The following is a 55,179-nucleotide window of genomic DNA, read 5'->3' as shown; positions in this document are numbered from 1 at the left end:
CTCGGACGCCCCGCGATCGTGATGGGCGACACCAACACCGACGTCGACACCGTCCCCTACCGGACGATCCTCGAGGAGGGCCGCCTCGCGGACGCGTGGGAGACGGCGGAGAAGCACCTCACCCACTCGTGGAGCACCTTCTCGAACTACCGCGCGCCGGCGCCGGGCAAGCGGATCGACTGGCTGCTCGTCAGCGAGGGCGCCTTCGAGGTCGTCTCCGCGGGGATCAACGCCGTCCGCTACGGGGGAGCGGCGCCCTCCGACCACGAGCCGGTCCAGGCCGTGCTGCGCTTCACGAAGCCGTGAGCGGCTCCGCCCTCGTCGAGACCTTCCTCGAGCCCCCGCGCACCCGCGGGGAGTGGACGGCCGACGGCATCCGCGCGATCGGGGCGGCGAGCATCGTGGCGGCCGCGATCGGCTGGGACCTGGTCGACGTGGCGGTGCTCGCGCTCGCGGCGATCGGGCTGGTGCTGCCGCGCTTCCTCGGCATCCGTCCGGCGCTCGACGCCCTCTTCGGGCTCGCGCTGCTCGTGGCCTCCTGGAGCAGCGTCCTCGGCCTCTACGAGGCCTGGCCGCAGTGGGACCTGGTCGTGCACTGCGTGCTCAACGGGCTGATCGCCGCGGTGGCCTACATCATCGCCGCGCGGGCCGGAGTCGTGCCGGCGGTCGCGGGCGATCGCGGGCCGCTGCTCCCGGCGGTCGTGCTCTGCGCCTGCTTCGGGACGACGGCGGGCGTCCTGTGGGAGTGGGGCGAGTGGGCGGGGCACCGCTTCATCGACTCCTCGATCTTCGTCGGCTACGAGGACACGCTCGGCGACCTCGCCGCAGGTGCGCTGGGCTCGATCCTCGCCGGCGCGCTGATGCGCTTCTGGTCCGCGAAGTCCCGGGTGGTCGGACCGGGCGCCTCGCGCGGCGTCGGAGGTGCGGCGTAGCCTGTCCCGCATGTGCGGCCGCTTCGCGATGGACTCCGAGACCGATGAGCTGATCCGCGAGTTCGTCGCCGCGGGCGGGCGCGCCGAGGACTGGGCGCCCGACTACAGCGTCGCTCCCACCGACGTCGCGCCGATCGTCCGCGAGCGGCTCCACGACGGCGAGCGGGAGCGCGAGCTGGAGCTCGCGTCCTGGGGCTTCACCCCGTCCTGGTCGAAGGGCAGGGGGCCCTCGCCGATCAACGCGCGCCTCGAGTCGGTCGCGACGAACGGCCTGTTCCGCGGGGCGTTCGCCAAGCAGCGCGCGATCGTCCCGATGCGCGGGTACTACGAGTGGGAGACCCGCGCCGACGGCAAGCAGCCCTGGTTCCTGCAGGGCGAGGAGCCGATCCTCGCCGCGGCCGGCCTCTACACGGCCCGCAAGGAGGGCGACGACTGGCGCGTCTCCTTCACGATCATCACCCGCGAGGCGCGCGACGCCTCCGGCGAGGTGCACGACCGGATGCCCGTGTTCCTCACGCCCGACGTGCGCGACGCCTGGCTCGACCCGGCTCCGCTCGCCTCCGCCGAGGAGATGCTCGCCACCCTCGACCGGGCGTCCGTCGCGATGGCCTCGACCGTCACGGCCCACCCGGTCGACCGCCGCGTGAACAACTCCCGCACCGTCGACCGCCGCGACCCGGGCCTGCTGACGCCGGTCGCCTGAGGCCGTTCGCTCGGAAGGCGCGGGACGATCCGCGCGATCTGCGGAACCCCCCGGGCGAGGGCGGACGACGGGTGGTGGGTGGACCGGAGAGCACGGGAGGGGCGGAGCCGCGGCCCCGCCCCTCCCGGGCGTCCTACTTCGTGCCGGCGTGACCCGGGAACGGCTTGCCGTTCAGCGAGACCTCGTCGGGGTCGACCTCGACGTCGCCCACGTCGTCCGGGCCGCCCGTGCCGGGCACGGCCTTCACCTCGGCGGAGCCGGAGACCTCGGTGCGGCTCTCCGCCGGATCCGAGTCCTGCTTGGCCTCGGTCTCGCGCTCGCTGCCGGGCGACTCCGAGATGTCCTTCTCGATGGTCTCGCTCTCGGAGGAGGTGGCGGGAGCCGCCCCGTCCGGCTTGCCGATGGTCGAGCCCTGGTCGTCCTGCTCCGTGCGGTCCTGGTCCATGTCGTCGCCTTTCGTCGGGACCTCCGACGCTACGTCGGGGCGCGCGCGGGGGCACCCGCTTGACAGCCCGGCCGGGGGAGGGCGGCGTGCAGGGTCGACGTACTACCCTGGGTCGACGGTCGCACCGGGGGGCGCGGCACACCCGCCGCCGACCGCGAGGAGGACCCGTGGCATCCCACCGGACAGGCGACACCCGCATCGTCGGGACGACGGTCGACGGCCGGTACACGATCGAGGAGCTCATCGGCCGCGGCGGCATGGCCACGGTCTACCGGGCGCGAGACGGCGTCCTCGGCCGCTCCGTCGCGCTGAAGATGTTCGCCCCCGGCATCGACGACGCGCAGGACCTGCAGCGCAAGGCGTCCGAGATCCGGCTGCTCGCGGCCCTCAACCACCCCGCCCTCGTCACCCTCTACGACGCGCACGACGGCGGCGACGACACCAACGGCCAGGCCTACATGGTGATGGAGCTCGCCGAGGGCCCGAGCCTGTCCGAGCGGCTCGCCGAGGGCCCGGTCGCGCCGAACGACGTCGCCTCGATGGCGGGCGACCTCGGCGAGGCCCTGCACACGGTCCACGCGGCCGGAGTCGTGCACCGCGACGTGAAGCCGTCGAACGTGCTGCTCGTCCCGAGCCCGCTGACCAGCCGCGAGTTCCGCCCGAAGCTGGCCGACTTCGGCATCGCCTCCCTCATCGACGCGACGCGGATCACCGCGCCGGGCACCCTCATCGGCACCGCCGCCTACCTCAGCCCCGAGCAGGCGCACGGCGACCCGGTCACCTCGGCGAGCGACATCTACTCCCTCGGCCTGGTGCTCCTGGAGTCGCTGACCGGCCGCCGCCCGTTCACGGGCTCGGCGATCGAGGTCACGCTCGCCCGCCTGCTCCGCGACCCCGAGGTCTCGGAGTCGCTCGGCAGCGGCTGGACCTCGCTCCTGACCTCGATGACGCGGCGCGAGCCCGGCGAGCGTCCCGCCGCGCTCCAGGTGGCGGAGTCGGCACGCCGCCTGATCGATCCGCGGCGCGACTCCCCGCCGGCGGCCATCATCGTCCCCGACGTCCCCGCCACCCGGGTGATGTCGACGGAGCCGCTCGCCGAGACCGAGCCGATCACGCGGACGGAGGCGCTCGACCCGACCCGCCGGCTCGCGGCCGACGCGTACCCGGCCACGGAGGCGATCGCTCCGACGCAGCGCTTCACCGCGACCGAGCGGATCGCACCGGCACCGCGGACCGCTCCGGCGCCGCAGACCGCTCCGTCGCCGCGCACGGCTCCGCTCCGCCCCGCGGCCGCCCCTCCGCAGCGCCGCGGCCCGAGCCCGTGGCTGATCGTGCTGGTGCTCGCGCTGGTCGCGGTCGCCGTCGGGCTCGCGATCATCCTGATCGACGGTCCCCAGTCGCCTCTGCCGCAGGTGGACGGCGAGCTGGGCGACCACCTCCGTCAGCTGCGCGAGAGCATCCGCTCGTGAGGGGCCTCCGACTGCGCGCCGCCGGCGCCGTGCTCGCCTCGGTCCTGCTGCTGAGCGGATGCTCCTCCGCGCCGCAGGGCATCGACGAGGGCACCGCCCAGACCCTCGACGACGCGGTGGTGGCCGTCGCCGAGAAGGCCTCGGCCGACGACTACCAGGGCGCTCTCACCGAGCTCGCCTCGCTGCAGTCGGCGCTCGACGCCGCGCTCGCCGAGGGATCCGTCAGCTCCGACCGCGCAGCGACGGTGCAGGCGCAGGTCGACGTCGTCCGCGGCGACCTCGAGGCCCTGATCGCGGGAGCCCCGGAGCCGGCACCGGCCGAGACGACCGAACCGGCTCCCGAGGAGACGACCCCGGTCGAGGAGGAGCCGGAGGACACGCCGGCCCCCGTCGAGACCGAGGACGACCCCGCCCCCTCGCCCGAGGAGTCGGAGCCGGAGGAGACGCCGACCGAGCCGGAGGAGCCCGCGGAGGAGACCCCGGCCGCTCCCGGCGAGGACGCTCCGGGGAACAGCGGTGGCGCTCCGGGGAACAGCGGCGACGCACCCGGCAACAGCGGGAACGCTCCCGGCAACGGCAACGGCAACGGCAACGGCAACGGCAACGCGGGCGGCAACGGCAACGGCAACGGCCCCGGCGGTCGCGGTGCGGCGACCGGGGTCGGCGCCCCCGCGGGCAGCGGTGCCGCGCCCGGGGCCGCGAAGGGCCCCGGCGGCCGCTAGAGCGCTACTCCTGCGTCGAGAGCACGGCGAACGCGGCGTCGAGCTCGACGTCCACGTCCGTGCCGTCCTCGCGGGTGACCTCCACCTCGAAGGCGTGGTCGGCGTCGTCGCTGCGCTCGGCCTCGGTGACGGTCCCGGAGCCGACGGCGCCCAGCGCCGCCTCGCTCGCGCGGGCCAGGTCGTCGCCGGTGAGGTCGTCCGGGTCCACGGCGGCCGCGGTCGGGTCGCCGGCAGGCACGCCGTCGTCGCCCGAGCCGGCCTGGAGGGCGCGGTCGTCGGGGTCCACGGACACGACGGCGAAGGAGTCGTCGAGGCGCACCTCGTACTCGAGGCCGTCGCGGTCGGTCAGGTCCAGCTCGTAGCCGGTGGCGCCGTCGTCGTCGCGCTCGGCCGAGGTGACGGTCCCGCCGCCGATCTCGGCGAGCGCGGCCTCGCTCGCGCGGTCCAGGTCGCTGCCGGTGAGGGAGTCGGACCCCTCGAAGCCGTCGGTCGCGGCGTAGGCGATGCCCGTCCCGGCTCCGATCAGCACGACCGCTCCGGCGATCCCGGCGATGATCTTCGTCTTCTTCTGCACGATGGCTCCGTCCCGGCGCCGCTCGTCGACGCCTCCAGCACTCTCGCGGTCGGGCGCTGAAGCAGGCCTGAAGCGCCCGCTCAGCGGACGAGCGGCACCCGCACCTCGACCCGGGCGCCGCCCAGCGCCGAGTCGCCGACGACGACCCGTCCGCCGTGGGCCCGCGCGATCCCGGCGACGATCGCCAGGCCGAGGCCCGACCCTCCGGCGTCGCGCGCCCGGCCCTCGTCGAGGCGGACGAAGCGCTCGAGCACCCGCTCGCGCTCCGCCGCCGGGATCCCCGGCCCGTCGTCGTCCACCGCGAGCACCGCCTCCGCTCCGTCGACCCGTGTCGAGAGCGCCAGCTGCGAGGAGCGGTGCCGCACCGCGTTGTCGACCAGGTTCCGCAGCGCCCGCGAGAGCAGGGCCTCGTCGGCCACCGCCTGCACGGGCGAGATCCCGCTCGCGTCGACCCGGGCTCCGGAGTCGCGCAGGCGCCGCACCTCGCCGAGGGCGAGGTCGTCGAGGTCCACCGGGGCCGCCGCCAGGGCCAGGCGCGCCTCGTCCGACCGGGCGAGCAGCAGCAGGCCCTCGATCAGCCCGCCGAGCCGCACCGACTCCTCCGCGACCGTCCTCGCCAGCCGGGCGGAGTCGAGCCGGTCCGGGTGCGCGAGCGCCACCTCCGCGGTCTGGCGCAGCGCCGCGACGGGGGAGCGCAGCTCGTGCGAGGCGTCCGAGACGAAGCGCCGCTGCCGCTCCTGCCCGCTCTGCAGCCGATCGAGCATCCGGTTGAGGGTGTGCGCCAGCCGGTCGACCTCGTCGCCGGAGCCGGGAGCGGCGATCCGGCGGTCCAGGGCGGAGGAGGTGACCGCCTCGGCCTCCGCGCGCATCCGCTCCACGGGGCGCAGCGCCCGGCCGACGACGACGGCGCACACCACCGCCACCAGCGCGATCAGCAGCGGGACGGCGACCGCGAGCAGCCCGATCGTCGTGGACACCGCCTCCTCGCGGCCCTCGTCGGGCACGCCGACCACGACGAGGGAGTCGTCGTCGAGCTCTCGGGCGGCGACCACCACCGCCCCCTCGTCGTCCATGTCGACCGTGACCGGGTCGTCGCTCTCGGCCAGCGCGAGCGGAGGGAGGTCCTCCGCGTCCTCGCCCGCGGCGGTCACCCGCCCGTCGACCACGAGCTGGACCAGTCCCTCCGAGCCGCGGACGGCCTCCGGGCCGCCCTGCTCGACCAGCGCCGCGACCCGCTCCGCCTCGGCGTCGGCGGCGGAGGCGGCGCTCGAGGCGAGCACGGAGGAGAGGACCAGGACGAAGAGCACGCTCCCGAGGAGCGCGGCGGCGGCCACCACGGCGGTCGCGGCCGCGGTGATGCGGGTCCGCAGGCTCCGGCGGCTCACCCGGCCACCAGCGTGTAGCCCGCCCCGCGCCGGGTGCGGAGTGTGTCGCGGCCGAAGGGCCGGTCGATCTTGTTGCGCAGGGTGCGGACGTAGACCTCGACGATGTTCGGGTCGCCGTCGTAGTCGAAGTCCCAGACGGCTCCGAGGACGTCGCGTTTGGAGACGACCTCGCCCGCCCGCGAGACGAAGTACTCGAGGACGCTGAACTCGCGCGCGGTCAGCGGCACGGCGACTCCGCCCCGCTCGACGCTCCGGGACGCCGGATCCAGCACGAGATCGCCGACGACTCGCACCGTGGGCCGCTCGGCGGCTCCGCGGCGGATGAGGGCACGCAGCCGCGCGACGAGCACCGGGAACGAGAACGGCTTGGTGAGGTAGTCGTCGGCGCCGGTGTCGAGGGCCTCGACCTGGTCGAGGTCGCCGTCCTTCGCGGTGAGCATCAGGATCGGGGTCCAGTCCTCGGCGGCGCGCAGCCGCTCGCAGACGCGGAAGCCACTGACGTCCGGGAGCATCAGGTCGAGGACGATGGCGGCGTAGTCGGCCTCCTGCGCGTACCAGAGGGCGTCGGTGCCGGTGGTCGCGGTGTCCACGGCGAAGCCCTCGGCCTCCAGGCCCGTCTCGAGGGCGCGGAGCAGGTTGATCTCGTCGTCGACGACCAGGATGCGGATGGCGGCCTCCCCGGGCTCGGCGCGCGGGGCCCCGCGCGAGCCCAGGCTAGCCGCGGCCCCGCTGAAGCCCGCCTGAAGGGCCGGCGGACCACCGCGTCCCGCCGAGGCGCCGGCTCCCCGCCGGGACACCGGCCGGAGCGCGGTGTCCCGGCGGGACGCGCGGCGCCCGGGCGCGGGTCACTCGTCGCGGTCGGTGTACTCGCCCTCGCCCTCGGCGGAGGTGCCCGCGGCGCTGGTGTCGACGTAGCTGCCCTTGTCGGCGGTGCTCTGCTCGTTGACCGAGGTGTCGACGTAGCTGCCCTCGGCCTCGCCGGCGGTGTGCGAGACGCCCTCCGTCGAGGTGTACTCGCCGCCTTCGGTGTCCTCGGTGCTCGTGCCCTCGGCGACGTGACGGCCGTGGCCGGCGGTGTGCTCGTCGTGACCCTCGTGGTGGTCGTGGTGCTCGTGACCCTCGTGGTGCTCGTTGTCGTGGTCGTGGTGGGCCATGGCGGCCTCCTCGCTTCGTCGCGTCGGTGCGCGGTCGGATCGGCCGCGCTCGCTCCGAGACTTCTGCATCGGGGGCGGGGGTGCAAGACGTGGCGGTTGCACATCCGTGCCGCGCAACTCCTACCGGTGCCGGATCCGCCCGCCTAGCCTCCGAGGATGAGCAGACCCCCTCGCACCCGCTGGAGCGTCATCGGCCAGCTCGGACCGGCCTTCGACGACGGCGGTCCGATGCTGCTGGTCGAGGCCCGATCGGCGTTCGGGCGCCGCCCGATGCACCGCGCCAAGGCGCAGCTGCTGCTGTCGGCGCTCCGCCACCGCGCCCGCGAGCTCGGGGACCGCGCCGAGTACGTCCGCTCCGAGACCTTCGGCGAGGCCCTCGCCGGGCGCGACGACCTCGAGGTGATCGACCCGCCGACCCGCGGCGGCCGCCGCCTCGCCCGCAGGCTCGGCATGAGCGTCCTGCCCAGCCGCGGCTTCATCACGGCCGAGGAGGACTTCCGCGAGTGGGCGCTCTCCCGCTCGGGCAAGCGCCTGCTGCTGGAGGACTTCTACCGGTGGAGCCGCGAGCGCACCGGCGTGCTGATGCGCGGCGACCAGCCCGAGGGCGGCCGCTGGAACTACGACCACGACAACCGCCAGCCTCCGCCCAAGGGCGCCTCCCGGCTCGGCCTGCCGGACCCGTGGTGGCCGGAGGAGGACGACATCGACGAGGAGGTGCGCGCCGACCTCGCGCGCTGGGAGGCCGAGGGGGCGGTCCGCCTGGTCGGCGCCGACGGTCCGCGCCGCTTCGCCGCGACGCCCGCCGAGGCAGAGGCGGCGCTCGCCGACTTCGTGTCGTCGCGGCTGGGCGACTTCGGGACCTACGAGGACGCGATGCTCTCGGGCGACTGGACGATGGCGCACTCGCTGCTCAGCGCCCCGATGAACCTCGGCGTGCTCGATCCGCGGACGGTCGTCGAGGCGGCCGAGGCGGAGTACGCCGCCGGGGGCGCGCCGATCGCGGCGACGGAGGGGTTCATCCGCCAGATCCTCGGCTGGCGCGACTACGTCTGGAACCTGTTCTGGCACCTCGGGCCGGAGTACCGGAACCGCAGCCGCGCGCTCGGCGCCTCCACGCCGCTGCCCGCCGAGCTGCTCGCGCTCGACCCGAGCGGCATCGAGGCGAACTGCCTGCACGAGACTCTCGACGACGTGCACCGGCACGGCTGGGCGCACCACATCCAGCGCCTGATGGTGCTCGGCAACTGGGGACTGCAGCGGGGGTGGGATCCGGCGGAGCTCAACGACTGGTTCGTGGACGTCTTCGTCGACGGCACGGAGTGGGTGATGCCGGCGAACGTGATCGGGATGTCCCAGCACGCCGACGGCGGCGTCGTCGCGACGAAGCCGTACGCCTCGGGCGGCGCCTACATCAACCGGATGTCCGACTACTGCGGCGGCTGCCGCTTCGACCCGAAGGTGCGCCTGGGCGAGAACGCCTGCCCGGTGACCGCCGGGTACTGGGCCTTCCTCGACCGGGCCGAGCCGGTCCTCCGCGGCAACCACCGGATGGCCCAGCCCCTCGCGGGCCTGCGCCGCCTCGCGGACCGCGAAGCGGTGGTCGACCAGGAGCGCCTGCGCGAGACGTACTGACGCGGGGCCGGCGGCGCGCCCGCCGCTACTCCGCGCGCACGAAGCGCGACACGGTGACCGCGACCGTCACCGCGGTCGTCCCCTCCACCGCCGCGAGCCGCGCGTCCAGCGCCTCGGGATCCACGTGGTGGGCACTCGGCCCCATCAGCACCTCGGCGCGCAGCTCGTCGACGCCCATGAGCACCGTCGTGTCCAGCTCGATGCGCTCCCCGAGCGCGAACCCCGCCAGCTGCTCGTCGAGCCGCTCCGCCTTGCCGGCGTCGATGCCCAGCATCCCGAACCGCTCGCGGATCTCGTGCAGGTGCCTCTCGCGCGGAGTGACGACGACGGCGACGCCGCCCGGACGGAGCACCCGCCGCATCTCCGGGGCGTTCCGCGGCGCGAAGACGGTGAGCAGAGCGTCGGCAGAGGCGTCGGCCAGCGGGAGGGGCTGCCAGAGGTCGGCGGTCGCGATCGCCGCCCGGGGGTGCGCGCGGGCGGCGCGGCGGGCGGCCGGGGCCGAGAGGTCCAGGCCCAGCCCGTCCGCCGCCGGATGCGCCTCGAGCACGGCCGCGAGGTACGCCCCGGTGCCGCAGCCGAGGTCGACCACGAGCCGCGCGCCGGCGGGGACGGCCGCGGCGACCGCGTCCTGGATCACCCGGTAGTGGCCGGAGCCGAGCAGGTCGGCGCGGGCCTGCACCATCGCCGCGGTGTCGCCCGAGGTCGCGTGCCTCCCGCGCAGCAGCGAGGCGTAGCCCTGACGCGCGAGGTCGGCGCTGTGCCCGAGGGGGCAGCGGAGCGAGGAGGGGCGGGGGAGCGCGTCGGGGGCGAGCGCGCCGCCGCAGACCGGGCAGGCGAGGGCGGGCAGCACCGTCGATCCGGGTCGGGCGGCCGGATCGAACGCGCTCACTCCGCGCCGGGCGCGCGCGCCCGCATGGCGGTGACCGCCGCGTTCAGCGTCGCGATGGTCGGCACCGCGAACAGCGCTCCGGCGAGCCCGGCCACCTCGAGCCCGGTCGCGACTCCGAGCACCACGGCGAGCGGATGCACCTTCACGGCGGTCCCGAGGATGAGCGGCTGCAGCACGTGCCCCTCGAGCAGGTGCACCAGGATCACGACGCCGACCATCACCAGCGCGGCGACGGGCCCGCTGAACAGCAGCGCGACCAGCGCGGCGAGCGCACCGGTCACGATCGCGCCGAGGATCGGGACGAACGAGCCGAGGAACACCACGATCGCGATCGGCACGACGAGCGGCAGCTGCAGCGCGAGCGCGCCGATGCCGATGCCGACGGCGTTGATCCCGGCGACGCCGAGCTGCGCGATCACGAACTGGCTGAGGGTCCGCCAGCCGGCGGCGCCGCCGCGCTCCATCGCGGGGCGCGCGCGGCGGGGGAGGAGGCGGAGGAACCAGTGCCAGATCCGGCGGCCGTCGAGGAGCAGGAAGATCAGCGAGAACAGGGTGAGGAGGGTTCCGGCGAAGACCTCGGCCAGCTGGGAGCCGACGGCGAGGGCCCCGGACGCGATCGTCGACGCCTGCGCGTCGGCCCAGTCGACCGCGCGCTGCGCCCAGTCCGAGAGCTGGACGTCCGAGAACGACAGCGGCGGGCTCCGCAGCCACGCCTCGACGCCGTCGACCGCGTCGAGAGCGCGCTGCCCCACTCCGCTGAAGCCGGAGCGCGACTGCACGATCACCAGCCCGACGAGGCCGGTCAGCAGGAGGAGCATCAGGACGATCGAGACCAGGACCGCGAGCGGGCGGGGGAGCCGCAGGCGCTCGAGCCGGTTCCGCAGCGGGGTGAGGAGCGCGGTGAGCAGCAGCGCGATCAGCACCGGCACGACGATCACGGGCAGCAGCGAGACGAGGCGCACGAGGAGGTAGAGGAGCCCGGCGACGGCGAGGAAGCGCCACGACCAGGCGGCGGCGATCCGCATCCCGGTCGAGACGTCGCCCGAGGCGTCGTCCGGCGAGTCCGAGGGGGCCGGAGCCGTGACCGCAGCCGGGGGAGCGGCGGCCGCAGGCGGACTCGCCGCCGTGCCGTGCCGCTCGTCGCGCGCTCGCCGTCCCCGCATGACCCCTCCGATCCTCTCGCAGTGTACGGCGGAGCGGCCGTCCGGGACCGGGAGGGAGCCCGGGGGCGCCCCGCCTGGAGGGATCGGGGCGCCGGATGCGCCGGCAGCGGCTCGTCCGGAGGGCGGAACGCGCCGGATCGCGCCGTCTCCGCCCCGTTCCCCGCCTCGGCCGCGGGAGGCCGGTCCGCGCCGGTAGCGTTGCTCGGGTCGATGCCGAGCGAGGAGGGCGACGGATGCTGGAGGCGGTTCTCGCGATCGCCGCGTGGTGCGCGGGCGCGGTGCTCGTCGTCAGCGGCGCCCTGAAGCTCGGCCGCACGGAGCGGTTCCGGGCGAGCCTCGAGGCGCTCGGGGTCCCCCTCCTCCTCCGGCGCCGCGGCTGGTTCGCGGCCGCCTTCCCCGTCGTCGAGATCGCGCTGGGCGCCGCGGTGGTGCTGGCGCCCGCTCCGGCGCACCGTGCCGCCCTCGTGCCGGTGGCGCTCCTCGACGCCGTGTTCCTCGTCGTCGCCGTCCGCGCGGTCCGCGCGACGGAGGACGTCGACTGCGAGTGCTTCGGCGGGCTGGGCTCGGCACGGATGACCGGACGCACCGTCGCGAGGAACGCGGTGCTGCTCGCGCTCGCGGTCGCCGGGGCCCTCGGCGGGCTCGCTCCGGCCGCGCTGCTCGGCGGCGGCGGTGCCTCGGCGGCGGCGTCCGGGCTCGCCGCCGCTCTCGCCGCGGTCTCGCTCGTGCTGGTGCGCGACCGCCTTGCGGCGTCGACGGCCGCTCGCGTCCGGGCGGCCGCCCGCCTGTCCGCAGCCGACAGGGAGTCCGCGCCGGGGCGCGCGCCCAAGGGTGACCTCTCGGCCGCCGACCTCGCGTTCGTCACAGTGGCCGGCGAGCTCCTGACGCTCGAGGAGCTGTCCCGCCCGGCGACGCACCTCGTCTTCTTCTCGCCCTCGTGCGCCGCCTGCCACGCGCTCGTCGAGCGCTTCCGCTGGTGGCCCCACGGCCTGCGCCCGGGCGAGGAGCTGCTGCCCGTCCTCCTCGGCAGCCGCGAGGACTTCGCGGTGCACGCCGTCTACGGGCCGCTCGTCGACCACGCCCTCTACGATCCGGAGGGCCGCGTCGCCGCCGCCCTCGGCCGAGCGGGGACGCCGGGCCACGTGCTGCTCACGCCCGAGCGTCCGCTCGGCGACGGCTGGACCTCGGGAGCCGCGTCGATCGAGGCACGCGTGCTCCGGCCCGGATTCCTCGCCGAGCTGCAGGCGGCCGGCCCGGACCCGGCTCCGGCGGCCGGCGGCGCGGTACCGGCGGGGTGACGACGGCCGGCGGGCGGAGCGGTGCCGCCGGGCTGTCGACGACCGACCGACGGCGGCCGGGCTCAGCGGCGCTCGAACTCGCCGGACATCGAGCCGTGCACGGGGTGGGCGGGATCGTCACCCACGGCGCGGGCGGGATCGTCGATCTCCACGGCGCGGGACGGGGGCTCCTCGTCGCTCGCGTCGAGGCCGAAGCCGTCCTCGAGCAGCTCCTGGGCGATGCGGCTCGACAGGCCGCTCCTCTCGCCCGGTCCGGGGTCGCTCTCCGGGTCGACGGGGGCGGCGAACGCCTGCTCGAGTCCGGACGCCGGCATCCCGGCGTCGTCGATCGAGTCGGCTCGCCCGTCGAAGGGTCCTCGTGCAGGTCTCGGCATGCGCCCGAGCGTAGAGGACGGGCCCCCGGAGGTCGACGCTCCGTCGCGCACTGCCGGGCCGCCCGCGCGCCGGGTCAGTCGTGCAGCGACCAGGAGTGGGGAGCGACCTGGACGCCGCCGACGGTCGCCGTCTCGTCGCCGATGTTCAGCGCGAGCCGCGCGGTGCGTCCCTCCGGGCCCTCGGCCACGAGCATCACGGCGGTGTTGGAGAGGTCGACCGTGCGGGTGCTCGCGCCGACCAGCCACGGGTTCCGTCGGCGGAACGCGACGACCTCCTGGTGGGCCCGGTAGGCCTCCCCGCCCGGCCACTCGGCGGGCTCGGCCGGGAACTCCGGGCGGATCGCGTCGTCGCCGCCGATCCGCTCCTCCTTGACGCCGCGCAGGCCCCGCTCGTCGCCGGAGTAGATGCTCGGCACGCCGGCGACGAAGCCGAGGATCGCCGCGGCGTGGCCGTGGTGGCGCTCGTCGCTGACGGCGCTGGCGATCCGGGTGACGTCGTGGTTGCCGACGAAGGTGAGGGGCAGGAACTCGCGGACGAAGTCGTCGTGGCGCTTCAGGGACCAGGCCAGCTCGAAGAGGTTCGCCTCCTCGAGGGAGTTGCGGACGGCCTTCCAGAGCTCGTACTGCGTGACCGAGTCGAGCCCCGACTCCCGCACGTAGCCGGTGTAGTCGCCGTGGATGACCTCGCCGACGAACCACGCGTCGGGGAAGCGCTGCCGCACCGGGTCGATCGCCGCGTGCCAGGCCGCCGGCGCGACCGCGTACGCCGCGTCGAGCCGCCAGCCGTCGATGCCCCGCTCGAGCCAGTGCGCGAGCACGGAGGACACGTGCTCCGCGACCTCGGGGTTCCCGTTGTCGAGCTCGACCAGGGCGTCGTGCCCCTCGAACACGTCGACGCGGAGGCCGTCGACCTCCTGCGACCGCTCGCTGCGGGAGAAGCGCGCCGCCTCGGGGGAGCCCTCGCCGGCCGCGACGGCGGCACGCCACCAGGGGTGCTCCCGTCCCACGTGGTTGAAGACCCCGTCGAGCAGCACCCGGATCCCGCGCTCGCGGCACGCGGCGATCAGCGCGTCGAGGTCTGCCTCGTCGCCGAGGCGGGGATCGACCCGGAAGTGGTCGACCGTGTCGTAGCCGTGGGTGGAGGAGGCGAAGACCGGCCCGAGCAGCAGCCCGTTGCAGCCCAGCGCCAGCAGGTCGTCGAGCCAGGGGAGCAGGGCGCGGAGGCGGTGCTGCGGCTCGTCGTCCGGACCCGGACCCTCCGAGGCGCTCGCCTCGGCGCCCGTGAAGCCGAGCGGGTAGACGTGCCACCAGATCGCCGTCGAGATCCAACCGTCCGTCTGAGCCATCGTGGCCGTCCTCCCGGCCCGCTCGGGCGCGGGCCGCCGTCACTGTAGCGAGGCGGGCTGGACCGGAGCCGCGCCCGCTCACGGGCCGGGCCGCAGGGCGGTGATCCAAGCCAGCACGGCCAGGCCCGCCCGCACGGAGGCGGGTGCCGTGACGGAGCAGACGAGCAGTGCGAGAGCCGCGCAGGCGAGCCCGGCCACCGCGCTCCTCCGCTCGCCCGCCCACCGCAGCGCCCGCACGGACGCGATCACCGCGGCGACCGCCACGGCGACGGCGGGGAGGGCCCAGAGCGGATGCACGGAGGACGCGAGCGCGAGCAGGCCCAGCGCGAGCGCGGCGAGACCGGGCTCGTACGGCCTGCGGGCGGGAGGGTGCCGCCGGGGAGGGCGGAGGAGGGCCGCGTCGGCCGGAGCGGGTGGAGGGAGGAGTGCCGTCGTCGTCATGAGCCGATCCTCGTCAGGCCGCGGGCCGCGCGGAGAGGCGATCGGCGGATCGGTGGACGAGGGGCGCCGAGCGCCTCCTGTGGAGGGACCGACCGGCGCGATCGGCGTCGTTCCGGGCGTCTCGAGGCCGGAATCGCCGGAGATCCGGGGCGGGGCTGGTAGGTTACCGACGGTCCGACCGGTTGAGGACGTCCGTCCCCGGCCGAGGACGATCCATCGAAACCAGCTGTTCCGACAGCGAGAACGTCCTGGGAGGACACTCCATGGCTGACAAGTCGCTCAACCGCACCGAGCTCGTCGCGAAGATCGCCGCCGACTCCGGCCAGAGCCAGGCCGCCGTCAACGGCGTCCTCGACTCGCTCTTCACCACCCTCGCCGACTCCGTGTCGAACGACGTGAAGGTCACCATCCCCGGCTGGATCGCCGTCGAGCGCACCTCCCGCGCCGCACGCACCGGCCGCAACCCGCAGACCGGCGAGACCATCCAGATCGCCGCCGGCCACTCGGTCAAGGTCTCCGCGGGCACCAAGCTCAAGGCCGCCGCGAAGTAGTCGCGCCCTCCGACACGGCCCCGGCACTGCGCCGGGGCCGTCGTCGTCCGCGGACGCGGCTGCCGATCAGCCGCGGAACGTAGGCTGGACCGGTGAATCGAACCGTCCGGATCGTCGGCCCTGCGCTCGTGCTCGTCGCCGCAGCGCTCGTCGCCCTTCTCGCGGCCCTGGCCTTCGGCGGGGGAGCCGCGGCTCCGCTGCTCAACGATCCCGGCCCCGTGGTCCGCTACGGCCTCCCGATCGCCAAGCTGGCCGTCAATCTCGGCGCCGCGGGCATGATCGGCTCGCTCGTGCTGACGCTGTTCGCGCTGAGCCCCCGCGCCGCTGCCGCCCGCGACGCCCGATCCTCGTCCCGCGCCTCGACCGCTCACGCCTCCTCGCGCGCCGGTCAGTCCTCCTCGCGCGGCGGCCAGTCCTCCTCCCGCGCCGGATCGACGCGCACCGCGGTCGCCCCCGCGCGCCCTGCGCCCGGCGAGGCCGCGCCCGAGCCGCGCACCGAGTTCTCGATCGCCCTCGACGTCGCCGCCGCCAGCGCCGCCTTCTTCGCGGCGGCCAGCGCGGTGACCGGGTTCCTCACCTTCCTCAACGTCACGCAGACGCCCCTGAGCCTCGACCGCGACTTCGGCACCAAGCTCAGCTACTTCATCGGCAGCATCGAGGTCGGCCAGGCCTGGCTCATCACGACGCTGCTCGCGGCCGTCGTCACCGTCCTCTGCTTCGCCGTCCGCAACCAGACCGCGCTCGTCTTCGTCACGGGCCTGGCCCTGCTCACGCTGCTGCCGATGGCGCAGCAGGGGCACGCGGCCGGAGCGAGCGGGCACGACGCCGCCGTCACGGCGCTGGGCCTGCACCTCGTCTTCGCGGCGATCTGGCTGGGCGGCCTCATCACCGTCATCGCCCTGCGGCCCCTGCTCGGCGGCTCCCGCCTGCTGCCCGTGATCGAGCGCTACTCCAGCCTCGCGCTCGTGAGCTTCGTCGTGGTCGCGGCGTCCGGCTACGTCAGCGCCGAGCTCCGGCTCGCCACCCTCGACAACCTGCTCACCGGCTACGGGATCCTCGTGCTGGTCAAGGTCGCGGCGCTGGTCGCGCTGGGCCTGTTCGGCGTGCTGCAGCGCCGCTACCTCATCGAGCGGATGCGGAAGGCCGGCGGTGTCGGCGGCCGCAGCTTCTGGTGGCTCGTCGGCGCCGAGATCGCCTTCATGGGGATCGCCTCCGGAGTCGCTGCGGCGCTCGCGCGCACCGCGACCCCGGTCGACCAGATCGCCGCCAGCCAGCTCACGGATCCGACCCCGGCCCAGCTGCTGACGGGCGAGCCCCTGCCGCCGCCCGCGAGCGCGATGAACTTCCTCACGCTCTGGAACATCGACCTGGTCTGGCTCCTGGTCTGCTCCTTCGCCATCGCGTTCTACGTCGCCGGAGTGGTGCGCCTGCACCGCCGCGGCGACCGCTGGCCCCTGCACCGCACGATCCTCTGGATCGCGGGCATGCTCCTCCTGGCCTACATCACGAACGGCGGGGTGAACGCGTACGAGAAGTACCTGTTCAGCGCCCACATGCTCTCGCACATGGTCCTCACCATGGCGGTGCCGCTGCTGCTCGTCCCGGCGGCACCGGTCACGCTCATCGCCCGCGCCGCCGCCCGCCGCACCGACGGCTCCCGCGGTGCCCGCGAGTGGGTGCTGCTCGCCGTGCACTCGCGCTTCGCCACCGCGATCTCGCACCCGATCGTCGCCGCGCTGCTGTTCGTCGGGTCGCTCTGGGGCTTCTACTACTCCCCGCTGTTCCGCTGGGCCACCACGGACCACATCGGCCACGAGTGGATGATCGTCCACTTCCTGATCACCGGCTACCTCTTCGTCAGCGTCCTGATCGGAGTGGACCCGAGCGTGCACCGCGTGCCCTACGCGATGCGCCTCCTGCTGCTGCTGGGCACCATGGCGTTCCACGCCTTCTTCGGCCTCGCACTGATGACGGGGGAGGGGCTGCTCCTGGCCGACTGGTACGGAGCGATGGGCTGGGGCACCTCCGCGCTCGCCGATCAGCAGGCGGCCGGCGGCATCGCGTGGAGCATCGGCGAGATCCCCACCCTCGCGCTCGCGATCGTCGTCGCGATGATGTGGAGCCGCTCCGACGCCCGCGAGACCAAGCGCCGCGACCGCCAGGCCGACCGCACCGGAGAGGCCGAGCTCACGGCCTACAACGACCGCCTGGCCGCCCTCCAGAAGCGCGGCTGATCCGCGCCCGGGCCCCGGGGTCCCGGCGGCCCGCGGGTACAGTGGAGCGGTGACTCAGCCGACCCTCTCCGACGAGCAGCAGCGGGTCTTCGACCTCATCGAGAACACGCGCGAGCACCTGTTCGTCACGGGTCGCGCGGGCACGGGCAAGTCCACCCTGCTCAACCACCTGAGCTGGAACACCGACAAGCAGATCGTCATCTGCGCCCCCACCGGCGTCGCGGCGCTGAATGTCGGCGGCCAGACCATCCACTCGCTCTTCCGACTGCCGATCGGCGTCATCGCCGACTCCGACCTCGACCAGCCGCCCGAGCTGCGCAAGCTCCTCAACACCATCGACACGCTCGTCATCGACGAGATCTCCATGGTCAACGCCGACCTGCTCGACGGGATCGACCGCAGCCTCCGGCAGGCGCGGCAGCGGCGCTCCGAGCCGTTCGGGGGCGTGCAGGTCGTCCTCTTCGGCGACCCGTTCCAGCTCGCACCCGTTCCCGGCGATCCGGAGGAGCGCGCCTACTTCGCCGACCGCTACCGCTCGCTGTGGTTCTTCGACGCCCTCGTCTGGCAGGAGGCGCCGCTGCGGATCGTCGAGCTCGGCCGGATCCACCGGCAGAGCGACGAGCGCTTCAAGTGGATGCTCAACGCGGTCCGCTTCGGCATGGTGACGAAGGAGATCGCCGACGTGCTGAACGCGGCGGGCGCGCGGACGCCTCCGGCCGACGACGCGATCACGCTCGCGACCCGCAACGACACGGTCAACCGCATCAACCAGGCGGCGCTCGCGCGGCTGAAGGGCCCGCTGAAGACCGCGTCGGCCGAGATCAGCGGCGACTTCGGAGGGCGTGCCTATCCAGCGGACCAGAACCTCGAGCTCAAGATCGGCGCGCACGTGATGTTCCTGCGCAACGACTCCGAGCAGCGCTGGGTGAACGGCACGATCGGCCGTGTGACGAAGGTCGCGGGAACGGTGTGGGTCGAGGTGGACGGCGAGGTCCACGAGGTCGAGCCCGCGACCTGGGAGCGCTACCGCTACTCCTACTCCGCCGCGACGAAGAAGCTCACCCGCGAGATCGTCGCCGAGTTCGCACAGTTCCCGCTCCGCCTGGCGTGGGCGGTCACGATCCACAAGTCGCAGGGCAAGACCTACGACTCCGCCGTGGTCGACCTCGGGCAGCGCGCCTTCGCCCCCGGGCAGACCTACGTGGCGCTCAGCCGCATCACGAGCCTCGAGGGGCTCTACCTGACGCGGCCGCTCCGGCCGAGCGACATCATCGTCGACAAGGACGTGCTGCGCTTCATGTCCGAACGGCGAGCCGAGCCCGCCGCCGTCGCGGAGGCGTCCGCGGACTGACGCCCCGCGGAGGACGTGGGAGCAGGGGCCTCAGGCCGCCGCGCAGGTCCGGGCGAGATCGCGGAACAGCTCCGTCGTCAGCCGGTACGCCTCCGCGACCTCCGCGATGACCCGCTCGCGCTCCTCCTCGTCCCAGCCCGCGGCGTCGAGCTGCTCGCGGTAGGTGGCGCGGAAGGCCGACGGTGCGGCGATCTCGCCGAAGAGGAAGAAGCCGACGCCGTTGGTCTCGAAGCCGAACCGCCGCTGCAGCAGCCCGCGGACGATCGCGCAGCCGGAGAGGTCGCCGAGGTAGCGCGTGTAGTGGTGGGCGACGAAGCCGCCGCTCCAGCCCGCGGCCACGGTGCGGATCCGGTCGACGTAGGCGCTGGTCGAGGGCAGCGGGCGGATGCGCTCCCGCCAGTCCTCACCGACGAGGAAGCGCAGGTCCTCCGCGATCGCGGGGAGCCGGGTGAGCTTGGCCGAGAGGAAGGGCTCCGCGACCGGATCGCCGGCCATGTCCTCCGCCACGGCCTCGAGGGCCTCGTAGACGAAGTAGTGCTGCGAGATGAGCGCGATGTAGTCGTCGCGGCTGCCGGAGCCGGTCATCAGCGAGGTCATGAAGGCGGCGCCCTCGTCGTCCGCGCCGGACTGCCCGATGCGCAGGCGCAGGGCCTCGGAGAACGGGATGACGTTCGACACGGTGGCCTCCCTCGGCGACTGAGGTCTGCCTTACCTTAGCCGAGCGGGGCCGCCGGGACCAGAGGGCGTCAGTGCCCGTGTCCGCGGTCGACGACGGAGTGCATCATCCCGCCCATGTCGCCCGAGCCGCCCGAGGAGGCGGCCATGGCGGGGGTGGCGAGGGCGGAGACGGTGAGCGCGCCGGCCAGGAGTCCGACGAGAGCTCGCGACGGCGAGACGGCCTTCTCCTCGACGCGCGGAGAGCGGAGCGAGACGGCCACCACGGCGACCGCGATCAGCTGGAGGGCCGCGGCGGCCAGCGCGGGGAGGGGCTCGGCGAGTGCGCCGAGGGCCAGAGCGAGGGCGAACGCCGCCAGGGAGGCGACCGCGACGACCAGCGCGGAGCGCGGCACGACGATCCGGCCGCGCGCCAGGACGAGGACCGCCCAGAGGATCTCGACGGCACCGAGCACTCCGATCACCGGGGCCTGCACGCCCTCGCCGCCGGCGGCGAGCGAGAGGTGGACGAGCCCGGCGCCGAGTCCGGCGAAAGCGGCGTTGCAGCGGGCCACGGTGGTCATGGCGGCTCCTTCGCTGGATCGGGGAAGAAGAGGAGGCCCCGGATCGACACACCGCATCGTGTCGTCCGGGGCCGTTCAGTCCGTCCGCCGCGGAAAACGGCGGGCCCACGGCGGACGGAGTAGAGGGGGGCGGCGGGTGCCGCCCGGGTCAGGCGGTCGCGGCGGTGCGCGTCCTCGCCGTCTTCTCGGTGCCGAGTCCGACTCCCAGGAGCACCAGCGCGCTGGCCAGGTGCAGGAAGTGGTCGGCGGTGTTCAGCGCCAGCACGTTCAGGGCGGTGTCGACCAGGAAGAAGCCGACGATGCCGAGCAGCAGGTACACCGCTCCGACGGTCACGTTGACGGTCTTCGCCGCGGCGACGGTCGACAGGCCCGCGATCAGCAGCGCGCCTCCGATGAGCAGGTGGGCGATGTTGTGCAGCGGGTTCACCTCGAAGATGCCGAGCAGGAGCCCGCCTTCGGTCGAGAGGAACTGCACGCCTCCGGTCACGACGAAGCCGAGGAGCCCGACGACGACGTAGACGGCTCCGAAGAGAGTCGCCAGCAGTCGATTGGGGGATCTGCGCATGGTCTCTTACCTCCTTCGAGCAGCGCCTCTGCGCTGTACTCCCTCTCTTCGTAACCGGGCGCCTGCCGGTTTGGGAACGGGGTGGACTCCGCCGGTCACGGTCAGGACACGAATCGCGATCGGGCGCTCAGCGGCCCTCTCCGGCCCGACGGAGCCCCCGTACAGTGGTGCCGTTCGCAGACGACGGGGGAGTCGCACGGCATGGGATCTCGCAGACGGACGCGGACGGGGCTGCTCGTCGTCCCGGTCCTCGTGCTCGCACTGGCCGGCTGCACGCCCGCCGCCGCCTCGCGCGTGGCGGAGGCTCCCGCGCAGGCGGCGTCGGAGGAGCTCGCCTCCGCCCTGTCGGGGTTCCTCGACGAGACGGTCGGCGTCGCCGGCGCGACCGGAGCGGTCGCCGGGGTCTGGTCGCCGTGGGGCGGCAGCTGGGAGGGCGCGGTCGGCTGGGAATCGGACGAGCGCACCACCGCCCTCACCACCGACGCGCACCTGCGGCTCGGCACCGGCGGCACCGAGGCGATGACCTGCGACGTGGTCCTCGCCCTCGCCGACTCCGGCCGGGTCGACCTCGACGCCGACGTCGGCGAGACGCTGCGCTCCCTGCCCGGCATCGACGGCCTCACGCTGCGCGAGCTCTGCGCGCACACCTCCGGCCTGGCCGACTTCCGCTCGGCGCTCTGGCCGACCGTGCTCCAGAACCCCCCGCGGCAGTGGCCGACGCTCGAGCTGCTCGCCGCGGCCCAGGTGCGCGGCGCCTCGGCCGAGCCCGGAGCGGCGTGGTCCGACTCCGCCACCGGTCCGCTGCTCGCCGGCATCGTCGCCGCGCAGGTGACCGGTCGGAGCATCGGGGAGCTCTACGACCAGTACGTGGTGCCGCGGTACGGGCTGCGCAGCACGGAGCTGCCAGACGCCTCCGAGGTCGACCTGCCCGCTCCGTCCCCCCGCGGCTACGCGGTCGCGCTGGACCCGGCGACCGGGGAGAAGCGCTGCGACGTGCGACTCGACGTCACCGCCGCGTCCCCGTCCGCGCTCGGCGCCGCGGGCGGAGCGCTGACCGATCTGGAGGACCTCCGGCGGCTGGCGATTGGTCTCGCGGCCGATCCCGCGGGCGACGCCATGTGGCAGGACCCGGTCGTCCAGGGCCAGGGCCGCGCCGACTACCTCCGCGCCGGGCTCGGCGGGCACGAGGCGGGACCCCTCCGCGGCTTCTCGGGCCTCGCGCCCGGCTTCGTCACCGCGGCCTACTCCGACCCGGTCTCGGGCCTGACCGTGGCCGTCTCGATCAACAGCTCGACGCCCGGCGGCGACTTCGCCGCAACGGTCGCCCGCACCCTGGCCGCCATCGCGGTCGAGCAGGGAGCCGCGGCGGGAGCCGAGGGCCTGCCCCGGCTCCCGTGGACGGCCGACGGCGAGCGCGGCGCCGTGCAGGGGACCCCGACGCGCTGCTGATCCGGCGGCGCCCTACTCTGGTGCCATGCCGATCACTCCCGACACCAAGGACTGGACCTGGGTCCTCGAGCGCCCGTGCCTCGAGTGCGGTTTCGACGCCTCGCTCGTCGACGCCGACGAGGTCGCCGAGCTCATCCGCGAGAACGCCGCCGCCTGGCCCTACGTGCTCGACCGCGACGACGCGGCGGGCCGGCCCGACGACGAGACCTGGTCGCCGCTCGAGTACGCCGCGCACGTGCGCGACGTGCACCGCATCTACCGCACCCGTGTGCAGCTGATGCTCGCCGGCGACGACCCGCTCTACCCCAACTGGGACCAGGACGTCACCGCCGTGGAGGAGCGCTACGACCAGCAGGACCCCGCGACGGTCGGCCGCGAGCTGGTCGAGGCGGCTGAGCGCAACGCCGAGGTGTTCGACTCCGTCGCCGGTGCCCAGTGGCAGCGCCGAGGCCGCCGCAGCGACGGCGCGGCGTTCACGGTCGACACGATCGCCCGCTACTACCTGCACGACGTCCAGCACCACCTGCACGACGTGCAGGGCTGAGCTCAGGTGTCGATGAGCTGGGGATTGAGGAACGAGAGCGTCCGCGCGTAGGCGAGCGCCGCGGAGGCGGGGCTGACCGCGTCGCGCAGGTTGCCGTTCGCGAAGTGCCGCTGCGTGTCCGGGTAGGTGTGCGCCGTGACCGGCGTCCCCGACTCCTTCAGCCGCCCGACGAACGACTCCGGGTCGTCGCCCGCGGGCCACTCGTCGCTCTGCGCGTAGTGCAGGAGGGTGGGGCACGGGACCAGCACGTGCTCCTCCCCACCGAGGGTGGCGTAGTACGCGACCACCGCGTCCACGAGCCCGGTGCCCGCGGCGAGCAGCCCGAGGCGGCCGCCGAAGCCGAAGCCGATGACGGCGCTGCGCGGCGCCCCGGCCGCGACTCCGGTGCCGACCGCCTCGGCGACGGCGGCGAGGGTGCGGTCCTGCGCGGCCATCGCGGCGAGGTCGCGCGCGTCCTCCGGGGCGAGCGTGGCCCAGCCGTCGTAGAGGTCGGGCACGAGCACGTGGTAGCCGTGCTTCGCCACGGCCTCGGCGAACGGCTCCAGCCACGGCAGGCGCCCGAACACGTCGTGCAGTACGACCACCACGGGCCGGCCGGGGTGCCCGTACTCGAGGGCGACGCCCGGCGACGGGATCTGGACGAGCTCTGTCACCCCTCCACCCTGCCCTCTGCGTCCCGCGATCCCGCGCGCTGCCGCGGATCCGCCCGGCGTGTCGCGTCGAAACGCCGCGCGGGCGCCTCACCGCTCCGCGCGACCGTGCGGCTTCAGCGGCAGGACGACCTGCTCGCGCAGGTGCTCGTAGACGACCGAGGTGCGCACGTCGGCGACCTCGCGGCGCTGCGTCAGCTCGTCGATGACGAAGGCGTAGAGGTCCTGGTTGTCGCGGACGGCGACGTGGATGAAGAAGTCCTCCGAGCCGGAGGTGACGAACACGCCGACCGTCTCGTCGAGGCCGGCGACCCAGTCGCGGAAGGCCTCGATGATCTCGCGCGACGGCGGACGGATGCGGACCGCGATCAGCGCCTGCACGCCGCGCCCGAGGGCCGCGAAGTCGAGAGTGAGCGTCGCGCCGGTGATCACGCCGCGGCGCCGGAGGCTCCTCGTGCGGTCGAGGGCGGTGGTCGGCGAGACGTGCACGGCGGCTGCGAGGTCACGGTTCGTGATCCGTGCATCCGACTGCAGGACCTGCAGGATCCGGACGTCGAGTTCGTCGAGTGCCGCTCCTGGGCCGTTCTGCTGGTCGTTCATACGGAGATCCTGCCGAAGGGGAGCCCTCCTGCCTACTGTTCGTGACGTCGCTGTGCACGAACCGAGGAGCATCATGACCATCCCCGCCCCCGACGCCGTCGGCTTCCACCCCGACGAGATCGACACCGCCGCGCCCACCCGCTCGGCCCGCCTCAAGTGGGTGGTCGTCGTCGACGAGTCCCTCCCCGCCGGCCGCGCCGTGAACGCCGCGATCTGCGTGGGCGCCGCGACGGCCGCGCACGTCGCGGGACTGCTCGGACCGAGCCCCGCCGACGCGTCCGGATCGCTGCATCCCGGTCTGCCGTGGGCCGGCTGCACGGTCCTCGCCGCCGACGCGGCGACCCTGCTCGCGATCCGCGCGAAGGCCGAGGCGCACGACGGAACGTTCGTCGCCGACATGCCCGCGTCGGCGCAGGCCACCCGGGTGTACGACGAGTACCGGGAGGCGGTGGCGGCGAGCGGCTCCGACGAGCTGCAGTACCTCGCGGTCAGCCTGGTGGGGCCGAGGAACCGGATCGACAGGATCGTCGGGCGGCTGCCGCTGCTGGGCTGACGGACACCGCGGGGCTGCCGGACGCCGCTGCGCTGACGGACGCCGCTGCAGCGCCGGAGGAGGAGCCGCTCGCGTCGGGCCGGAGGAGGAGCCGCTCGCGTCGGGCCGGAGGACCGGCCGCAGACGAGGGGGGGGAGGAGAGCGAGTGACGGGAATCGAACCCGCGCCATCTGCTTGGGAAGCAGAAGTTCTACCATTGAACTACACTCGCGCGGCGCCGCTCGGGCGCACCAGGACATCGTAGCAAGGCCCGGAGCCGGCCCATGCCCCGGGTCGCGCCACGCCCTAGGATCGCAGCGTGCTCCTCTCCGACCGCGACATCTCGCTCGAACTCGCCTCCGGCCGCGTGGGGCTCGCCCCGCACGATCCGTCGATGCTGCAGCCGTCGTCCGTCGATGTGCGCCTCGACCGCTTCTTCCGGCTGTTCGACAACCACCGCTACCCGTACATCGATCCGGCCGAGGACCAGCCCGAGCTGACCCGCCTGGTCGAGACGCCGCAGGGCGAGCCGTTCATCCTCCACCCGGGAGAGTTCGTGCTCGGCTCGACCTACGAGGAGGTGTCGCTGCCGGACGACATCGCGGCGCGCCTCGAGGGCAAGAGCTCTCTCGGACGGCTCGGGCTGCTGACCCACTCGACCGCCGGGTTCATCGATCCGGGCTTCACCGGCCACGTCACCCTCGAGCTCAGCAACGTCGCGACGCTCCCCATCACGCTCTGGCCGGGGATGAAGATCGGCCAGATGTGCTTCTTCCGCCTCAGCTCGCCCGCCGAGAAGCCCTACGGCTCGGCGGAGTACAGCTCGCGTTACCAGGGCCAGCGCGGTCCGACCGCGTCGCGCTCGGCGCTCGGCTTCCACCGCACGGACGTCTACACCGACTGACGCCGGCGCAGGGATCAGGGCGCGGGGGTCAGCCCAGCAGGCGGGGGAGCTGCAGCACGAGCCAGGGGGAGAACGCCCAGGGGGTCGAGCGGACGGCGGCGAGCGTCGCCTCGGCGTCGACCCACTCGTAGTCCATGACCTCGTCGAGGCGCGGATCGAGGGCGTCGCGGCTCGACAGCGTCGCCGTGTAGACGGGGCAGATCTCGTTCTCGACGACGCCGGACGCGTCGACCGCGCGGTAGCGGAAGTCCGGCAGGGCGACCTCCAGCGTGGCCAGCCGGGCGCCGAGCTCGCGCTCGGCCCGGCGGACGACGGCGTCCTCGATCCGCTCGCCCGGGGCGGGGTGCCCGCAGAAGGAGTTGGTCCAGACGCCCGGCCAGGTGCGCTTCTCGAGGGCGCGGCGGGTCACCAGAAGCGCGCCGTCCGGGGAGAAGACGTGGCAGGAGAACGCGAGGTGCAGGGGAGTGGCCGTGTCGTGCACGGTCGCCTTGTCGGCGACCCCCACGGCGTTCCCGGCCTCGTCGAGGAGGACCACCTGCTCGATCCGGTCCGTCTGCACAGTGGCGGCTGGCGAAGTCATACCCGCAAGTCAAGCACGCCGCAACACATCAGCCGGCTTATCGTCCTGGTTCTCCCCTTTGTTAGCCTTCCCACGTGGATACGCGCGACCCCGTGGTTCTGTCCCGGTTGAGGCAGGAGCACGTCGATGCCGTCCTGGACAGGTTCTTCTCGTTGGCGAGGTCCCGGGCGGTGCGTCTCGGACCCCGCTACCTGACCCTGTGGCAGACGCTGGAGGCCAACACCCGCGGCGGCAAGCGCTTCCGCCCGCTGATGGTGATCTCCGCGTACGAGGCCCACGGCGGCCAGGATCCGGAGGCCGCTGCCCATCTCGGCGCGGCGTTCGAGCTGCTGCACACCGCGCTGATCGTGCACGACGACGTGATCGACCGCGACTTCGTGCGCCGCGGCGGCCCGAACGTCTCGGGCAGCTACCGCGACGAGGCGACGACCGCGGGCCTCTCCATCCCGATCGCCGAGCACCGCGGGACCTCGGTGGCCGTGATCGCCGGGGACCTCGCCCTCACCGGCGCCCACCGCCTCGTCGAGGGCGTCGGCGCCTCCGACGGCGTGCGGGCCCGCCTGCTCACCCTGCTCGACGAGGCCGTCTTCGCCTCCGCCGCGGGTGAGCTGGCCGATGTGGACTTCTCCCTCATGCCGGGCATGCCCTCGGTCGACGAGGTGCTCGAGATGGAGCGCCTCAAGACGGCCGTCTACTCGTTCGAGGCGCCGCTGCAGGCCGGAGCGATCCTCGCCGGGGCCTCGGACGCCGCGGTGGACGCCCTCGGCGAGTTCGGCCGCTGGATCGGCATCGCCTATCAGATCGTCGACGACCTGCTCGGGGTCTTCGGCTCGGAGGGGCAGACCGGCAAGACCACGCTGGGCGACCTCCGCGAGGGCAAGCGCACCGTCCTCATCGCCCACGCGGCCGGCACGGACTGCTGGCCCGACATCGAGGCGCTGATCGGCGACGAGCACCTCGCGCCCGAGACCGCGGAGAAGGTGCGCGGCATCCTCGAGGAGTGCGGCGCCCGCAGCTACGCCGAGGGGCTCGCGAACCAGTTCGCCGATCGCGCCTGGGCGGCTCTGGAGACGCCCGCGGTGTCGGAGGCCTTCCGCAACGAGGTCCGCCCGCTCGTGGCCAGCGTGGTCGGGCGCACCCGATGAGCGCTGTCCGCCACGCGCGGATGCGCGCGACGATGCGCTCCGCCCGGCCGAGCCCCCGTACGGTGGCACGATGAGCCGCCAGAGCGAACTGTACGACCGCGTCGCGCACGAGTCGTCCGCGCAGGTGATCCGCCGCTACTCCACCTCCTTCGGGCTGGCCACGCGCCTGCTCGCCCCGGGCGTCCGCGAGCGGGTGGAGGACGTCTACGCCCTCGTGCGCGTCGCCGACGAGATCGTCGACGGCGTCGCCGAGGAGGCCCGTCTCGACCGGGCCGCGGTGGAGGAGTCCCTCGACGCCTTCGAGGCAGAGACCGAGCGCGCGCTCGCCTCCGGCTACAGCTCCAACCTCGTGATCCACGCCTTCGCGCGGACCGCGCGGGCGACCGGATTCGGCACCGAGCTCACCCGGCCGTTCTTCGCGTCGATGCGCGCCGACCTCCGCGAGACCGAGCACACCCCCGAGTCCTTCGAGGCCTACGTCTACGGCTCCGCCGAGGTCGTCGGGCTGATGTGCCTGCACGTGTTCCTCGCGGCGCCGGACGCGGGGCTCGTCTCCGAGGCCGCCCGCGCGCGGCTCGTGGCCGGAGCGCGCCGCCTGGGCGCCGCGTTCCAGAAGGTCAACTTCCTCCGCGATCTCGCCGCCGACGTCGACGGTCTCGGCCGCAGCTACTTCCCCGGAGTCGACCCGCGGGCGTTCTCCGAGCGCGACAAGGCCTCGCTGCTCGCCGACCTCGACGACGATCTCGCCGAAGCCGCCGCCATCGTGCCCGAGCTCCCGCGCTCCAGCCGGCGCGCGGTCCTGCTGGCCCACTCCCTCTTCGCCGCCCTGGCCGACCGGATCCGCGCGACGCCCGCCGAGGAGCTCCTCCGCGCCCGCGTCAGCGTGCCCACGGCCGCCAAGGCGGCGCTCGCGGCCAAGGCGGCCGTGTCGACGCTCGGCCCGCGCCTGGGCCCCGGCCCCGTCCGCGCGACCCGCTCGAGGACCGGCCCGCACCGCGCCGTCGTCATCGGCGGGGGGATCGGCGGACTCGCCTCCGCCGCGCTGCTCGCGCGCGACGGCTACGACGTGACCCTCCTGGAGGCGCGCGAGGCCGTCGGCGGCCGCGCCGGCTCGTGGGAGCACGAGGGCTTCCGCTTCGACACCGGTCCCTCCTGGTACCTGATGCCCGAGGTGTTCGACCACTTCTTCCGCCTCATGGGCACCAGCGCCGAGGAGCGCCTCGACCTCGTCACGCTCGACCCCGGCTACCGGGTCTACAGCGAGGGCGTCGACGAGCCGATCGACGTGCTCGCCGACCTCGAGTCGAACCTCGCGCTCTTCGAGAGCATCGAGCCCGGAGCGGGCGAGCGGATGCGCGCCTACCTCGACTCCGCGCGCGACACCTACGAGATGGCCAAGCGCCGCTTCCTCTACACGAGCTTCTCGTCCTTCCTCCCGCTGCTGCGCCGCGACGTGCTCAGCCGGACCGGGAGGCTCGGCCGCCTGCTGCTCACTCCGCTCGACACGTTCGCGGCGACGGCGGTCACCGACAACCGGCTGCGCCAGATCCTCGGCTACCCGGCCGTCTTCCTCGGCTCCTCGCCGTTCGCCGCGCCGAGCATGTACCACCTGATGAGCCACCTCGACCTCGCCGACGGCGTGCTCTATCCGATGGGCGGATTCACGAAGCTGATCGAGGCGGTCGCCGACGTCGCCGAGGAGGCCGGCGTCACCGTCCGCACGTCCTCGCCCGCGACGCGGATCCTCACCGCCCGCTCGCCCCGCGGCCGACGCCGCGGCGCCGAGGTCGTCGGAGTCGAGTTCACGGGCCCCGACGGCACGGAGCGGATCCCCGCCGACCTGGTCGTCAACGCCTCCGACCTCTTCACCACCGAGCAGTCGCTCCTCCCCGAGGAGCTGCGGACCTACCCGCCCGCCTACTGGGAGAAGCGCGAGCCCGGCCCGAGCGCCGTCCTCGTCCTCCTGGGCGTGCGCGGGGAGCTGCCCGAGCTCGAGCACCACACCCTGCTCTTCACGAAGGACTGGCGCGACAACTTCGACAAGATCTTCGGCGAGCACCCGACCGTCCCCGATCCCGCGTCGATCTACGTCTGCCGCCCGAGCGCGACCGACGCGAGCACGGCTCCGGAGGGGCACGAGAACCTGTTCGTGCTCGTGCCGATCCCGGCCGACACCTCGATCGGCCACGGCGGAGTCGACGGCGCGGGCGACGCGCGCGTCGAGGCCATCGCCGACCAGGCCATCGCGCAGATCGCGTCCTGGACCGGCGCGGCCGACCTGGCCGAGCGGATCGTCGTCCGCCGCACCATCGGCCCGGCCGACTTCGAGAGCGACCTCGGCGCCTGGCGCGGCTCGATGCTCGGACCGGCCCACGTCCTCTCGCAGAGCGCCTTCTTCCGCGCCGGGAACGTCAGCAGGCACGTCGACGGCCTGCTCTTCGCCGGCAGCTCCACGATCCCCGGCATCGGCCTGCCGATGTGCATCATCAGCGCCGAGGTCATGCTCAAGCGCGTGCGCGGCGACGTGTCGACCGAGCCGCTGCCCGTGCGGGTGGCGCCGTCCGCTCCGGTCGCGCCCGTCGCCGTGGGGGAGTAGGCGTGGGGATCCTCTACCTGCTCGCGCTCCTCGTCTCGATCACCGGGATGATCGTGCTCGACCGCCGCTTCCGGCTGTTCTTCTGGGCGGACGCGCTACGCGCGGCGATCGTGCTGCCCGTGGGAGTCGCGTTCTTCCTGGTCTGGGACCTCGTGGGGATCGGCCTGGGCGTCTTCTTCCGCGGAGAGACCTCCTACATGACCGGCCTCCAGATCGCGCCGGAGCTCCCGGTCGAGGAGGTCCTCTTCCTCACCCTGCTCTGCTACCTGACGATGGATGTGCACGGCTTCCTCTCGCAGCGCGTCTCCCGGCGGGCGGAGGCGCGCGCGTGACCTACCTCCTCCTCAACGCCGTGTTCCTCGCGGTGGTGCTGGTGCTGCTGCTGCTCGCGCTGCGCCGACGCGTCCTGCGCCTGCCCGCCGTCCTCGGCACGCTCGCCGTGCTGCTGGTGATGACCGCCGTCTTCGACAACATCATGATCGGAGTGGGCCTGCTGGTCGCCTACGACGACGACCTGATCTCGGGCATCCGGATCGGCGTCGCTCCGATCGAGGACTTCGCCTACGCGATCGCCGCGGCCCTCGCCCTCCCGGCGCTCTGGGTGCTCCTGCCCTCGCGTCGTCGGAGCGAGCCGTGAACCGGCTGCGCGCGCTGTTCGTCTCGAGCCGCCCGCTGAGCTGGGTCAACACCGCCTACCCGTTCGCGGCGGCGTACCTGCTGACCACCCGCGAGATCGACCTCGCCTTCGTGCTCGGCACGATCTACTTCCTCATCCCCTACAACCTCGCGATGTACGGGATCAACGACGTCTTCGACTACGAGTCCGACCTGCGGAACCCCCGCAAGGGCGGCGTCGAGGGCGCCGTGCTCGACCGGAGCGAGCACCGCGCGACGCTGATCGCGGCGGTGGCCACGAACGTGCCGTTCCTGGTGGCGCTCGTGCTGCTCGGGTCACCGGTCTCGTGGCTGGTCCTCGCGATCAGCGTCTTCGCCGTGATCGCCTACAGTGCGCCGGGGCTCCGCTTCAAGGAGCGCCCGTTCGTCGACTCGCTGACCTCGGCGACCCACTTCGTCAGCCCGGCCGTCTACGGGATCGCCCTCGCGGGCACCGTGGTCACCGGACCTCTGGTGGCGCTGCTCGTGGCGTTCTTCCTCTGGGGGATCGCGAGCCACGCCTTCGGCGCGGTGCAGGACATCCTGGCCGACCGCGCGGGCGGCATCGGCTCGATCGCGACCGTGATCGGAGCGAAGGCGACCACGCGCTTCGCCATCGCCGCCTACGTCGCGAGCGGCCTGCTCCTGCTCCTGCTGCCCTGGCCGGGGACTCTCGCGGCGATCCTCGCGGTGCCGTACGCGGTGAGCATCTGGCCGTACCGATCGCTCGAGGACGCCGAGGCGGAGCGGGCGAACGCGGGCTGGAAGCGCTTCCTCGCGCTGAACTTCCTGACCGGCTTCCTCGTCACGCTCCTGCTGATCGTGTTCTGGATCGCCACGGTCTGATCCGCGGCCGGCGGCGCGCGGGGAGGGGCGTCGCCAGCGACTCCGCGGTCCGGGCCCCGTCAGTCCCGGCGGGCGGGCGGAGCGAGCCGCGGCTCCGGCACGACGGGGGCGGTGGCCGGCGGGCGGCGCACCGGCAGGAGCAGCACCAGCCCGACGGCGAGGACGAGGACGAGCCCGAGGATGCCCCAGTACTGCACGTTCGCCTCGCCGCTGCCCGAGACGGCCGCGGCGATCGAGACGGCGGCTGCGAAGGCGGCGGGCGCGAGGAACGAGGCCGCCCGCCCGGTGGTCGCGTAGAGGCCGAAGATCTCGCCCTCGCGTCCCTCCGGGATGAGGCGGGCGAGGTAGCTGCGGCTCGCCGACTGCGCCGGGCCGACGAACAGGCACAGCAGCAGGCCGAAGATCCAGAACACCGTGCTCCCCCCGTCGTGCAGGACGAAGACGGCGGTGCCGCAGACGACCAGGCCGATGAGCGAGGCGACGATCACGGCCTTGGGGCCGATGCGGTCGTCGAGCGCGCCGACCGAGATGGTCGCCACTCCGGCCACGACGTTCGCGGCGATGGCGAAGAGGATCACCTCGCCGGCGTCGAAGCCGAAGGTGCCCTGCGCCAGCACGCCGCCGAAGGTGAAGACCCCGGTGAGCCCGTCGCGGAACACCGCGCTGGCGATGAGGAAGGCCACGGTGCTGCGGCTCTCGCGCCAGAGGCCGGCGACCTGCGCGAAGAGCGCGCGGTAGGAGGCGATCACCCCGACGCGCTCCGCCCGGCTCGCGCGCGCCGGCGTCTCCGGCACCGCGACCAGCACCGGGAGGGCGAAGACGGCGAACCACACGCCGGCGACCAGGATCGAGACGCGCACGTCGAGGCCGTCGTCCCCCGTCACTCCGAAGAGCCCGACCTCGGGCGAGATGAAGCCGAAGTACACGATCAGCAGCAGGACGATCCCGCCCACGTAGCCCATGCCCCAGCCGAAACCGGAGACGCGGCCGATGGTCGCCCGGGTCGAGACCTGGAGGAGCATCGCGTTGTAGTTGACGCTCGCGAACTCGAAGAAGACCGTGCCGACCGCGAGCAGTCCGAGTCCCAGCCAGAGGAGGGCCGGGTCGGGGCGCACGAGGAACATCAGCAGGATGCAGAGGACGACGACGGAGGAGTGGATCCCCAGCCAGAGCCGGCGGCGCCCGCCGAGGTCGGCCCGGCGGCCGGTGATCGGCGCGATGACGGCGACGACCACGCCGGCGGCGGCGAGGGACCAGCCGAGTGCGGCCGAGACTCCGCTCGAGGTGCCGAAGAGCCCGTCGGTGGTCAGGTAGACGGTGAAGACGAAGGTGGTCACCACCGCGTTGAAGGCCGATCCGCCCCAGTCCCACAGGCCCCAGGCGAGGACGGGCCAGCGGCCGGTGCGCGTCGTCATGGGCCCACCGTAGGGGGAGGAGGTGAACGGCCGGAAGCGGCGGGACCCGCGAGTCTGAGAGTTGAGCCGATGCGACTCAACTTCTCGCCTCCGGACTTGACGCGAGACGACGGATGCGTAAACTTGAGCGTGCGGGGCTCAACTCCCGCAGAGGATTCCGCACCACCCGTCAACTGACCGGCAGCCGCCCGCGCGACGCCGATCGCGAAGGAGAACAACGCATATGTCCCGTGCCGTAGGCATCGACCTGGGAACCACCAACTCTGTCGTGGCCGTCCTCGAGGGAGGCGAGCCCACCGTCATCGCCAACGCCGAGGGCTTCCGCACCACGCCGTCCGTCGTGGCGTTCACCAAGGACGGGGAGGTGCTCGTCGGCGAGACCGCGAAGCGCCAGGCCGTCACCAACGTCGACCGCACCATCGCGTCGGTCAAGCGCCACATGGGCACCGACTGGACCTTCGGCGTGGAGGACAAGAAGTACACCCCGCAGGAGATCTCGGCCCGCATCCTGGGCAAGCTCAAGCGCGACGCGGAGCAGTACCTGGGCGACAAGGTGACCGACGCGGTCATCACCGTCCCGGCCTACTTCAACGACGCCGAGCGCCAGGCGACCAAGGACGCCGGCGAGATCGCCGGACTCAACGTCCTGCGCATCATCAACGAGCCCACCGCGGCCGCGCTGGCCTACGGCCTCGACAAGGGCAAGGAGGACGAGCTCATCCTCGTCTTCGACCTCGGCGGCGGAACGTTCGACGTCTCCCTCCTCGAGGTGGGCAAGGACGACGACTTCTCGACCATCCAGGTCCGTGCGACCTCGGGCGACAACCGCCTCGGCGGCGACGACTGGGACCAGCGCGTCGTCGACCACCTGGTCAAGCGCTTCAAGGACTCGACCGGCGTCGACGTCTCGAAGGACAAGATCGCGCGTCAGCGCCTCAAGGAGGCCGCGGAGCAGGCGAAGAAGGAGCTCTCCTCGAGCACCTCGACCAGCATCCAGCTGCCCTACCTCTCGCTCACCGAGAACGGCCCGGCGAATCTCGACGAGACGCTCACCCGCGCCAAGTTCGAGGAGCTCACCAGCGACCTGATCGAGCGCACCCGCAAGCCCTTCACCGACGTCATCGCCGAGGCGGGCGTCAAGGTCGAGGACATCGCGCACGTGGTCCTCGTCGGCGGCTCGACCCGCATGCCGGCCGTGGCCGAGCTCGTCAAGAAGCTCACCGGCGGCAAGGAGCCCAACAAGGGCGTCAACCCGGACGAGGTCGTCGCCGTCGGCGCCGCGCTGCAGGCCGGCGTCCTCAAGGGCGAGCGCAAGGACGTCCTCCTGATCGACGTGACCCCGCTCTCGCTGGGCATCGAGACCAAGGGCGGGATCATGACGAAACTCATCGAGCGCAACACCGCGATCCCGACCAAGAGGTCCGAGACCTTCACCACGGCCGACGACAACCAGCCGTCCGTCGCGATCCAGGTCTTCCAGGGCGAGCGCGAGTTCACCCGCGACAACAAGAACCTGGGCACGTTCGAGCTGACCGGCATCGCGCCGGCCCCGCGCGGCATCCCGCAGGTCGAGGTCACCTTCGACATCGACGCCAACGGCATCGTCCACGTGTCCGCGAAGGACAAGGGCACCGGCAAGGAGCAGTCGATGACGATCACGGGCGGCTCGTCGCTGCCCAAGGACGACATCGACCGCATGGTCCGCGAGGCCGAGGAGCACGCCGCCGAGGACAAGGCCCGCCGCGAGGCCGCCGAGATCCGCAACAACGCCGAGACCCTGGCGTACTCGATCGACAAGCTGATCAAGGACAACGAGGACAAGCTGCCCGAGGACGTCAAGTCCGAGGTGCAGGGAGACGTCGACGCGCTGAAGACCGCGCTCGCCGGCGACGACGACGCGGCCGTCAAGACCGCGTTCGACGCCCTCAACGCCTCGCAGACCAAGATCGGCCAGGCGATCTACTCCCAGGACCAGGCCGCGCAGAGCGCCCCCGCGGACGCTCCGGCCGACGGTGACAAGAAGGACGACGAGGACATCGTCGACGCCGAGGTCATCGACGAGGACGAGCCGAAGGACACGAAGTAGCCATGGCAGCCGAGAACGAGCCCCAGGACCTCCCCGAGGAGCAGCCGGTCACCGGCGGCGAGGCGGGAGCCGAGGCGGCGCAGGACGCCCAGGACCAGGAGGGCCTCATCGAGGCCGAGGGGCCCGACGTCGAGACCAGCCTCTCGGACGCCGACCTCTCGTTCCTCTCGGGACAGTCCAGCGCCGAGACGCTCGCGGCCGAGCACCTCGCCGACCTCCAGCGGGTGACCGCCGAGTACGCGAACTACCGCAAGCGAACCGAGGCCAACCGCCAGGTCGACAAGGAGCGGGCGATCGGCGACGCGGTGAAGGTCATCCTCCCCGTGCTCGACGACCTCGACCGCGCCGAGAAGCACGGCGACCTCGCCGAGGGCGGGCCCTTCACGGCCATCGCGCAGAAGCTGCGCGGCGGAGTGGAGAAGCTCGGCCTGGTGAAGACCGGCGCCGTGGGCGACCTGTTCGACCCGAACATCCACGAGGCGATCTTCCAGCAGCCCACCCCCGGCGCCGAGACCTCCACGGTCGCGGACGTCGTCGAGGCGGGCTACTACCTCGGAGGCTCGCTGCTCCGGGCCGCCAAGGTGGTCGTGGCAGTCCCCGCCGACTGACCCCGCCACCGGCACCACCACCGCGGAGGACCCCGCCCCGCTCGGCAGCACGCTGCCGGACCGGGGCGGGGTCCCTCGCCGCATTCGACACAGGAAGAGGCACATGGCCAGCCAGGATTGGTTCGACAAGGACTTCTACAAGGTCCTCGGCGTGTCCAAGGACGTCTCCGCCGCGGACCTGAAGAAGACCTACCGCAAGCTCGCCCGCCAGTTCCACCCCGACTCCAACCCGGGGGACGCGAAGGCCGAGGCGCGCTTCAAGGAGATCAGCGAGGCGTACACCGTGCTCTCGGACGCCGAGCAGCGCAAGGAGTACGACCAGATCCGCGCCATGGGCGGCGGAGCGCGCTTCACCGCGGGAGGCCAGCCCGGAGGGTTCGACGACGTCTTCGGCGGCATGTTCGGCCAGGGCGGGCGCACCTCCTACAGCACCCAGCAGGGCCCGCCGCCGGGCTTCGAGGACATCCTCGGCGGCATGTTCGGCGGCGGAGGCAGCCGCTTCGGCCAGCCCAGCGGCGGCTACCGCGGCTTCGGCGGCCCGCAGAAGGGCGCCGACGTCACCGCCAGCACCACCATCGACTTCCGCACCGCGACCCGGGGCGACACCGTCCAGCTGCAGACCGGCGACGGGCGCACCCTCTCGGTGCGCATCCCCGCCGGCGTGGCCGACGACCAGAAGATCCGCGTCCGCGGCAAGGGCCGCCCCAGCCCGGACGGCGGCGATCCCGGCGACCTGGTGCTCACCGTCTCGGTGCGCAAGCATCCGGTGTTCGAGCGCGACGGGCTGAACCTGCGCGTGACGGTCCCCGTGACCTTCGTCGAGGCCGTCTTCGGCGCGACGATCGAGGTGCCGACCCTCGGCGGCGAGCCCGTCAAGCTCCGGGTCGCCGCAGGCACCCCGAGCGGCCGCGTCCTGCGCGTCAAGGGCCGCGGCGTCACGACCCCCAAGGGCACGGGCGACCTGCTCGCCGTCCTGCAGGTCGCCGTCCCGAGCCACCTGTCCGCCGCCGCCCGTGAGGCCCTCGAGGCCTACGCCGCCGCCGAGCCGGACGAGGACCCGCGCGAGGACATCCTGGAGAAGGCCCGCTACTAGCACCGGATCGGCGCGACCGGTCGGAGGAGGAGACATGGACGAGAACACGCCCGTCTTCGCGATCGCCGTCGCCGCCGAGCTGGCGGGGATGCACCCGCAGACGCTCCGGCAGTACGACCGGCTCGGGCTCGTGAGCCCGACCCGCACCGCGGGCAAGTCGCGCCGCTACTCGATGCGCGACGTGGTGCAGCTGCGCGAGGTCGCCCGGCTCTCCTCCGAGGGCGTCTCGCTCGAGGGCATCGCGCGCATCCTGCAGCTCGAGAACCAGGTGCAGTCGCTCTCGCAGCGGGTGCGCGAGCTGGAGTCGGCCCTCGCCGACGAGCTCCTGAACCGGCCGGGCCGCCGCGTGTTCGCCGCCGGACTCGAGGGGGACGTGGTCACTCTGCGCCACGGCACGCGCGCGCAGCGCCGGACCGAGCTGGTCGTCTGGCGCCCCGCGCCACGATCAGGGGCCGCCGACGACGCCACACCCTGAACGAGGGGTAGCCTGACCGGGCGCCGCCCCGTCATCGCGGCGCCTGCCCCTCCGCTCGGGGCGGAGAGCAGGAGGACCGCCGTGGACCACGACAGCAGCACCCCGCGCGACGAGCGCGACGCCCGCCGGGAGCAGGCCGCCCAGGAGCAGTCCACCCCGGAGCAGGTGTCGAACGCTGCTCGACAGGAGCAGGCCCCGGACTCCACGCGCGCGTCCCGCAGGACGCCCGTCGTCCCCGACAACGGGTTCTCCCGCGAGTCCTACGCGATCCACGCCGCCCGCAGCGACCTCCCCCTCTTCTCGGATGCGCTGAACGCCGGCCGCGACGACTCCGGCTGGCTGTCGTCGCTCTCGAGTACCCTCGCCGGTCCCACCGGGCCGGTCGGCTCCCCGGACTCGGCCGCCGAGACGGCGCAGGCCGCGCTCGACCGCCGCACGCGCCGTCGGAGCGACGAGTCCGACTCCTGAGCCGCGGCCCCGGCTAGTCGCGCAGGCGAGTGGCGGCCATCCGGGCGTCGACCAGGCGGCCGCCGCTGAGGCGGGCGAGGATCACGGAGCCGAACGGCAGCGCGCGCACCAGGGGCAGACCCTCGACCCGCTCCTCGTCCGTGTAGCCGAGGAGGACGTACATGCCGACCACGGCGATCGCGGCGATCGTCGCGACCCGCGCCGGGATCTGGTCCATCGTGCCGCCTCCGCCGTCGATCGGCTCGGCGAGCGTGACGCACATGAGGAAGATCGACGCGTAGACCGCCAGGTGCACGTGGGAGCGGCTCCACGGGCGCGCGAGCGCGGCGATCGGCAGGATCCAGAGGGCGTACCAAGGGTGGATGGCGGTCGACGCCGTCACGAACGCGAGCAGCGCGCCGGACAGGCGGGCGAGCGGATCGATGGAGCGCCGCGACAGCATGAGGCGCGCAGCGATCAGGCCGGCGAGCCCGAGCGCGAGGATCTTGACCACGGCGATCGCCGCGGCGGGGTCGTGACCGGTGAACTCGACGGCGCGGGAGACCGAGACCGTGACGAACGACATCGGCGCGTACCAGTGCAGGATCGAGCCGGGCACGACCATCGCCGCGACCCAGCCGACCCCGACGCCCGCGAGCAGCCCGACGGCGACCACGAGGCCGAGCGCTCCGGCGCCCGTCCAGAGCCAGCCGCGGGTGCGCTCGCGCCACGTCGCGTCGTGGCGCAGCCACAGGAGCGCGAGCACGGGGAGCGCGATCACGGCGATCGGCTTGATCGCGATCGCTCCGGCCATCAGCACGACGGCGGCGATGCGCCGGTCGGTCTGGGCGTAGTAGAGCGACGCGAGGATGAGCGCCAGCATCACGGAGTCGTTGTGGCCGGCGACGACGAAGAGCACGAGGGTCAGCGGGTTGGCGACGATCGTCCAGGCGGTGAGCGGGACCGAGAGGCCGCGCAGGCGCGCCAGGCGGAGCGCGTAGACGGCCATGACGGCCACGCCCGCGACCGACACGGCGCGGAGCATCGCGATCGAGAGCTCCGGTGCGCCGTAGCCCGCGAACTGCACGGCGGTGCGCTCGATCAGGAGGTAGAGGGGCCCGTAGGGCGTGGGCGTGTCGGCCCAGAGCGGGTCGACGCCGAGGTCGAACCAGCCCGGGAGCGTCGCGACGCCGTGGGTGTAGGGGTCGATGCCCTGGGTCATCAGGCGACCCTGCGCCACGTAGGAGAACATGTCGTGGCTGAACAGCGGCACCGTCACGAGGAGCGGAGCGGTCCAGGCGAGGGCCGCCACCACGATGGTGCGGACGGAGCCGGGGCCCGCCGCGAGCGCGACCGTGCGCAGGCGGAGCCACGCGATCAGCAGCAGCATCCCGCCGCCCACGACGAGGGCGCCGCTGGACTCGGTGAGCCAGCCCGTGGCGCGGATCGAGGCGACGACAGGCCAGTCGCGGATGGGCGAGCCGGCGGGCAGGTAGCCCACGCCGAGCGAGCCGAGGAGGATCGCGATCGAGCCCAGCAGGCCCGTCGCCAGCGGTGCAGCCTCCATGAAGCGGAGCCGCGGTCGGCGCTGCCGTCCCGTTGCCCGGGCCGTGACCGGCCGCTCGATCGTCCCCCGTGAAGCCATCGGAGCCACGCTAAAGGATGGGACTCCGAAGTGCATGGACGGCCGGTGAACGGTTGATCAGTCGGCGCTCAGGTTGTACAAGCACCCGCACGCGCACCGATCAGGGCAGGCGCGGCACCGGGGCCGGCTCCGCGAAGCGCAGCTGGTTGCCGAACGGATCGATCACGTCGAGCGCGAAGCCGAACGGCGTGCGGGTGATCCGCGGGTTGAGGTAGGGGTACGCCTTCGCGTCGAGCTCGGCGTGCAGCTCGCGGACACCGCGGAGGGCGACGTGCACCGCGGCGCCGGGACTGCCGTCGCGGTGGTGCTCGCTGAGGTGCAGGCGGAGCCCCGAGCGCGACACCTGCAGGTAGAGGGGGGCGTCGAGCGCGGCGCGGTGCTCCCAGTCCACCTCGAAGCCGAGGTAGTCGACGTAGAACTCGCCCGCCTTGGCGACCGAGAAGATCCGCAGGATCGGCACGGCCGCCTCCAGTCGCACCGGCTCGAGCCGGTCCGGCTCCTCCGCGCTCGACCGGTCCCGTGCACGCCGTCTCGTCTCCACGCCACGAGGCTAGCCGCCCCGCGGTCGGCCCGGCGCCGGAGGGTCAGTCGACGAGACCGAGACCGCGCAGCAGCCGGAGGGTCTCGACCCCGGCGGGCGGGCAGCGGCCCGCATCGGAGCCGTCGACCCAGTGCAGCGAGTCGATCTCGCCGCTCGGGCGCGCCTCCCGGTCGAGCTCGGCGGCGAAGACGCTCATGTGGACCTCCCGCCCCTCCGGCTCGCCGTGCGCCTGGGTGCGGACGGTGAACAGGGGCTCGAGGCCGAGCGCGACGGCACCGAGCTCCTCGCGGGTCTCGCGGGCCGCCGCCTCGATCCCGCTCTCGCCCTCGTCGACCTTGCCGCCGGGGAGGTAGAGGACGTCGCGGCCCCGCGCCGTGACCATCAGGACGCGCCGGTCGCGGAGGACGGCGACGGCGGACACGACGATCGGCGGGAGGGTGCTCATCCGCTCATCATGCCCGCCGCGGGCGGACCGGCTCGGCGCCCCCGCGGCTACCATGGGGGCACACCAGAAGGACGCGCGCAGCCGGCGCGCGCCGGGGCCCCGTGCGCCCGAACAGCTGAGGAGCAACCCGTGGCAGAACCCACCACCCTCGACAAAGTCATCACCCTCGCGCAGCACAGGGGATTCGTCTTCCCCTCGGGTGAGATCTACGGGGGCACCCGCTCCGCGTGGGACTACGGGCCGCTCGGCGTGGAGTTCAAGGAGAACATCAAGCGCCAGTGGTGGAAGACCTTCGTGCAGGGCCGAGGCGACGTCGTCGGCCTGGACTCCGCGGTCATCCTGCCCACGGCGATCTGGCACGCCTCGGGACACGTCGGCGTCTTCTCGGACCCGCTGACCGAGTCGCTGATCACCCACAAGCGCTACCGCGCCGACCACCTCTTCGAGAAGTACGAGGAGGTCAACGGCCACCCGCCCGTGAACGGCCTCGCCGACATCCCCGACCCGGAGCACCCCGACAAGGTCGGCCAGTGGACCGAGATCAAGCAGTTCTCGGGCCTGATGAAGACCTACCTCGGCGTCGTCGACGACGAGTCGGGTCTGCACTACCTGCGTCCCGAGACCGCCCAGGGCATCTTCACCAACTTCGCGAACGTGCTGCAGAGCGCCCGTCGCAAGCCGCCCTTCGGCATCGGCCAGATCGGCAAGGCGTTCCGCAACGAGATCACCCCCGGCAACTTCATCTTCCGCACCCGCGAGTTCGAGCAGATGGAGCTCGAGTTCTTCGTCGAGCCCGGCACGGACGAGGAGTGGCAGGAGACCTGGATGCAGCTCGCCTGGGACTGGTTCGTCGGGCTCGGGATGAACCCCGAGAACATCCGGCAGTACGAGCACCCGAAGGACAAGCTCTCCCACTACTCCAAGCGCACCGTCGACATCGAGTACCGCTTCAGCTTCGCCTCGGGCGAGTGGGGCGAGCTGATGGGAGTCGCGAACCGCACCGACTACGACCTCAAGACGCACATCGAGCACTCGGGCAAGGACCTCTCGTTCTTCGACCAGAACAAGAACGAGCGCTACGTGCCGTTCGTGATCGAGCCGTCGTTCGGTCTCACCCGCGCGCTCATGGCGTTCCTCGTCGACGCCTACGAGGAGCAGGAGCTGCCGCCGAACGCCAAGGGCAAGGTCGAGACGCGGACCGTGCTGCACCTCGACCCGCGCCTGGCGCCGGTGAAGGTGGCCGTGCTGCCGCTCTCGCGCAACGAGGCCCTCTCGCCGCTCGCGCGCCGCGTCGCCGACCAGCTGCGCCAGCTCTGGAACGTCGACTTCGACGACTCCGGAGCGATCGGCCGCCGCTACCGCCGCCAGGACGAGATCGGCACCCCGTACTGCGTGACCGTCGACTTCGACTCGCTCGAGGACGACGCCGTGACCGTTCGCGACCGCGACACGATGAAGCAGGAGCGCATCCCGCTCGAGCAGCTCGAGTCGTACCTCTTCACCGGGCTCCGCGGGGCCTGACACTCCTCCCGGGACGCCGCCGACCGGACGGGCCGGCGGCGTCCCGCCGGGCGCGGACCAGCCGGCCTTGCGGTCAGCGCTCGCGGGCGAGCAGGGCGAAGACGAGGGTCGAGGTCCACTCGCCCTTGCAGAACTCGTCCTCCCGGTGGTGCGCCTCGAGGCGCATCCCGAGGCGCTCGCAGAGGCGGGCGGACGCGGTGTTCCGAGCGTCGAGCTGCGCGATCACGCGGTGCGCGCCGAGGGTGTCGAACGCGAGGTCGAGCAGCGCCCGGGCGGCCTCGGTCGCGTAGCCGCGCCCCTGCGCCTCCGGGTGCAGCACCCAGCCGATCTCGACCGCCTCCTGCTCGACGGACGTCGCGATGAGCGTGAGGTCGCCGATCATCCGCCCGGCGAGGACGCCCTCCCGGGGGACGATCGCCAGCACGGCCACGTCGCCGTCGGCGGCGAGCCGTGTCGAGGGGAGGCGGCGCTGCAGGTGCGCCCGCGACTCCTCGGGGGTGCGCACCGGCCAGCGGAGGAACCGGACGGCGTCGGCGTCGCCCTGTTAGCGCGCGTGGTCCTCGGCGTCCTCCGGTCCGAGGGGACGCAGGAGCAGGCGCTCGGTGAGCAGCGGCGCGGAGCGCAGCGGCTCCGCATCGAAGGGGAGCCGGAGGCTCACGCGGTGGCGGCGTCCGCGTCGGGGCGCGCGGCGGCGGCGGGCTCGGCCGGGACCTCGATGCCGAAGAGCGCCTCGAGCCCGGTGAGGTAGGCCTCCTGGGCTCCGGCGCGCGCGTAGTCGCGGGCGCGGACGCTCGGGGTGTGCAGCAGGACGCCGGCGAGGTGGCGGAGCGCCTGCTCGGTGCGGCCGTCCTCGTCGCCGCGCGAGCGGGCCCGCTCGATCTCGGCGTCGAGCGCGTCGAACACGTGGGCGCGCAGGGCGACGACGGCCGGAGTGAGGCTCTTCTCGTCGGCGACGTCCGAGAACTTCCGGGCCGCCTTGTCGACGAGCGCGCGCGCCTGCTGCGACGCGTCGAGCACATCGAGAGGCGCGTGCAGGCTGATCGTCTCGAGGTCGAGGAGCTCGACGCCGGCGACCGAGGTGACGTCGGAGGCGACGTTGCGCGGCAGGCCCAGGTCGATCACGAGCTGGCGCTCGCGGGAGAAGCCCTGGAGGCGCCCGGCGGCGAGCAGGGCGGCGTCGAGCACGGGCTCCTGGGTCGTGGTGCAGGTGATGACGATGTCGGCCGAGACCGCCTCGAGCGGGAGATCGGAGGCGGCGATGGGCCGGAGCGAGCGGCGGGCGGCGAAGCCCTCGGCGCGGCCGGAGGGGGAGTGCACGGCGATGTCCACCACTCCGCGGTCGCGCAGGGCCGCGACGGTCGCCCGCGCGTAGCTGCCGGTGCCGACGAGGAGGACGCGGGCGGCCCGCCAGTCGGTGACGCGGCTCGCGGCCAGGTCGAGCGCGAGGCGCACGATCGAGCGGCCGGCGCTGCCGAGGCCGGTGCGGTTCTTGATGCCGCGCGAGGTCTGCGAGGCGCGCTGGAACAGGCGCTCGAGCTCGGAGGAGGTGGTGCCGAGGCGGCGCGCCTCCTCGAGGGAGCGGCGGACCTGGCCCGCGATCTCGCCCTCGCCGACCACGACGGACTCGAGCCCGCTGGAGACGGCGAAGAGGTGCTCGGCCACCCGGTCGCCCGAGACGACGTCGACGCTCCCGCGCAGCTCGTCCTGCTCGACGCCGGTCGCGGCGCTGACGGCTGCAGTGGCGGCCTCGACGGCGACGGCCTGCGCGGCGGTCAGCGGCTCCTCGATGTCGAGGTAGGCCTCGAAGCGGTTGCAGGTCGCGACGACGACGGCTCCGGAGACGAAGTCGATCCCCTCGGAGAGGGCCGCGGTCACGGCGGAGGAGTCGACGGAGAGCTTCTCGAGGAGATCGAAGCTGGCGTTCTTGTGCGACGCCGTCAGACACAGAAGCACCACGTCAGTCTACGCGCGCTCTGCGGGGCGGGGTCCCCGGACTGGGGAGGAATGCACGGATGCGCCTGGAATAATGCCGCGGTGACCTCCCCCACCGACGGCCTGCTCGATCCGCTGCACCCCCTCTCCGCCGGCCGCACGGCCGACTCGCTGCTCCTGCGCGCCTACCGCTCCGAGCGGGGCGAGAGGACGCCCGTCTGGTTCATGCGCCAGGCCGGCCGCAGCCTTCCGGAGTACCGGGCCCTGCGCACCGACACGAAGATGCTCGACGCCTGCCTCGACCCGGCGCTGGCGAGCGAGATCACCCTGCAGCCGGTGCGGCGCCACGGAGTGGACGCGGCCATCTTCTTCAGCGACATCGTGATCCCGCTGCGGCTCGCGGGCGTCGGCGTCGACATCGTCCCCGGGCGCGGTCCGGTGCTCGAGAAGCCGGTGCGCACGGCCGCCGACGTCGCCGAGCTCGCCTCGATCGACCCGTCCGTGCTCGACGAGACGCTCGAGCCCATCCGCGAGGGCGTGCGCCGCACCGTCGCGGGCCTCGGCGACACCCCGCTCATCGGCTTCGCCGGCGCTCCCTTCACCCTGGCCGCCTACCTGGTGGAGGGCGGCCCGTCCAAGGACCACCTGCGCGCTCGGACGATGATGCACGCCGACCCCGCCGCCTGGGCCCAGCTGATGGAGTGGACCGCCGAGGTCACCGGCCGCTTCCTCCGCGCGCAGGTGCTCGCCGGGGCCAGCGCCGCGCAGCTCTTCGACTCCTGGGCCGGGGCGCTCTCGCTCTCGGACTACACGACCCACGTCGCTCCCGCATCCGCGCGCGCCCTCGTCCACGTGCGCGACCTGGCGTTCGACCACGGGGAGACGCGCCGCAACGTCCCGATCGTGCACTTCGGCGTCGGCACCGGCGAGCTGCTCGGAGCGATGCACGGCATCGGCGCCGACGTGGTGGGCGTCGACTACCGGATCCCGCTCGACGAGGCCAACCACCGCCTCGGCGGCTTCGTGCCGGTGCAGGGCAACGTCGACCCGGCGCTGCTGACCGCGCCGTGGGAGGTCCTCGAGTCCCACGTCGACGACGTGCTCCGCCGGGGCCTGAGCGCCCCCGCGCACGTGCTCAACCTCGGCCACGGCGTGCCGCCCGAGACCGACCCCGACGTGCTCACGCGCCTCGTCGCGTTCGTGCACGCCTGGCGGCCGTGAGCGAGGAGCGCCCCCGCGACGCGGCGTCGTACGACGTCGCGGTCGTCGGCGGCGGAGTGGCGGGGCTCGCCGCCGCCGCGGAGTGCCTGCGCATCGGCCTGCGCGTCGTGGTGCTCGAGGCGGGGGAGCGGGTCGGCGGCTCCGTCTCTCCGCTCGCCCTGGCCGGAGCCGCGCTCGACGCGGGCGCCGAGAGCTTCGCCACCCGCGGCGGCCACGTCGAGCGGGCGCTCGCCGCGCTGACCCTCGACGGCGTCCCGCTCGCCGAGTCGATCGTCGAGCCCCGGACGCACGGCTCGTGGCTGCACCTCTCGGGCGGCCGCTCCGTGCCGTCGCCCCGGGCCGGCATCCTCGGCATCCCCGGCACGCCGCTCGCCCCCGACGTCGTGCGGGCGATCGGCCGCCGCGGCGCCTGGCGCGCCTGGCTCGACACCCTGATGCCGGTGCTGCGCATCGGCCGCGCGCACTCGCTCGCCGAGCTGGTGCGCACCCGGATGGGCGAGCGCGTGCTCGAGGACCTGGTCGCGCCGGTCGTCTCCGGCGTCTACTCGAGCCGGCCGGACGACATCGACGTCGACCTGGCCGCACCCGGACTGAACGGCGCGCTCACCCGCGCGGGCTCCCTCGCCCGGGCCGTGGCCGCCCTCCGCGCGAACCTCCCGGCCGGAGTCGCGGTCCGCGGGCTCGAGGGCGGGATGCACCGCCTGGTCGCCGCGCTGGTCCAGCGGATCGACTACCTCTCCGGCGAGATCCGCACCGGCACCTCCGTGCAGCGGCTCGAGGGCTCCGACGGGGACTTCGTCCTGACCCTCGCCGACGGCACTCTGAGCGCCCGAGCGGTGATCGTCTCGACGCCGGAGCGCGACGCCCGGGCGCTGCTCGCCGGCCTCGCTCCCGCCGTCGCGGAGCGCGCCGACGAGGCGCCCCACGACTCCGTCGAGCTGGTGACCCTGGTCCTCGACGACGCCCGCCTGGACGCAGCCCCCCGCGGCTCCGGCGTGCTCGTGGCGCCCACCGCCACCGACGTCACGGCCAAGGCGATCACGCACGCGACCGCGAAGTGGGACTGGCTGGCCGCCTCCCTCCCTCCCGGCCGCCACGTGCTGCGCCTCTCCTACGGGCGCCCGGGCGAGCGCCCGCCGCTCGAGGGGCGCACCGATGCCGAGGCGGCCGCGATCGCCCTGCTCGACGCCTCGACGCTGCTCGGACTCGCCCTCGATCCGGCGTCGCTCGTCGACTCCGCCCGGGTGCGCTGGGCCAACGTCCGGCCCGCCGCGGCGCTGGGCCGCCGCGCGCACCTGGAGGCGTTCCGCGAGGCGCTCCTCCCGATCGAGGGAGTCGCCGTGACCGGCACCTGGATCGCGGGCACGGGCCTCGCCTCGGTGCTCCCGCACGCCGCCGAGACGGCCGCCCTTATCCGGCGCCGACTGGTGCGTCAAGGAGTCGGGCTGCCGAGCGACGCCCGCGACGCCGACGGCTACTCTTAGGCCCAGGCATCCGCGCGAGCGCGCGGCGTGCCCCGGCACGAGTGGTCACCGACCGCGTGGACGATCGCGAGAGCGACCCAGGACGAGGAGTAGGCGTGAAGGGCAAGATTCTTTTCGTGGCAGGAGCCGCAGCCGGGTACGTGCTGGGAGCACGCGCCGGCCGCAAGCGGTACGAGCAGATCGCCTCGGCGGCAGGCCGCTTCTGGCGGACCCAGCCGGTGCAGGACGTCGCGGGCGCCGTCGGCGGTGCCGCGAAGACCCAGCTGAGCAGCGTCTCGGACAAGGCGTACGAGGTCGTGCGCTCGGTGGTCGTCAAGGCCGTGTCCGGCGGCAGGAAGGCCCAGGGAGCGAGCGACGCGGAGGCGTCGGCCGCCGCCCGCAAGGCGGCCTCGAAGGTCGACGAGGCCGCGGCGTCGGCCGGCTCCGGCGGGTCGACGACGTCCACCTCCACCAGCAGGGCCTAGTGCTCATCCCTCCGGCCGTGCCAGGCGCGCGCCGGCCGGCACGTCCCACCCTCGAGGAGCTCCCGTGGTGAACGAACGCAATCCCAAGAACGCCCGATCACTGGGAGAGCTGGTCAGCGACCTGCCCGGCCTCGTGATCGAGCTCGTCAAGGCCGAGGTCGCCTCGCTGAAGAACGAGCTGGCGGGCAAGGCGAAGAGCGCGGGTCTGGCCGTCGGCCTGTTCGCGGTCGCGGCCTTCCTCCTCCTGACCGCGTGGGCGACGCTGGTCGCCTTCGCGATCATCGGCATCGCCTCCTGGCTTCCGGCCTGGCTGTCGGCGCTGATCGTGACGGTCTTCTTCCTCCTGGTGGCCGTGATCCTCGCCCTCGTCGGCGTGCGCACCATCAAGAAGGCCGTGCCGCCGGTGCCGCAGGACTCGATCGACAGCATCAAGAAGGACGTCCAGGCGTTCAAGGGAGTGGGCAGCTATGACAACTGAGCGATCCGTCAGCAGCACCACGCCCCGCTTCGTCGACCCGGCGGAGCTGAAGCCCGGCCAGCTGAAGGCCGACATCGAGCGCGCTCGCTCCGAGCTCGCCGCGACCCTCGACGCGATCGAGTACAAGGTCAACGTGCCGCGCAAGGTGCGTACCGCCCAGCGGACGATCGAGCGCAAGCTCCAGGTGGTGCGCCGCCAGAACCCCTCCGCGCTGATCGCCGGAGCGGTCGGCGCCGCCGCCGCCGTGGGCCTCGTCGTTTGGGGCGTCGCGAAGCAGATCATCGAGGACTGAGTGCCGGAGGGCCCGGGGCGCTAGCGTCCCGGGCCCTCCGGCGCCAGAGCCCCCGCCGCTTTTGTGCATCGGCACGAGCGGAGGGATGATGGATCAATGACCGATCAGACCGCCGGCACGGCGGGTCCCGTTCAGTCCGCCCCCGACACGAGCGCCGCCGCTCCGGCGCCGCAGCCCCCCGCCGATCAGGATCACTCCGATCAGGCCCTGGGATACACGCTCTGGGCGGTTCTCCGCAGGGATCCCGCACGTCCGTTCACCCTCTCCAGCGACGCCGTGGATCCCGCGGTGAAGCAGTACGAGCACCTCGTCGCCCAGCTCGAGGGCGAGGGCGTGACCGTCCGCGGCACCTACGACGTCTCGGCCCTGCGCGCCGACGCCGACATCATGCTGTGGCTCACGGGCCCGGCGCCCGAGGAGCTGCAGCGGGCCTACCGCGAGCTGCGGCGCACGGAGCTGCTGGTCGGCCTCCTGCCGACGTGGAACGCGATGGGCGTGCACCGCGACGCCGAGTTCAGCTCGAACCACCTCCCCGCCTACATGCGCGGGAAGGCGCCGGCCCGCTGGCTCACGGTCTACCCCTTCGTCCGCTCCTACGAGTGGTACATCCTCCCCGAGGAGGAGCGCCGCGCGATGCTCGCCCAGCACGGGCGCCAGGGCTCGCGGTTCCGCTCCGTCCTGACCAACACGGTCGCCTCGTTCTCGCTCGGCGACTACGAGTGGATCCTCGCCCTCGAGGACGAGGAGCTCGTCAACCTCGTCGACCTCATGCGCGACCTGCGCGCCACCGAGGCCCGCCGCCACGTGCGCGAGGAAGTCCCCTTCTACACAGGCCGGCGCATCGACGCCGACCAGATCGCCGAGGTGCTCCGATGAGCGACACGACCAGCGAGCCGATCCTCGTCCGCGGGGCCACCCCTGCGGCGGCGTCCGGCCCCGAGCACGTCGAGGTCCCCGTGGCCTACGACGCGATCCTCCTCGCCGGCTTCGGCGGGCCCGAGGGGCAGGACGACGTCATCCCGTTCCTCCGCAACGTCACCCGCGGCCGCGGCATCCCGGAGGAGCGCCTCGAGGAGGTCGCCCACCACTACCGCCACTTCGGCGGCGTCAGCCCGATCAACGCGCAGAACCGCGCGTTGAAGAAGGCGCTCGAGGCCGAGCTCGCGAACCGCGGCATCGACCTCCCCGTGCTCTGGGGCAACCGCAACTGGGCGCCCTACATGAGCGAGGCCGTCGCCGAGGCGAAGGAGCGCGGGTTCACCAACCTGCTCGCCATCGCCACCAGCGCGTACTCCTCCTTCTCGTCCTGCAGGCAGTACCGCGAGGACTACGCGGCGGCGCTCGACGCGACCGGCCTCGAGGGCGAGCTGCGGATCGACAAGGTGCGCCAGTTCTTCGACCACCCCGGCTTCGTCATGCCGTTCGTCAAGGCCGTCCACGACGGGCTCGACGAGCTGCGCGAGCGGATGCCCGACCTCGATGTCACGTCCGAGGTGGAGGTGCTGTTCTCGACGCACTCGATCCCCATGGCCGACGCCGAGCGCAGCGGACCTCACGAGCGCCACGACGACGGCACCGTCGTCGACGTGCACGAGTTCGGACCGGGCGGTGCCTACGAGGCGCAGCACCTCGCCGTCGCCGAGGTCGTCATGGCCGCCGCCACGGACGAGGACGTGCCCTGGCAGCTGGTCTACCAGTCGCGCTCCGGCCCGCCCACCCAGCCCTGGCTCGAGCCGGACATCAACGACGCCATCGCGGAGCTGCCGGCCCGCGGCCGCCGCGCGCTGCTGATCGTCCCGCTCGGCTTCGTGTCCGACCACATGGAGGTCATGTGGGACCTCGACAACGAGGCCCTCGAGACCTCGGAGGAGCACGGACTCGTCGCGCTCCGCGTCGCGACCCCCGGCACGGACCCGGTCTACGTCTCCGGCCTGATCGACCTGGTCCTCGAGCGCGTCAACGGCGTGCCGACCGAGGACCGGGCCTCGATGACAGCGCTCGGCCCCTGGTACGACGTCTGCCGCCCCGGTTGCTGCGAGAACGTGCGAGCGGGGTTCAAGCCCGCCCTGGCGGGAGTCGCACCGTGATGAGGAGTCGTCTGTCGTGAGCATCAGAGTCGGCACCCGCGCGAGCGCGCTCGCGGTGGCGCAGACCCGGATGACGGCCGATCTGATGTCGGCCGCCGCGGGGGTCCCCGTGGAGCTGGTGCGCATCGAGTCGGACGGCGACCGCATGCGCGGCTCGCTCGCCTCCCTCGGCGGCACCGGCGTGTTCGTCAGCGCCCTGCGCGACGCGCTGCTCGCCGGGCGCTGCGATGCGATCGTGCACTCGCTGAAGGACCTGCCCACCGCTCCGGTGGAGGGCCTGCTGCTCGGAGCGGTCCCCGAGCGGGAGGACCCGCGCGACGCGCTCTGCGCCCGCGACGGGCTCACCCTGGCGACCCTGCCGGTCGGAGCCCGCGTGGGCACGGGCTCGCCCCGCCGGCGCGCGGCGCTGCTGGCCGCCCGTCCGGACCTCGAGATCGTGGACATCCGCGGCAACATCGACACCCGGCTCCGGAGGGTGCTGCCCGGCAGCGACTCGCCGCTGGACGCGATCGTGCTCGCCCTGTCCGGCCTGCGCCGCCTCGGCCGGGTCGACTCGATCACCGAGGTGCTCGGCTTCGACGTCTCCCCGCACGCCCCCGGTCAGGGAGCGCTGGCCATCGAGGTGCGCGACGAGGAGCCGTCGGAGGAGCTTCGCGCCGCTCTCGCAGCGGTCGAGCACGTGCCGACCCGCGCGGCGATCACGGCCGAGCGGTCGCTCCTCGCCTCCCTCGAGGCCGGGTGCGCCGCTCCGATCGGGGCCTCCGCGGTCGTCGAGGAGGACCGCGTCGTCCTGCACGGCGTGGTCTTCGCCGTCGACGGCGCGGCGTCCCTCGCACGGGAGGTCGCGGAGCCGGTCGATAACGGTTCGGTCGGCGGTGGTCGACACCGGGCGGATCCGCAGTATGGTGGTCGCGAACTGCCCGTCGTCGAAGCCGCGTTCCGTTGCGGCTCTCTGCTCGCTGACGCGCTTCTCGGTGCGGGTGCCGCCGAACTCGCACCCCTGGGAGCCCCTTCGTGATCGTCCCCGCCGCCTACTCCCAGTGGGAGAAGCCGTTGCAGGGGTGGCGCATCCTCGTCCCCCGCGGAGGCCCGTGGGGGGACGGTGTCGCCGCCGCTCTCCGTGCCAAGGGAGCCTCGCCCGTCGTCGCTCCGATGATCAACTTCGCGCCGACCGACGACTTCCCCGCGCTCGAGCAGGCCCTCGCCGACCTCGAGGCCGGCGCCTTCGACTGGATGACCGTCACGAGCGCCACCACGGTCGACGTCCTCTCCCTCCTGCGCACCACCGTGCCCGCGAGCACCAAGGTGGCGGCGGTCGGCGAGACCACGGCGGCCGCGCTCGTCGCCGCCGGCTACTCCGTCGACCTCGTCCCCTCCGAGGACAACTCCGCCCGCGGCCTCCTGGCCGAGTGGGAGGAGGCCACCGGCGGCCGGCACCCCCTGCGCGTGCTGACGCTGCGGTCCGAGATCGCCAAGCCGCTGCTCACCGAGGGCCTCACCCGCATCGGGCACGACGTGCGCTCCGTGGTCGCCTACCGTACGGTCGGCGTCCCGGTGGAGGAGCGCGTCGTGGCGGATGTCGCCGGCGGAGCCGTGCACGCGATCCTCGTCACCTCGGGCAGCGTGGCGGAGCAGGTCCAGAAGCAGCTCGGCCCGGTGCCCGAGTCGATCCTCGTCGCCGCGATCGGCCCGCAGACCGCGAAGGACGCCCGCGCCTTCGGCCTGCGCGTCGACGTCGTCGCCGACGAGCGCTCGGCCTCCTCCCTCATCGACGCGGTCGCCGCCGTCGCCACGGAGCGCGCTCCCCGCTGAGCCGCCTCCCCGGCGCGACGTCGGCCGGGAGGGGCGGGCCTCGCCCCGCAGGCCAGGGATCCGCCTCTCGGCTGATGTCGTGCGTCCGGAGCACCTCCACGGGGTGAGGCGTCCGCGCTCCCGGGAGGTGCTCGGCGGGGCGGGATTACGCTGGAGGACATGACTGCCATCCGCCCGCGCCGCCTCCGCACGACCCCCGCACTCCGCCGTCTCGTCCAGGAGACGCGCATACACCCGGCGCAGCTGATCCTGCCCCTCTTCGTGGCCGAGGGGACCACCGAGGCCCGGCCGATCGGGTCGATGCCGGGGGTGATGCACCACTCGCTGGACAGCGTCCGCGGAGCGGTGACGGAGGCGGCCGAGGCGGGGATCGGCGGCGTGATGCTGTTCGGCGTGCCCACCACGCGCGACGCGGTCGGCTCCGGTGCGACCGACCCCGACGGCGTGCTCAACGCCGCGACGCGGGTCGTCGTGGAGGAGGTCGACGACGCGCTGGTCGTGCAGACCGACCTGTGCCTGGACGAGTTCACCGACCACGGCCACTGCGGCGTGCTCGACGACCGCGGGCGCGTCGACAACGACGCCACGCTCCTCCGCTACGAGGAGATGGCGCTCGCCCAGGCCGAGGCCGGCTCCCACCTGCTCGGGCTCTCGGGGATGATGGACGGCCAGGTCGGAGCGATCCGCGCCGCTCTCGACGGCGCCGGGCACCTCGACACCGCGATCCTCGCGTACTCGGCGAAGTACGCCTCCAGCTTCTACGGTCCGTTCCGCGAGGCCGTGCAATCCACGCTCGAGGGCGATCGCCGCACCTACCAGCAGGACCCGGCGAACCGCCGCGAGGGCCTGCGCGAGGCGACCCTCGACCTCGCCGAGGGTGCCGACGTGGTGATGGTGAAGCCCGCCATGAGCTATCTCGACGTGCTCTCGGACGTCGCCTCCGTCTCGGACGTGCCGGTCTGGGCGTACCAGGTGTCGGGGGAGTACGCGATGATCGAGGCCGCCGCCGCGAACGGCTGGATCTCGCGCGAGCCGGCGATCCTCGAGTCGGTCACGGGGATCCTCCGCGCGGGGGCCGACGCGGTTCTCACCTACTGGGCCGTCGAGATCGCTCGCGACCTGCTGAGATAACCGCCTCCTCCTCCCGGGAGCGAGCCTCGGCATCTCGTCCGAAAGCGCTCCTCCGGCGCGAGGGCGCCGGGCGGCGCGCGTACCCTGGAGGGGTGACCACCTCGGCGAACGACACCCTGTACGAGCGTGCCCGGCACGCGATCCCCGGAGGCGTCAACTCGCCCGTCAGAGCGTTCCGCTCGGTCGGCGGGACCCCGCGCTTCATGGTCTCGGCCGCCGGCCCGTACATCACGGACGCGGACGGGCGCGAGTACGTCGACCTCGTCTGCTCCTGGGGCCCCGCCGTCCTCGGGCACGCGCACCCCGAGGTCGTCGCGGCGGTGCAGGAGGCGGCCGCCCGCGGTCTCTCGTTCGGCGCGTCCACTCCCGCCGAGACCGACCTCGCCGAGCTGGTCGAGGCGCGGATCACGGCCGGGGGAGTCTCGCCGATCGAGAAGCTCCGCCTGGTCTCCACCGGCACCGAGGCGACGATGACGGCGATCCGCCTCGCCCGCGGCGTCACCGGCCGCGACCTGCTGATCAAGTTCTCCGGCCACTACCACGGCCACTCCGACGGGCTGCTCGCCGATGCCGGCTCCGGTCTCGCGACCCTCTCGCTGCCCGCCTCCGCCGGCGTCACGGCCGCGACCGCGGCCCAGACGATCGTGCTGCCGTACAACGACCTCGAGGCGGTGCGCGCGGTCCTGGCCGAGCGTGGCGCCGACATCGCGGCGGTCATCACCGAGGCCGCGGCCGCCAACATGGGCGTGGTCGCTCCGGACCCGGGCTTCAACGCGGCCCTCGCCGAGCTCGTGCACGCGAACGGATCGCTGCTGATCATGGACGAGGTGCTGACCGGCTTCCGCGTGAGCGCCGGCGGCTGGTGGGGGCTCGAGAACCGCGGCGCCGAGGCTCCGTACCGGGCCGACCTCTACACCTTCGGCAAGGTCATCGGCGGAGGGATGCCGGTCGCGGCTCTCGGCGGCCGTGCGGACGTCATGGATCACCTGGCGCCGCTCGGGCCGGTGTACCAGGCGGGCACCCTCTCCGGGAACCCGGTCGCGGTGGCCGCGGGCATCCGGACGCTGCAGCTGGCCGACGACGCGGTCTACGCCTCGCTGGACGCCACGGCGCTGACTCTCCAGCGCGAGGTGTCGGCGGCGCTGACGGCCGAGGGCGTCGCGCACACGGTGCAGACGGCCGGGAGCCTCTTCAGCTTCATGTTCACGGACCTGGGCCGGCCGGTGCGCGACTACGCCGAGGTCCAGGCGCAGGAGTCGTTCCGCTACCCGGCGTTCTTCCACGCGATGCTCGATGCGGGCGTCTCGCTGCCGCCGTCGGTGTACGAGGCCTGGTTCGTCTCGGCCGCGCACGACGACGCGGCGATCGGGCGCATCGTGGACGCGCTGCCGGCGGCGGCGAAGGCCGCGGCGGCCGCTCGGGCGTAGGCTCCGGGGCCACCCGCGGATCAGGCGGGGGCCCGCCGCGCTGAAGCGGCGGACGTCCCGCGCGCCCGGCCGCCGGCGTGCGGCGACCGGGCAGGGGCCCTCAGCCCCGGCGCGAGACCGACTTCGGCAGCACGAACACCAGCGCGAAGGCGGCGACCGCCATCAGGGTGCTGAGGAGCATCGCGGGAGCCGCGGCGTCGAGGAAGCCCGAGGCGACCGTGTCCGGACCCGTGATGACGAGGCTCCCGAACAGCACGCTGCCGATGACCGCGATGCCCACGGCCGAGCCGATGCGCTGGATCGCCGAGATCACGCCGCTCGCCGCGCCCGCGTCCTGCGGGTCGACGGTCGAGACGATGAACTGCACGTTCGGGGCGATGAAGAAGCCGTTGCCGAGGCCTGCGATCAGCAGCGGCGGCAGGAGCTGCCAGTTGCTGATCGAGTCCGGGGTCGCGGTCAGCAGCACCAGCCAGACCCAGCCGAGCCCGATGGCGAGGAGCCCGCTGCCCATCACCAGGACGTTGCGCCCCAGGCGCGCGGTCATCCGGTTGCTCTGCGAGGAGCTGATGATGCTGCCGATCGCGAAGGGGATCGAGACCAGGCCCGACTCGAGCGCGGTGTGGCCGAGGCCCGACTGCCAGAGCAGCGAGATGGTGAAGAAGATGCTCGTGAAGGCCGCGAAGTAGACCAGCGCGAGGATCACGCCTCCGGTGAAGGCCGGGTGGCGGAACAGCGACGGCGGCACCAGGGGAGCGCGGCCGCGGCGGACGTGGAGGACCTCCCAGGCGCCGAACGCGGCGAGGAGCAGGACTCCGCCGGCGATCGAGAGGAAGGTCCACAGCGGCCAGCCCTCGTCCTCGCCCTGGATGAGCGGGACGAGCAGGGCGACCAGGCCGCCGGAGACGAGCACGAGGCCGAGCCAGTCGACGCCTCCGCTCGGGGCGCGGTCGCCGGCCTCGAGGTCGCGGCGGGCGGGGAGGAGGACCGCGGCGGCGATCAGGGTCGCGACGCCGATGGGCAGGTTCACCCAGAAGACCAGGCGCCAGCCGTTCTCGTCGCCGAAGGCCTGGATGATCAGGCCGCCGATGATCGGGCCGAGCGCCGACGAGACGCCGAGGACCGCGCCCATCACCGCGAAGGCCTTGCCGCGCGAGGGGCCGCGGAAGAGGAGCTGGATGTAGGCGTTGACCGCCGGGACGAAGACGCCGCCCGCCAGGCCCTGCACGATGCGGGCGATGACGAGCTGGGTGTCGTCCGCGGCCAGTCCGCACGCGAAGCTGGCGACGGTGAAGAGGGCGATGCCGCTGACGAAGACCCACTTGTGCCCGAAGCGGTCGCCGAGGCGGCCGGCGGGGATGAGGGCGAGGCCGAACGCGAGGGCGTAGCCGGAGATGATCCAGGAGAGCGTCGACTCGGAGGCGTCGAGCGTGGTGCGGATGGTGGGCAGCGCCACGTTCACGATCGTCGTGTCGAGCAGCGCGATGAACATGCCCGCGAGCAGGACGATCAGCGAGCGCCAGGCGCGCTTGTCGGGGGCGGGAGGGGCGCCGGTCGATCGGGCGGTCGACGTCTCGGTCATCGCAGGAGTGCCTTTCGAGCAGGGGGGGAG

General features: G+C 73.5%; 58 protein-coding genes, 1 tRNA gene and 1 pseudogene (1 of these 60 only partly in view). 36 read left to right on the top strand and 24 right to left on the bottom strand.

Annotated elements, in window-relative coordinates; translation table 11 throughout:
• The 3 genes in view from C5C57_RS07995 to C5C57_RS07985 are tightly spaced (at most 10 nt apart) and all read left to right on the top strand, a layout consistent with a single transcriptional unit that may run on beyond the window.
• Positions 1-306: the 3' portion of an endonuclease/exonuclease/phosphatase family protein gene (locus C5C57_RS07995; RefSeq protein WP_104226113.1), read on the top strand. The gene continues 525 nt to the left of window position 1, outside the view; the window shows 306 of its 831 coding nt (coding positions 526-831); the start codon falls outside the window, past its left edge; its stop codon occupies positions 304-306.
• Positions 303-932 carry a hypothetical protein gene (locus C5C57_RS07990; protein WP_104246943.1) on the top strand — a complete coding sequence of 210 codons (630 nt, stop codon included), beginning with the start codon at positions 303-305 and terminating at the stop codon, positions 930-932. The genes C5C57_RS07995 and C5C57_RS07990 overlap by 4 nt, the downstream gene beginning before the upstream one ends.
• Positions 933-942: 10 nt before the next feature.
• Positions 943-1,635 carry an SOS response-associated peptidase gene (locus tag C5C57_RS07985; protein WP_104226115.1) on the top strand — a complete coding sequence of 231 codons (693 nt, stop codon included), beginning with the start codon at positions 943-945 and terminating at the stop codon, positions 1,633-1,635.
• A 133-nt stretch (positions 1,636-1,768) separates the two neighbouring features.
• Here C5C57_RS07985 and C5C57_RS07980 read toward each other — a convergent pair whose 3' ends face one another.
• Positions 1,769-2,080: a hypothetical protein gene (locus C5C57_RS07980; protein WP_104222919.1), complete on the bottom strand. Its 312-nt coding sequence runs from the start codon at positions 2,078-2,080 to the stop codon at positions 1,769-1,771.
• A gap of 167 nt (positions 2,081-2,247) precedes the next feature.
• Here C5C57_RS07980 and C5C57_RS07975 point away from each other — a divergent pair, with 167 nt between their 5' ends.
• Positions 2,248-3,549, top strand: coding sequence for a serine/threonine-protein kinase (locus tag C5C57_RS07975; protein ID WP_104246942.1), 1,302 nt, complete (start codon positions 2,248-2,250; stop codon positions 3,547-3,549).
• Positions 3,546-4,271 carry a hypothetical protein gene (locus C5C57_RS18080; protein ID WP_181027116.1) on the top strand — a complete coding sequence of 242 codons (726 nt, stop codon included), beginning with the start codon at positions 3,546-3,548 and terminating at the stop codon, positions 4,269-4,271. Before C5C57_RS07975 ends, C5C57_RS18080 begins: the two co-directional genes overlap by 4 nt.
• 4 nt (positions 4,272-4,275) lie before the next feature.
• On the opposite strand, the gene C5C57_RS18075 is transcribed toward C5C57_RS18080, so the two are convergent.
• The 4 genes from C5C57_RS18075 to C5C57_RS18070 all read right to left on the bottom strand — a co-directional run bounded on the left by C5C57_RS18075 (position 4,276) and on the right by C5C57_RS18070 (position 7,384).
• On the bottom strand, positions 4,276-4,845 hold the full coding sequence (locus tag C5C57_RS18075; RefSeq protein ID WP_104233065.1) for a PepSY domain-containing protein: 570 nt from the start codon (positions 4,843-4,845) through the stop codon (positions 4,276-4,278).
• 80 nt (positions 4,846-4,925) lie between these two features.
• Positions 4,926-6,230 (bottom strand): cell wall metabolism sensor histidine kinase WalK, encoded by a 1,305-nt coding sequence (locus C5C57_RS07960; protein ID WP_104246941.1) that lies wholly within the window; start codon positions 6,228-6,230, stop codon positions 4,926-4,928.
• The gene (locus C5C57_RS07955; protein ID WP_104222956.1) at positions 6,227-6,898 is read right to left on the bottom strand and encodes a response regulator transcription factor; all 672 of its coding nucleotides are present in this window, start codon (positions 6,896-6,898) and stop codon (positions 6,227-6,229) included. The genes C5C57_RS07960 and C5C57_RS07955 overlap by 4 nt, the downstream gene beginning before the upstream one ends.
• 177 nt (positions 6,899-7,075) lie before the next feature.
• A complete protein-coding gene (locus tag C5C57_RS18070) occupies positions 7,076-7,384 on the bottom strand; it encodes a hypothetical protein (protein WP_181027115.1) in 309 nt (102 codons plus the stop codon).
• A 156-nt stretch (positions 7,385-7,540) separates the two neighbouring features.
• Between C5C57_RS18070 and C5C57_RS07945 the strand changes: the two genes are divergently transcribed.
• A complete protein-coding gene (locus C5C57_RS07945) occupies positions 7,541-9,016 on the top strand; it encodes a cryptochrome/photolyase family protein (protein WP_104246940.1) in 1,476 nt (491 codons plus the stop codon).
• Positions 9,017-9,041: 25 nt separating this feature from the next.
• Here C5C57_RS07945 and C5C57_RS07940 read toward each other — a convergent pair whose 3' ends face one another.
• Together C5C57_RS07940 and C5C57_RS07935 are read right to left on the bottom strand one after the other, a co-directional pair.
• Positions 9,042-9,866, bottom strand: coding sequence for a methyltransferase domain-containing protein (locus C5C57_RS07940; protein ID WP_374953598.1), 825 nt, complete (start codon positions 9,864-9,866; stop codon positions 9,042-9,044).
• A gap of 35 nt (positions 9,867-9,901) precedes the next feature.
• Positions 9,902-11,068 carry an AI-2E family transporter gene (locus tag C5C57_RS07935; protein WP_104226121.1) on the bottom strand — a complete coding sequence of 389 codons (1,167 nt, stop codon included), beginning with the start codon at positions 11,066-11,068 and terminating at the stop codon, positions 9,902-9,904.
• Positions 11,069-11,301: 233 nt separating this feature from the next.
• Between C5C57_RS07935 and C5C57_RS18450 the strand changes: the two genes are divergently transcribed.
• Complete coding sequence (locus C5C57_RS18450; protein WP_104246938.1) at positions 11,302-12,366, top strand: MauE/DoxX family redox-associated membrane protein; 1,065 nt, start codon at positions 11,302-11,304, stop codon at positions 12,364-12,366.
• Between the two features lie 62 nt (positions 12,367-12,428).
• Here C5C57_RS18450 and C5C57_RS18445 read toward each other — a convergent pair whose 3' ends face one another.
• The 3 genes from C5C57_RS18445 to C5C57_RS07915 form a co-directional block, all read right to left on the bottom strand.
• Positions 12,429-12,740, bottom strand: a complete 312-nt coding sequence (locus tag C5C57_RS18445) for a hypothetical protein (RefSeq protein ID WP_146076888.1) — start codon at positions 12,738-12,740, stop codon at positions 12,429-12,431.
• A gap of 74 nt (positions 12,741-12,814) precedes the next feature.
• Positions 12,815-14,086 (bottom strand): alpha-amylase family glycosyl hydrolase, encoded by a 1,272-nt coding sequence (locus C5C57_RS07920; RefSeq protein ID WP_104222910.1) that lies wholly within the window; start codon positions 14,084-14,086, stop codon positions 12,815-12,817.
• Between the two features lie 78 nt (positions 14,087-14,164).
• The gene (locus tag C5C57_RS07915) at positions 14,165-14,527 is read right to left on the bottom strand and encodes a hypothetical protein (RefSeq protein WP_104226124.1); all 363 of its coding nucleotides are present in this window, start codon (positions 14,525-14,527) and stop codon (positions 14,165-14,167) included.
• A 263-nt stretch (positions 14,528-14,790) separates the two neighbouring features.
• On the opposite strand from C5C57_RS07915, the gene C5C57_RS07910 reads away from it, so the two are divergent.
• From C5C57_RS07910 to C5C57_RS07900, 3 genes are all read left to right on the top strand, one after another.
• Entirely contained in the window at positions 14,791-15,078 is a 288-nt protein-coding gene (locus tag C5C57_RS07910; RefSeq protein ID WP_056037903.1) for an HU family DNA-binding protein, read from the top strand.
• A gap of 92 nt (positions 15,079-15,170) precedes the next feature.
• Entirely contained in the window at positions 15,171-17,312 is a 2,142-nt protein-coding gene (locus C5C57_RS07905; RefSeq protein ID WP_258072733.1) for a bifunctional copper resistance protein CopD/cytochrome c oxidase assembly protein, read from the top strand.
• A gap of 49 nt (positions 17,313-17,361) precedes the next feature.
• Positions 17,362-18,663 carry an ATP-dependent RecD-like DNA helicase gene (locus tag C5C57_RS07900; RefSeq protein WP_104222908.1) on the top strand — a complete coding sequence of 434 codons (1,302 nt, stop codon included), beginning with the start codon at positions 17,362-17,364 and terminating at the stop codon, positions 18,661-18,663.
• 30 nt (positions 18,664-18,693) lie between these two features.
• Here the strand turns inward: C5C57_RS07900 and C5C57_RS07895 are convergent, their stop codons facing one another.
• The 3 genes from C5C57_RS07895 to C5C57_RS07885 form a co-directional block, all read right to left on the bottom strand.
• Positions 18,694-19,341, bottom strand: coding sequence for a heme oxygenase (biliverdin-producing) (locus C5C57_RS07895; RefSeq protein ID WP_104246937.1), 648 nt, complete (start codon positions 19,339-19,341; stop codon positions 18,694-18,696).
• Positions 19,342-19,409: 68 nt separating this feature from the next.
• Entirely contained in the window at positions 19,410-19,901 is a 492-nt protein-coding gene (locus C5C57_RS07890; RefSeq protein ID WP_104246936.1) for a hypothetical protein, read from the bottom strand.
• A gap of 148 nt (positions 19,902-20,049) precedes the next feature.
• Positions 20,050-20,466: a DUF4383 domain-containing protein gene (locus C5C57_RS07885; protein ID WP_104246935.1), complete on the bottom strand. Its 417-nt coding sequence runs from the start codon at positions 20,464-20,466 to the stop codon at positions 20,050-20,052.
• Between the two features lie 201 nt (positions 20,467-20,667).
• Here C5C57_RS07885 and C5C57_RS07880 point away from each other — a divergent pair, with 201 nt between their 5' ends.
• Both C5C57_RS07880 and C5C57_RS07875 read left to right on the top strand, forming a co-directional pair.
• Positions 20,668-21,915: a serine hydrolase gene (locus tag C5C57_RS07880; protein ID WP_104246934.1), complete on the top strand. Its 1,248-nt coding sequence runs from the start codon at positions 20,668-20,670 to the stop codon at positions 21,913-21,915.
• A gap of 25 nt (positions 21,916-21,940) precedes the next feature.
• Positions 21,941-22,459, top strand: coding sequence for a DinB family protein (locus C5C57_RS07875; RefSeq protein WP_104246933.1), 519 nt, complete (start codon positions 21,941-21,943; stop codon positions 22,457-22,459).
• A gap of 2 nt (positions 22,460-22,461) precedes the next feature.
• Here C5C57_RS07875 and C5C57_RS07870 read toward each other — a convergent pair whose 3' ends face one another.
• Entirely contained in the window at positions 22,462-23,112 is a 651-nt protein-coding gene (locus C5C57_RS07870) for a dienelactone hydrolase family protein (protein ID WP_104233076.1), read from the bottom strand.
• 87 nt (positions 23,113-23,199) lie between these two features.
• Positions 23,200-23,709 (bottom strand): Lrp/AsnC family transcriptional regulator, encoded by a 510-nt coding sequence (locus tag C5C57_RS07865; protein WP_104246932.1) that lies wholly within the window; start codon positions 23,707-23,709, stop codon positions 23,200-23,202.
• 73 nt (positions 23,710-23,782) lie between these two features.
• On the opposite strand from C5C57_RS07865, the gene C5C57_RS07860 reads away from it, so the two are divergent.
• Entirely contained in the window at positions 23,783-24,262 is a 480-nt protein-coding gene (locus C5C57_RS07860; protein ID WP_104222899.1) for a DUF2000 domain-containing protein, read from the top strand.
• A gap of 140 nt (positions 24,263-24,402) precedes the next feature.
• Here C5C57_RS07860 and C5C57_RS07855 read toward each other — a convergent pair.
• Positions 24,403-24,473, bottom strand: a tRNA-Gly gene (locus C5C57_RS07855).
• An 87-nt stretch (positions 24,474-24,560) separates the two neighbouring features.
• Between C5C57_RS07855 and dcd the strand changes: the two genes are divergently transcribed.
• Positions 24,561-25,145, top strand: a complete 585-nt coding sequence (gene dcd, locus C5C57_RS07850) for a dCTP deaminase (RefSeq protein ID WP_104246931.1) — start codon at positions 24,561-24,563, stop codon at positions 25,143-25,145.
• Positions 25,146-25,173: 28 nt separating this feature from the next.
• On the opposite strand, the gene idi is transcribed toward dcd, so the two are convergent.
• Complete coding sequence (gene idi, locus C5C57_RS07845; protein ID WP_104222897.1) at positions 25,174-25,725, bottom strand: isopentenyl-diphosphate Delta-isomerase; 552 nt, start codon at positions 25,723-25,725, stop codon at positions 25,174-25,176.
• Positions 25,726-25,895: 170 nt separating this feature from the next.
• Between idi and C5C57_RS07840 the strand changes: the two genes are divergently transcribed.
• The 5 genes from C5C57_RS07840 (at position 25,896) to C5C57_RS07825 (ending at position 30,966) form a co-directional block, all read left to right on the top strand.
• A complete protein-coding gene (locus tag C5C57_RS07840; RefSeq protein WP_244229492.1) occupies positions 25,896-26,870 on the top strand; it encodes a polyprenyl synthetase family protein in 975 nt (324 codons plus the stop codon).
• 70 nt (positions 26,871-26,940) lie between these two features.
• The gene (crtI, locus tag C5C57_RS07835; RefSeq protein WP_104246930.1) at positions 26,941-29,466 is read left to right on the top strand and encodes a phytoene desaturase family protein; all 2,526 of its coding nucleotides are present in this window, start codon (positions 26,941-26,943) and stop codon (positions 29,464-29,466) included.
• A gap of 2 nt (positions 29,467-29,468) precedes the next feature.
• Positions 29,469-29,798, top strand: coding sequence for a lycopene cyclase domain-containing protein (locus tag C5C57_RS07830; RefSeq protein WP_104246929.1), 330 nt, complete (start codon positions 29,469-29,471; stop codon positions 29,796-29,798).
• The gene (locus tag C5C57_RS18065) at positions 29,795-30,103 is read left to right on the top strand and encodes a lycopene cyclase domain-containing protein (protein ID WP_104222893.1); all 309 of its coding nucleotides are present in this window, start codon (positions 29,795-29,797) and stop codon (positions 30,101-30,103) included. The genes C5C57_RS07830 and C5C57_RS18065 overlap by 4 nt, the downstream gene beginning before the upstream one ends.
• On the top strand, positions 30,100-30,966 hold the full coding sequence (locus tag C5C57_RS07825; RefSeq protein ID WP_104222892.1) for a prenyltransferase: 867 nt from the start codon (positions 30,100-30,102) through the stop codon (positions 30,964-30,966). The genes C5C57_RS18065 and C5C57_RS07825 overlap by 4 nt, the downstream gene beginning before the upstream one ends.
• Before the next feature lie 59 nt (positions 30,967-31,025).
• On the opposite strand, the gene C5C57_RS07820 is transcribed toward C5C57_RS07825, so the two are convergent.
• On the bottom strand, positions 31,026-32,381 hold the full coding sequence (locus C5C57_RS07820; RefSeq protein WP_104246927.1) for an MFS transporter: 1,356 nt from the start codon (positions 32,379-32,381) through the stop codon (positions 31,026-31,028).
• 223 nt (positions 32,382-32,604) lie between these two features.
• On the opposite strand from C5C57_RS07820, the gene dnaK reads away from it, so the two are divergent.
• From dnaK to C5C57_RS07795, 5 genes are all read left to right on the top strand, one after another.
• Positions 32,605-34,467, top strand: coding sequence for a molecular chaperone DnaK (gene dnaK, locus C5C57_RS07815; protein ID WP_104222890.1), 1,863 nt, complete (start codon positions 32,605-32,607; stop codon positions 34,465-34,467).
• 2 nt (positions 34,468-34,469) lie between these two features.
• Entirely contained in the window at positions 34,470-35,075 is a 606-nt protein-coding gene (locus C5C57_RS07810) for a nucleotide exchange factor GrpE (protein WP_104237617.1), read from the top strand.
• A 103-nt stretch (positions 35,076-35,178) separates the two neighbouring features.
• Positions 35,179-36,168 carry a DnaJ C-terminal domain-containing protein gene (locus C5C57_RS07805; protein WP_104222888.1) on the top strand — a complete coding sequence of 330 codons (990 nt, stop codon included), beginning with the start codon at positions 35,179-35,181 and terminating at the stop codon, positions 36,166-36,168.
• Between the two features lie 34 nt (positions 36,169-36,202).
• Complete coding sequence (locus tag C5C57_RS07800) at positions 36,203-36,643, top strand: heat shock protein transcriptional repressor HspR (RefSeq protein WP_104226135.1); 441 nt, start codon at positions 36,203-36,205, stop codon at positions 36,641-36,643.
• A gap of 81 nt (positions 36,644-36,724) precedes the next feature.
• A complete protein-coding gene (locus C5C57_RS07795) occupies positions 36,725-37,111 on the top strand; it encodes a hypothetical protein (RefSeq protein ID WP_104246926.1) in 387 nt (128 codons plus the stop codon).
• A 13-nt stretch (positions 37,112-37,124) separates the two neighbouring features.
• Here C5C57_RS07795 and mptB read toward each other — a convergent pair whose 3' ends face one another.
• From mptB to C5C57_RS07780, 3 genes are all read right to left on the bottom strand, one after another.
• Positions 37,125-38,735 carry a polyprenol phosphomannose-dependent alpha 1,6 mannosyltransferase MptB gene (gene mptB / locus C5C57_RS07790; protein WP_146082391.1) on the bottom strand — a complete coding sequence of 537 codons (1,611 nt, stop codon included), beginning with the start codon at positions 38,733-38,735 and terminating at the stop codon, positions 37,125-37,127.
• A gap of 100 nt (positions 38,736-38,835) precedes the next feature.
• Positions 38,836-39,276, bottom strand: coding sequence for a glyoxalase superfamily protein (locus C5C57_RS07785; protein WP_208543318.1), 441 nt, complete (start codon positions 39,274-39,276; stop codon positions 38,836-38,838).
• Positions 39,277-39,319: 43 nt separating this feature from the next.
• A complete protein-coding gene (locus tag C5C57_RS07780) occupies positions 39,320-39,721 on the bottom strand; it encodes an NUDIX domain-containing protein (RefSeq protein ID WP_104246924.1) in 402 nt (133 codons plus the stop codon).
• 129 nt (positions 39,722-39,850) lie between these two features.
• Between C5C57_RS07780 and C5C57_RS07775 the strand changes: the two genes are divergently transcribed.
• On the top strand, positions 39,851-41,242 hold the full coding sequence (locus C5C57_RS07775) for a glycine--tRNA ligase (protein WP_104226140.1): 1,392 nt from the start codon (positions 39,851-39,853) through the stop codon (positions 41,240-41,242).
• A 73-nt stretch (positions 41,243-41,315) separates the two neighbouring features.
• Here C5C57_RS07775 and C5C57_RS07770 read toward each other — a convergent pair.
• Positions 41,316-41,768 (bottom strand): annotated as a pseudogene (locus C5C57_RS07770) (GNAT family N-acetyltransferase); the annotation flags it as partial.
• Between the two features lie 128 nt (positions 41,769-41,896).
• Positions 41,897-43,195: a glutamyl-tRNA reductase gene (locus tag C5C57_RS07765; RefSeq protein ID WP_104246973.1), complete on the bottom strand. Its 1,299-nt coding sequence runs from the start codon at positions 43,193-43,195 to the stop codon at positions 41,897-41,899.
• 51 nt (positions 43,196-43,246) lie between these two features.
• Between C5C57_RS07765 and hemE the strand changes: the two genes are divergently transcribed.
• The 11 genes from hemE (at position 43,247) to hemL (ending at position 53,570) form a co-directional block, all read left to right on the top strand.
• Positions 43,247-44,395 (top strand): uroporphyrinogen decarboxylase, encoded by a 1,149-nt coding sequence (hemE, locus tag C5C57_RS07760; RefSeq protein WP_104222882.1) that lies wholly within the window; start codon positions 43,247-43,249, stop codon positions 44,393-44,395.
• A complete protein-coding gene (locus tag C5C57_RS07755) occupies positions 44,392-45,879 on the top strand; it encodes an NAD(P)/FAD-dependent oxidoreductase (protein WP_258072360.1) in 1,488 nt (495 codons plus the stop codon). Before hemE ends, C5C57_RS07755 begins: the two co-directional genes overlap by 4 nt.
• Positions 45,880-45,995: 116 nt before the next feature.
• Entirely contained in the window at positions 45,996-46,343 is a 348-nt protein-coding gene (locus tag C5C57_RS07750) for a YtxH domain-containing protein (protein WP_146076886.1), read from the top strand.
• A gap of 67 nt (positions 46,344-46,410) precedes the next feature.
• The gene (locus tag C5C57_RS07745; RefSeq protein WP_244229489.1) at positions 46,411-46,821 is read left to right on the top strand and encodes a phage holin family protein; all 411 of its coding nucleotides are present in this window, start codon (positions 46,411-46,413) and stop codon (positions 46,819-46,821) included.
• On the top strand, positions 46,811-47,113 hold the full coding sequence (locus tag C5C57_RS07740) for a DUF3618 domain-containing protein (RefSeq protein ID WP_104222879.1): 303 nt from the start codon (positions 46,811-46,813) through the stop codon (positions 47,111-47,113). The genes C5C57_RS07745 and C5C57_RS07740 overlap by 11 nt, the downstream gene beginning before the upstream one ends.
• A 96-nt stretch (positions 47,114-47,209) precedes the next feature.
• Complete coding sequence (gene hemQ / locus C5C57_RS07735; protein WP_104233087.1) at positions 47,210-47,989, top strand: hydrogen peroxide-dependent heme synthase; 780 nt, start codon at positions 47,210-47,212, stop codon at positions 47,987-47,989.
• Positions 47,986-49,200, top strand: a complete 1,215-nt coding sequence (locus C5C57_RS07730) for a ferrochelatase (RefSeq protein ID WP_104246923.1) — start codon at positions 47,986-47,988, stop codon at positions 49,198-49,200. Before hemQ ends, C5C57_RS07730 begins: the two co-directional genes overlap by 4 nt.
• Before the next feature lie 16 nt (positions 49,201-49,216).
• Complete coding sequence (gene hemC / locus C5C57_RS07725) at positions 49,217-50,218, top strand: hydroxymethylbilane synthase (protein ID WP_104246922.1); 1,002 nt, start codon at positions 49,217-49,219, stop codon at positions 50,216-50,218.
• Positions 50,218-51,012 carry a uroporphyrinogen-III synthase gene (locus C5C57_RS07720; RefSeq protein WP_104222950.1) on the top strand — a complete coding sequence of 265 codons (795 nt, stop codon included), beginning with the start codon at positions 50,218-50,220 and terminating at the stop codon, positions 51,010-51,012. Before hemC ends, C5C57_RS07720 begins: the two co-directional genes overlap by 1 nt.
• 159 nt (positions 51,013-51,171) lie before the next feature.
• Positions 51,172-52,143 carry a porphobilinogen synthase gene (hemB, locus tag C5C57_RS07715; protein ID WP_104246921.1) on the top strand — a complete coding sequence of 324 codons (972 nt, stop codon included), beginning with the start codon at positions 51,172-51,174 and terminating at the stop codon, positions 52,141-52,143.
• Between the two features lie 92 nt (positions 52,144-52,235).
• A complete protein-coding gene (gene hemL, locus C5C57_RS07710) occupies positions 52,236-53,570 on the top strand; it encodes a glutamate-1-semialdehyde 2,1-aminomutase (protein ID WP_104246920.1) in 1,335 nt (444 codons plus the stop codon).
• Between the two features lie 100 nt (positions 53,571-53,670).
• Here hemL and C5C57_RS07705 read toward each other — a convergent pair whose 3' ends face one another.
• Entirely contained in the window at positions 53,671-55,149 is a 1,479-nt protein-coding gene (locus C5C57_RS07705) for an MFS transporter (RefSeq protein ID WP_104233092.1), read from the bottom strand.
• Between the last annotated feature and the right edge of the window lie 30 nt (positions 55,150-55,179).

The organism is Rathayibacter sp. AY1C5 (assembly GCF_002931705.1).
Taxonomy (GTDB): Bacteria; Actinomycetota; Actinomycetes; order Actinomycetales; family Microbacteriaceae; genus Rathayibacter.
Note: the sequence above shows the minus strand (reverse complement) of the source record. Positions and strands in the feature narration are given on the sequence as shown.

Excerpts from the sequence above, each read along its gene's own strand:
- C5C57_RS07985 (WP_104226115.1), top strand. The coding sequence starts at position 943 with ATGTGCGGCCGCTTCGCGATGGACTCCGAGACCGATGAGCTGATCCGC.
- C5C57_RS07980 (WP_104222919.1), bottom strand. The coding sequence starts at position 2,080 with ATGGACCAGGACCGCACGGAGCAGGACGACCAGGGCTCGACCATCGGC.
- C5C57_RS18070 (WP_181027115.1), bottom strand. The coding sequence starts at position 7,384 with ATGGCCCACCACGACCACGACAACGAGCACCACGAGGGTCACGAGCAC.
- C5C57_RS07945 (WP_104246940.1), top strand. The coding sequence starts at position 7,541 with ATGAGCAGACCCCCTCGCACCCGCTGGAGCGTCATCGGCCAGCTCGGA.
- C5C57_RS07935 (WP_104226121.1), bottom strand. The coding sequence starts at position 11,068 with ATGCGGGGACGGCGAGCGCGCGACGAGCGGCACGGCACGGCGGCGAGT.
- C5C57_RS18450 (WP_104246938.1), top strand. The coding sequence starts at position 11,302 with ATGCTGGAGGCGGTTCTCGCGATCGCCGCGTGGTGCGCGGGCGCGGTG.
- C5C57_RS18445 (WP_146076888.1), bottom strand. The coding sequence starts at position 12,740 with ATGCCGAGACCTGCACGAGGACCCTTCGACGGGCGAGCCGACTCGATC.
- C5C57_RS07920 (WP_104222910.1), bottom strand. The coding sequence starts at position 14,086 with ATGGCTCAGACGGACGGTTGGATCTCGACGGCGATCTGGTGGCACGTC.
- C5C57_RS07915 (WP_104226124.1), bottom strand. The coding sequence starts at position 14,527 with ATGACGACGACGGCACTCCTCCCTCCACCCGCTCCGGCCGACGCGGCC.
- C5C57_RS07910 (WP_056037903.1), top strand. The coding sequence starts at position 14,791 with ATGGCTGACAAGTCGCTCAACCGCACCGAGCTCGTCGCGAAGATCGCC.
- C5C57_RS07890 (WP_104246936.1), bottom strand. The coding sequence starts at position 19,901 with ATGACCACCGTGGCCCGCTGCAACGCCGCTTTCGCCGGACTCGGCGCC.
- C5C57_RS07885 (WP_104246935.1), bottom strand. The coding sequence starts at position 20,466 with ATGCGCAGATCCCCCAATCGACTGCTGGCGACTCTCTTCGGAGCCGTC.
- C5C57_RS07880 (WP_104246934.1), top strand. The coding sequence starts at position 20,668 with ATGGGATCTCGCAGACGGACGCGGACGGGGCTGCTCGTCGTCCCGGTC.
- C5C57_RS07875 (WP_104246933.1), top strand. The coding sequence starts at position 21,941 with ATGCCGATCACTCCCGACACCAAGGACTGGACCTGGGTCCTCGAGCGC.
- C5C57_RS07865 (WP_104246932.1), bottom strand. The coding sequence starts at position 23,709 with ATGAACGACCAGCAGAACGGCCCAGGAGCGGCACTCGACGAACTCGAC.
- C5C57_RS07860 (WP_104222899.1), top strand. The coding sequence starts at position 23,783 with ATGACCATCCCCGCCCCCGACGCCGTCGGCTTCCACCCCGACGAGATC.
- idi (WP_104222897.1), bottom strand. The coding sequence starts at position 25,725 with ATGACTTCGCCAGCCGCCACTGTGCAGACGGACCGGATCGAGCAGGTG.
- crtI (WP_104246930.1), top strand. The coding sequence starts at position 26,941 with ATGAGCCGCCAGAGCGAACTGTACGACCGCGTCGCGCACGAGTCGTCC.
- C5C57_RS07820 (WP_104246927.1), bottom strand. The coding sequence starts at position 32,381 with ATGACGACGCGCACCGGCCGCTGGCCCGTCCTCGCCTGGGGCCTGTGG.
- dnaK (WP_104222890.1), top strand. The coding sequence starts at position 32,605 with ATGTCCCGTGCCGTAGGCATCGACCTGGGAACCACCAACTCTGTCGTG.
- C5C57_RS07810 (WP_104237617.1), top strand. The coding sequence starts at position 34,470 with ATGGCAGCCGAGAACGAGCCCCAGGACCTCCCCGAGGAGCAGCCGGTC.
- C5C57_RS07805 (WP_104222888.1), top strand. The coding sequence starts at position 35,179 with ATGGCCAGCCAGGATTGGTTCGACAAGGACTTCTACAAGGTCCTCGGC.
- C5C57_RS07800 (WP_104226135.1), top strand. The coding sequence starts at position 36,203 with ATGGACGAGAACACGCCCGTCTTCGCGATCGCCGTCGCCGCCGAGCTG.
- mptB (WP_146082391.1), bottom strand. The coding sequence starts at position 38,735 with ATGGCTTCACGGGGGACGATCGAGCGGCCGGTCACGGCCCGGGCAACG.
- C5C57_RS07780 (WP_104246924.1), bottom strand. The coding sequence starts at position 39,721 with ATGAGCACCCTCCCGCCGATCGTCGTGTCCGCCGTCGCCGTCCTCCGC.
- hemE (WP_104222882.1), top strand. The coding sequence starts at position 43,247 with ATGCACGGATGCGCCTGGAATAATGCCGCGGTGACCTCCCCCACCGAC.
- C5C57_RS07740 (WP_104222879.1), top strand. The coding sequence starts at position 46,811 with ATGACAACTGAGCGATCCGTCAGCAGCACCACGCCCCGCTTCGTCGAC.
- hemQ (WP_104233087.1), top strand. The coding sequence starts at position 47,210 with ATGACCGATCAGACCGCCGGCACGGCGGGTCCCGTTCAGTCCGCCCCC.
- C5C57_RS07730 (WP_104246923.1), top strand. The coding sequence starts at position 47,986 with ATGAGCGACACGACCAGCGAGCCGATCCTCGTCCGCGGGGCCACCCCT.
- hemB (WP_104246921.1), top strand. The coding sequence starts at position 51,172 with ATGACTGCCATCCGCCCGCGCCGCCTCCGCACGACCCCCGCACTCCGC.
- C5C57_RS07705 (WP_104233092.1), bottom strand. The coding sequence starts at position 55,149 with ATGACCGAGACGTCGACCGCCCGATCGACCGGCGCCCCTCCCGCCCCC.